This window comes from Paraburkholderia aromaticivorans (assembly GCF_012689525.1).
GTDB lineage: Bacteria > Pseudomonadota > Gammaproteobacteria > Burkholderiales > Burkholderiaceae > Paraburkholderia > Paraburkholderia aromaticivorans_A.
In genome coordinates this window covers 516,353-574,023 of record NZ_CP051516.1, presented here as the reverse complement: position 1 = coordinate 574,023, position 57,671 = coordinate 516,353, and the positions used below count along the sequence as shown (strand labels likewise).

47 protein-coding genes and 1 pseudogene (2 of these 48 running past the window's edge) are annotated in these 57,671 nt (G+C 63.7%); 27 read left to right on the top strand and 21 right to left on the bottom strand.

Going from position 1 to position 57,671, the window contains the following annotated elements; genetic code table 11:
- A protein-coding gene (panB, locus tag HF916_RS30610; RefSeq protein ID WP_168792633.1) for a 3-methyl-2-oxobutanoate hydroxymethyltransferase crosses the window boundary here: on the top strand, window positions 1-434 show its 3' portion. 382 nt of this gene lie to the left of the window's left edge; the window shows 434 of its 816 coding nt (coding positions 383-816); its start codon lies beyond the left edge, outside the window; the stop codon is at window positions 432-434.
- Window positions 435-772: 338 nt separating this feature from the next.
- On the opposite strand, the gene pabB is transcribed toward panB, so the two are convergent.
- From pabB to hrcA, 8 genes and pseudogenes are all read right to left on the bottom strand, one after another.
- Window positions 773-2,689, bottom strand: a complete 1,917-nt coding sequence (pabB, locus tag HF916_RS30605) for an aminodeoxychorismate synthase component I (RefSeq protein WP_168792632.1) — start codon at window positions 2,687-2,689, stop codon at window positions 773-775.
- Between the two features lie 25 nt (window positions 2,690-2,714).
- Window positions 2,715-3,854 (bottom strand): molecular chaperone DnaJ, encoded by a 1,140-nt coding sequence (dnaJ, locus tag HF916_RS30600; RefSeq protein WP_168792631.1) that lies wholly within the window; start codon window positions 3,852-3,854, stop codon window positions 2,715-2,717.
- 266 nt (window positions 3,855-4,120) lie between these two features.
- Window positions 4,121-6,073, bottom strand: coding sequence for a molecular chaperone DnaK (gene dnaK / locus HF916_RS30595; protein WP_168792630.1), 1,953 nt, complete (start codon window positions 6,071-6,073; stop codon window positions 4,121-4,123).
- 153 nt (window positions 6,074-6,226) lie between these two features.
- Window positions 6,227-6,520: pseudogene (locus HF916_RS30590) on the bottom strand (thioredoxin family protein); the annotation flags it as partial.
- Between the two features lie 37 nt (window positions 6,521-6,557).
- Window positions 6,558-7,142, bottom strand: coding sequence for a nucleotide exchange factor GrpE (grpE, locus tag HF916_RS30585; RefSeq protein ID WP_168795699.1), 585 nt, complete (start codon window positions 7,140-7,142; stop codon window positions 6,558-6,560).
- 524 nt (window positions 7,143-7,666) lie between these two features.
- The gene (locus HF916_RS30580) at window positions 7,667-8,074 is read right to left on the bottom strand and encodes an RNA-binding S4 domain-containing protein (protein WP_168792629.1); all 408 of its coding nucleotides are present in this window, start codon (window positions 8,072-8,074) and stop codon (window positions 7,667-7,669) included.
- Between the two features lie 8 nt (window positions 8,075-8,082).
- Window positions 8,083-9,153, bottom strand: a complete 1,071-nt coding sequence (gene hemH / locus HF916_RS30575) for a ferrochelatase (RefSeq protein ID WP_168792628.1) — start codon at window positions 9,151-9,153, stop codon at window positions 8,083-8,085.
- A 173-nt stretch (window positions 9,154-9,326) separates the two neighbouring features.
- The gene (gene hrcA / locus HF916_RS30570) at window positions 9,327-10,346 is read right to left on the bottom strand and encodes a heat-inducible transcriptional repressor HrcA (protein ID WP_106284494.1); all 1,020 of its coding nucleotides are present in this window, start codon (window positions 10,344-10,346) and stop codon (window positions 9,327-9,329) included.
- Window positions 10,347-10,664: 318 nt separating this feature from the next.
- Between hrcA and HF916_RS30565 the strand changes: the two genes are divergently transcribed.
- On the top strand, window positions 10,665-11,567 hold the full coding sequence (locus tag HF916_RS30565; RefSeq protein WP_168792627.1) for an NAD kinase: 903 nt from the start codon (window positions 10,665-10,667) through the stop codon (window positions 11,565-11,567).
- A 71-nt stretch (window positions 11,568-11,638) separates the two neighbouring features.
- The gene (gene recN, locus HF916_RS30560; RefSeq protein WP_168792626.1) at window positions 11,639-13,309 is read left to right on the top strand and encodes a DNA repair protein RecN; all 1,671 of its coding nucleotides are present in this window, start codon (window positions 11,639-11,641) and stop codon (window positions 13,307-13,309) included.
- Between the two features lie 292 nt (window positions 13,310-13,601).
- On the opposite strand, the gene glnE is transcribed toward recN, so the two are convergent.
- Window positions 13,602-16,394, bottom strand: coding sequence for a bifunctional [glutamate--ammonia ligase]-adenylyl-L-tyrosine phosphorylase/[glutamate--ammonia-ligase] adenylyltransferase (gene glnE / locus HF916_RS30555; RefSeq protein WP_168792625.1), 2,793 nt, complete (start codon window positions 16,392-16,394; stop codon window positions 13,602-13,604).
- 186 nt (window positions 16,395-16,580) lie between these two features.
- Here glnE and HF916_RS30550 point away from each other — a divergent pair, with 186 nt between their 5' ends.
- The 6 genes from HF916_RS30550 to HF916_RS30525 all read left to right on the top strand — a co-directional run bounded on the left by HF916_RS30550 (window position 16,581) and on the right by HF916_RS30525 (window position 25,657).
- The gene (locus HF916_RS30550; protein ID WP_168792624.1) at window positions 16,581-20,771 is read left to right on the top strand and encodes a YhdP family phospholipid transporter; all 4,191 of its coding nucleotides are present in this window, start codon (window positions 16,581-16,583) and stop codon (window positions 20,769-20,771) included.
- A gap of 128 nt (window positions 20,772-20,899) precedes the next feature.
- The gene (locus tag HF916_RS30545; RefSeq protein ID WP_168792623.1) at window positions 20,900-21,751 is read left to right on the top strand and encodes a carbon-nitrogen hydrolase family protein; all 852 of its coding nucleotides are present in this window, start codon (window positions 20,900-20,902) and stop codon (window positions 21,749-21,751) included.
- 102 nt (window positions 21,752-21,853) lie between these two features.
- Window positions 21,854-23,320, top strand: a complete 1,467-nt coding sequence (gene tldD / locus HF916_RS30540; protein WP_168792622.1) for a metalloprotease TldD — start codon at window positions 21,854-21,856, stop codon at window positions 23,318-23,320.
- A gap of 378 nt (window positions 23,321-23,698) precedes the next feature.
- Window positions 23,699-24,772 carry a 3-deoxy-7-phosphoheptulonate synthase AroG gene (aroG, locus tag HF916_RS30535; protein ID WP_168792621.1) on the top strand — a complete coding sequence of 358 codons (1,074 nt, stop codon included), beginning with the start codon at window positions 23,699-23,701 and terminating at the stop codon, window positions 24,770-24,772.
- Window positions 24,773-24,957: 185 nt separating this feature from the next.
- Window positions 24,958-25,305, top strand: a complete 348-nt coding sequence (locus tag HF916_RS30530; protein WP_168792620.1) for a type II toxin-antitoxin system RelE/ParE family toxin — start codon at window positions 24,958-24,960, stop codon at window positions 25,303-25,305.
- Window positions 25,306-25,324: 19 nt separating this feature from the next.
- Complete coding sequence (locus HF916_RS30525) at window positions 25,325-25,657, top strand: helix-turn-helix domain-containing protein (protein ID WP_168792619.1); 333 nt, start codon at window positions 25,325-25,327, stop codon at window positions 25,655-25,657.
- Between the two features lie 75 nt (window positions 25,658-25,732).
- On the opposite strand, the gene HF916_RS30520 is transcribed toward HF916_RS30525, so the two are convergent.
- Complete coding sequence (locus HF916_RS30520; RefSeq protein WP_168792618.1) at window positions 25,733-26,287, bottom strand: cob(I)yrinic acid a,c-diamide adenosyltransferase; 555 nt, start codon at window positions 26,285-26,287, stop codon at window positions 25,733-25,735.
- A gap of 218 nt (window positions 26,288-26,505) precedes the next feature.
- Here HF916_RS30520 and HF916_RS30515 point away from each other — a divergent pair, with 218 nt between their 5' ends.
- From HF916_RS30515 to proC, 6 genes are all read left to right on the top strand, one after another.
- Window positions 26,506-27,921 carry an FAD-linked oxidase C-terminal domain-containing protein gene (locus HF916_RS30515; protein WP_168792617.1) on the top strand — a complete coding sequence of 472 codons (1,416 nt, stop codon included), beginning with the start codon at window positions 26,506-26,508 and terminating at the stop codon, window positions 27,919-27,921.
- A 71-nt stretch (window positions 27,922-27,992) separates the two neighbouring features.
- Window positions 27,993-29,486, top strand: a complete 1,494-nt coding sequence (locus tag HF916_RS30510; RefSeq protein WP_168792616.1) for an FAD-linked oxidase C-terminal domain-containing protein — start codon at window positions 27,993-27,995, stop codon at window positions 29,484-29,486.
- Between the two features lie 149 nt (window positions 29,487-29,635).
- Window positions 29,636-30,724 carry a glycolate oxidase subunit GlcE gene (gene glcE / locus HF916_RS30505; protein ID WP_168792615.1) on the top strand — a complete coding sequence of 363 codons (1,089 nt, stop codon included), beginning with the start codon at window positions 29,636-29,638 and terminating at the stop codon, window positions 30,722-30,724.
- Between the two features lie 8 nt (window positions 30,725-30,732).
- Window positions 30,733-31,959: a glycolate oxidase subunit GlcF gene (gene glcF / locus HF916_RS30500; RefSeq protein ID WP_168792614.1), complete on the top strand. Its 1,227-nt coding sequence runs from the start codon at window positions 30,733-30,735 to the stop codon at window positions 31,957-31,959.
- Between the two features lie 37 nt (window positions 31,960-31,996).
- Entirely contained in the window at window positions 31,997-32,695 is a 699-nt protein-coding gene (locus HF916_RS30495) for a YggS family pyridoxal phosphate-dependent enzyme (RefSeq protein WP_168792613.1), read from the top strand.
- Window positions 32,696-32,752: 57 nt separating this feature from the next.
- Window positions 32,753-33,568: a pyrroline-5-carboxylate reductase gene (gene proC / locus HF916_RS30490; protein WP_168792612.1), complete on the top strand. Its 816-nt coding sequence runs from the start codon at window positions 32,753-32,755 to the stop codon at window positions 33,566-33,568.
- 24 nt (window positions 33,569-33,592) lie between these two features.
- Here proC and ubiA read toward each other — a convergent pair whose 3' ends face one another.
- The 7 genes from ubiA to recG form a co-directional block, all read right to left on the bottom strand.
- Window positions 33,593-34,456 carry a 4-hydroxybenzoate octaprenyltransferase gene (gene ubiA / locus HF916_RS30485; RefSeq protein WP_168792611.1) on the bottom strand — a complete coding sequence of 288 codons (864 nt, stop codon included), beginning with the start codon at window positions 34,454-34,456 and terminating at the stop codon, window positions 33,593-33,595.
- 209 nt (window positions 34,457-34,665) lie between these two features.
- Window positions 34,666-35,163: a Dps family protein gene (locus HF916_RS30480; protein WP_168792610.1), complete on the bottom strand. Its 498-nt coding sequence runs from the start codon at window positions 35,161-35,163 to the stop codon at window positions 34,666-34,668.
- A gap of 154 nt (window positions 35,164-35,317) precedes the next feature.
- A complete protein-coding gene (locus HF916_RS30475) occupies window positions 35,318-35,476 on the bottom strand; it encodes a hypothetical protein (RefSeq protein WP_168792609.1) in 159 nt (52 codons plus the stop codon).
- A gap of 85 nt (window positions 35,477-35,561) precedes the next feature.
- Window positions 35,562-37,016 (bottom strand): catalase, encoded by a 1,455-nt coding sequence (locus tag HF916_RS30470; protein WP_168792608.1) that lies wholly within the window; start codon window positions 37,014-37,016, stop codon window positions 35,562-35,564.
- A 76-nt stretch (window positions 37,017-37,092) separates the two neighbouring features.
- Window positions 37,093-37,230, bottom strand: coding sequence for a hypothetical protein (locus tag HF916_RS30465; RefSeq protein WP_168792607.1), 138 nt, complete (start codon window positions 37,228-37,230; stop codon window positions 37,093-37,095).
- 179 nt (window positions 37,231-37,409) lie between these two features.
- Window positions 37,410-38,369 (bottom strand): LysR substrate-binding domain-containing protein, encoded by a 960-nt coding sequence (locus tag HF916_RS30460; RefSeq protein ID WP_132376015.1) that lies wholly within the window; start codon window positions 38,367-38,369, stop codon window positions 37,410-37,412.
- 109 nt (window positions 38,370-38,478) lie between these two features.
- Window positions 38,479-40,929, bottom strand: coding sequence for an ATP-dependent DNA helicase RecG (recG, locus tag HF916_RS30455; protein WP_240975755.1), 2,451 nt, complete (start codon window positions 40,927-40,929; stop codon window positions 38,479-38,481).
- Between the two features lie 148 nt (window positions 40,930-41,077).
- On the opposite strand from recG, the gene queA reads away from it, so the two are divergent.
- From queA to secF, 5 genes are all read left to right on the top strand, one after another.
- Window positions 41,078-42,136: a tRNA preQ1(34) S-adenosylmethionine ribosyltransferase-isomerase QueA gene (gene queA, locus HF916_RS30450; RefSeq protein ID WP_168792605.1), complete on the top strand. Its 1,059-nt coding sequence runs from the start codon at window positions 41,078-41,080 to the stop codon at window positions 42,134-42,136.
- A gap of 118 nt (window positions 42,137-42,254) precedes the next feature.
- Entirely contained in the window at window positions 42,255-43,469 is a 1,215-nt protein-coding gene (gene tgt / locus HF916_RS30445; protein ID WP_168792604.1) for a tRNA guanosine(34) transglycosylase Tgt, read from the top strand.
- A 197-nt stretch (window positions 43,470-43,666) separates the two neighbouring features.
- Window positions 43,667-43,996: a preprotein translocase subunit YajC gene (gene yajC / locus HF916_RS30440; RefSeq protein ID WP_035562406.1), complete on the top strand. Its 330-nt coding sequence runs from the start codon at window positions 43,667-43,669 to the stop codon at window positions 43,994-43,996.
- 118 nt (window positions 43,997-44,114) lie between these two features.
- Entirely contained in the window at window positions 44,115-46,178 is a 2,064-nt protein-coding gene (gene secD / locus HF916_RS30435; RefSeq protein WP_168792603.1) for a protein translocase subunit SecD, read from the top strand.
- An 18-nt stretch (window positions 46,179-46,196) separates the two neighbouring features.
- Window positions 46,197-47,147 (top strand): protein translocase subunit SecF, encoded by a 951-nt coding sequence (secF, locus tag HF916_RS30430; protein ID WP_168792602.1) that lies wholly within the window; start codon window positions 46,197-46,199, stop codon window positions 47,145-47,147.
- 127 nt (window positions 47,148-47,274) lie between these two features.
- On the opposite strand, the gene HF916_RS30425 is transcribed toward secF, so the two are convergent.
- The 4 genes from HF916_RS30425 to HF916_RS30410 form a co-directional block, all read right to left on the bottom strand.
- On the bottom strand, window positions 47,275-48,552 hold the full coding sequence (locus HF916_RS30425) for an MFS transporter (protein ID WP_168792601.1): 1,278 nt from the start codon (window positions 48,550-48,552) through the stop codon (window positions 47,275-47,277).
- 278 nt (window positions 48,553-48,830) lie between these two features.
- Window positions 48,831-49,400: a YceI family protein gene (locus HF916_RS30420; protein WP_168795698.1), complete on the bottom strand. Its 570-nt coding sequence runs from the start codon at window positions 49,398-49,400 to the stop codon at window positions 48,831-48,833.
- A 76-nt stretch (window positions 49,401-49,476) separates the two neighbouring features.
- Window positions 49,477-50,040: a YceI family protein gene (locus HF916_RS30415; protein ID WP_168792600.1), complete on the bottom strand. Its 564-nt coding sequence runs from the start codon at window positions 50,038-50,040 to the stop codon at window positions 49,477-49,479.
- 8 nt (window positions 50,041-50,048) lie between these two features.
- The gene (locus HF916_RS30410) at window positions 50,049-50,609 is read right to left on the bottom strand and encodes a cytochrome b (RefSeq protein ID WP_168792599.1); all 561 of its coding nucleotides are present in this window, start codon (window positions 50,607-50,609) and stop codon (window positions 50,049-50,051) included.
- A gap of 379 nt (window positions 50,610-50,988) precedes the next feature.
- Between HF916_RS30410 and HF916_RS30405 the strand changes: the two genes are divergently transcribed.
- The 7 genes from HF916_RS30405 to HF916_RS30375 form a co-directional block, all read left to right on the top strand.
- Entirely contained in the window at window positions 50,989-51,774 is a 786-nt protein-coding gene (locus HF916_RS30405) for a paraquat-inducible protein A (protein WP_168792598.1), read from the top strand.
- 7 nt (window positions 51,775-51,781) lie between these two features.
- A complete protein-coding gene (locus HF916_RS30400; RefSeq protein ID WP_168792597.1) occupies window positions 51,782-52,444 on the top strand; it encodes a paraquat-inducible protein A in 663 nt (220 codons plus the stop codon).
- The gene (locus tag HF916_RS30395; RefSeq protein WP_168792596.1) at window positions 52,437-54,095 is read left to right on the top strand and encodes an intermembrane transport protein PqiB; all 1,659 of its coding nucleotides are present in this window, start codon (window positions 52,437-52,439) and stop codon (window positions 54,093-54,095) included. Before HF916_RS30400 ends, HF916_RS30395 begins: the two co-directional genes overlap by 8 nt.
- Window positions 54,092-54,823 carry a PqiC family protein gene (locus HF916_RS30390; RefSeq protein WP_168792595.1) on the top strand — a complete coding sequence of 244 codons (732 nt, stop codon included), beginning with the start codon at window positions 54,092-54,094 and terminating at the stop codon, window positions 54,821-54,823. The genes HF916_RS30395 and HF916_RS30390 overlap by 4 nt, the downstream gene beginning before the upstream one ends.
- A gap of 177 nt (window positions 54,824-55,000) precedes the next feature.
- Complete coding sequence (locus HF916_RS30385) at window positions 55,001-56,293, top strand: THUMP domain-containing class I SAM-dependent RNA methyltransferase (protein ID WP_168792594.1); 1,293 nt, start codon at window positions 55,001-55,003, stop codon at window positions 56,291-56,293.
- Between the two features lie 222 nt (window positions 56,294-56,515).
- Window positions 56,516-56,899, top strand: a complete 384-nt coding sequence (locus HF916_RS30380) for a VOC family protein (RefSeq protein ID WP_168792593.1) — start codon at window positions 56,516-56,518, stop codon at window positions 56,897-56,899.
- A 71-nt stretch (window positions 56,900-56,970) separates the two neighbouring features.
- Window positions 56,971-57,671, top strand: partial view of a helix-turn-helix transcriptional regulator gene (locus HF916_RS30375; protein ID WP_168792592.1) — the 5' portion only. Its footprint extends 40 nt past the window's final position; the window shows 701 of its 741 coding nt (coding positions 1-701); it begins with the start codon at window positions 56,971-56,973; its stop codon lies off the right edge, out of view.

Genomic DNA, 57,671 nt, shown 5'->3' with positions numbered 1-57,671 from the left:
CGGACACGGTGCGCTTCCTGGTGGAGCGCTCGATTCCCGTATGCGCGCACGTCGGTCTTACGCCGCAATCCGTGCATGCGTTCGGCGGCTTCAAGGTGCAAGGTAAAACTGAGGCGGGCGCGACGCAGTTGGTGCGCGACTCGCTCGCCGTGCAGCAGGCCGGCGCGCAATTGATCGTGATGGAAGCGATTCCGACGCTGCTCGCAAGCGACGTCACGAAGCAGTTGCGTATTCCGACGATCGGCATCGGCGCGGGCTTGGATTGCTCGGGTCAGGTGCTGGTGTTGCACGACATGCTGGGCATTTTTCCCGGCAAACGGCCGCGCTTCGTGAAGGATTTCATGCATGGGCAGCCGAGTATTCTGGCGGCTGTGGAAGCGTATGTGGCCGCGGTGAAGGATGGTTCGTTTCCTGGGCCGGAGCATACGTTCTGAGCTTCAGGCGATAACGCGTCGAACAAAACGGGCCTCTCCGTGCCCGTTTTGAGACCGATCCGATATTGCATGCAAAGCCGGTTGTCTATCTTCGTCTTCCTGTTTATGCGGCCTGGCCGCGAGCCGAGGAGAGACCACCGTGAGCCCATTTTGCCTGATCGACGTAGCGGGAATCCGCGACCACGCCACCGTGCCGCATGACGTGCGGGAATCCACTTGGCATGCGCGTTTGAGCGGCTTGATGTCTCGGTTGCTGCATGTATTTCACGGTTGAGGCGCGGGTGACGGACCTGCGCCGCGTTGCCTGCTGCCGTTAGCGGCTTACTCGCTCGCCTCTCTCAGTCCACGATCCGCGCCGGCACCGCGCCTCGCAGCGCATTGCACACCATTAGCGCTTCGGCGTTTTGCAGATCGGTCCGGGTCAGCACACGTTCGCCCGCCTGCAAATCCGACGCGTCCTCGAGCAGAACGCCGCGCATCACGCCGGGCAACACGCCCGACCCAAGCGGCGGTGTCCACCAGCGCCCGCCCAACTTCACAAACACATTCGAGCGGCCGCCTTCGGTCAACTCGCCTTGCGCGTTGAAGAACAGCGTATCGAATGCGCCCTTCGCTTCGGCTTCGCGCCAGCCGCGATCGTAGTCGGCGCGGCGCGTGGTTTTGTGATGTAGCAGCGGGTCGGCGGCGTCGGTTGCCGGGAAAGCGTGATCGGGTCCAAGCAGCACGCCGACGGTCGATTCGGCTAACGGCGTCAACACTGCGGCCGTGATCTGGACCGTGCCGTTTTTGCTCAACGCAAGCCGCATGCGATGCGGGGTCTCTGCGGGCAACGACGCACACTTCGCCGCAATCTCCGCGCGAATGGCTTTTGTATCGTCGAGTTTGAAGCCCAACGTCGCAGCGCTCGATGAGAGTCTCGCGAGATGGCGCGACAGATGCCGTACGCCCTCTTCGCGCGTTGCATACATCGTTTCGAATAGCTCGAAACCCGGCTCGGCGCCGGTCAGAAAGCTGGCCTTCAATTGGCACTCCGCATATTCGTCGGCGGCGACGCTGTCGAGCACGATGCCCGCGCCGACGCCCATCTTGCCCTCCAGTTGGCCGGTTTGCGTCGACCGGCTCAACGTCAGCGTGCGAATCGCGACGGACAGGCAGAAGTCGCTGCAGGCGGTTTGATGCGCGGAGGTTGTGGTTGCGTCAGTCGTATCGGCAAACGATGAAGGCGCATCCAGCCAACCAATCGCGCCGGTATAGAGCCCGCGCCGCGTGCTCTCGAGTTCTTCGATCAACTGCATCGTGCGATGCTTCGGCGCGCCGGTAATCGAGCCGCACGGAAACAGCGCGCGCAACGTCTGGGCGAACGACGTGGCAGGCCTTAACGTCGCCTCCACCGTCGAAGTCATTTGCCACACCGACGCGTACGGTTCGACCGAGAACAGCGCCGGCACCTTGACCGAGCCCGTTTGCGCCACCCTCGACAGATCATTGCGCAACAGGTCGACGATCATCACGTTTTCGGCGCGGTTCTTCGGATCGTTGCCGAGGAATTCGGCAGTGCGGCGGTCCACCGCCGGGTCGTCCGAGCGCGGCGCCGTGCCTTTCATCGGCCGCGCACGCAACGTCGCGCCCTGCTTTTCGATGAAGAGTTCCGGCGAACACGACAACACCCACTGTCCGCCCGGCAACCCGATCAGCGCGCCGTACGGCACCGGCTGACGCGCCCTCAACCGCCGATACAGCGCGGTGGGCGAGCCGAATACATCGAAGCCGAGCCGATACGTGTAGTTGACCTGATAGGAATCGCCCGCGCGCAGGGCCGCGTGAATCGCATCGATCGCCGCATTGAACTGCGCCGGATCGACGCTCGCGCGCACGTTGGCCGTGCCCGCCACCGATGGCTCGGCCGCGCCTTCGTCGCGCGCCATGAGCCACGCGTCGACCTCTTCACGCGAACGCTTCTCGCAACGTTCGAACAATAAAAAACGCAGCGTGGCATCGCCACGCTGCGTCTCTAAAGACCGGTGTGCTTCTCCGTCGAGAAGATTCCGGCCGAACTCATAGTCGGCAAGCACGACGGCATGCAAACCACGCTGCGTCTCCGCGGCAACGGTCTCGCACACGGCTTCGAGCTGCGCGGCGTCCGCACACATCCGTTCATGCACAAAACCCGTGTAAAGACGACTCGAACGGCGCGCCGCCGTCGCGTCGCAATCGTCGAGCAACGCGAACACCGCGCCGCGCTCATCTGCCGTCATACCTACCGCCAACTTCAAACCGCCGTTAATCGAAGAAGCTCTTCACCCGGTCGAACCAGCTCTTGCTTTGCGGGCTATGCCGCGAGCCACCCTCGACCAGCGCCTTTTCGAACTGCTTGAGCAGATCGCGTTGCGGGTCAGTGAGTTTGACCGGCGTTTCGACTTGCACGTGCACGTACAGATCGCCGGCAATGCTCGAACGCAGCCCCTTGATGCCCTTGCCACGCAGACGGAACGTCTTGCCCGACTGCGTGCCTTCCGGCACGGTGAAGCTGGCGCGGCCCGCGAGCGTCGGCACTTCGATTTCGCCGCCGAGTGCCGCGGTGGTGAACGGAATCGGCATCTGGCAATGCAGATCGTCGCCGTCACGTTCGAACACCGAGTGCTGCTTGATATGAATCTCGACGTACAGATCGCCGGACGGGCCGCCGTTGATGCCCGGCTCGCCGTTGCCGGCGGAACGGATCCGCATGCCGTCGTCGATACCTGCCGGGATCTTCACTTCCAGCGTCTTGGTTTCCTTCACCTTGCCCGCGCCGTGGCAGTGGCCGCACGGTTCAGGAATATAGGTGCCGGTGCCGTGGCACTTCGGGCAGGTTTGCTGAATGCTGAAAAAACCTTGCGACATCCGCACCGAACCCGAACCGCTACAGGTCGGGCAGGTTTCCGGCTTGGTGCCGGGCTTGGCGCCCGAGCCATGACAGATTTCGCACGACACCCAGCTCGGCACGCGAATCTGCGTGTCGTAGCCGTGCGCGGCCTGTTCCAGCGTGATTTCCATGCTGTAGCGCAAGTCGGCGCCGCGGTACACCTGCGGACCGGCGCGGCCGCCGCCGCGTGCGGCGCCACCGGCCGCCTGGCCGAAGATGTCGCCGAAAATATCGCCGAATGCGTCGGCAAAGCCGCCGAAGCCCTGCGCGCCGGCACCGCCCATGTTCGGATCGACGCCCGCGTGGCCGTACTGATCGTACGCGGCACGCTTTTGCGAGTCCGAGAGCATTTCATAGGCTTCCTTCACCTCTTTGAAATGCCCTTCCGCATCCTTGTTGCCCGGATTGCGGTCGGGGTGGTGCTTCATCGCCAGCTTGCGATAAGCCTTCTTGATTTCGTCGTCGCTCGCGTTCTTTGCGACGCCCAGAACCTCGTAGTAATCCCGTTTCGCCATATCGGTTCAACGCCACTCGCGCAATGCGCACGGTGGCTCCTCTTGAATGCTGGAGTCTCACGACTCGTCCGGCCGCTGTTTCATGCCGCCTGAATGCGACTCAAAACAACGCCCTCCATAAAACAAATGTGCCCGGAGAGCCTAAAAGGCTCGCCAGGCGAGATAACCGCTCTTGCACGTTTGCTGTCCAACCAGGCGCAGTCTCTGGTGCAGCCGGGCCGCACACAAGGCTGTGTGCGGCTTTACGGTCGAAAGGCGACCTGGCTTTAGTCTTTCTTGACTTCCTTGAAGTCGGCGTCGACCACGTCGTCCTGCTGCTGGCTCGCGCCACCCGCCGAAGCACCCGCGCCTGCCGCGCCCGCTGCCGCTGCTTCGGCACCTTGCGCAGCCTGCATGTCGGCGTACATCTTCTCGCCCATCTTCTGCGAGGCGGTGGCCACCACTTCGATCTTGGCTTCGATCGCGGCCTTGTCGCTCGAACCGCTCTTCAGCGTTTCTTCGAGGTCCTTCAGCGCGGCTTCGATCTTTTCCTTCTCAGAAGCTTCCAGCTTGTCGCCGTATTCGGTCAGCGCCTTCTTCGTGCTGTGGACCAGCGCGTCGCCCTGGTTGCGGGCATCGGCCAGTTCACGCAGCTTGTGATCTTCTTCCGCGTTCGCTTCGGCGTCCTTCACCATCTTCTCGATTTCGGCTTCGGACAGACCCGAGTTCGCCTTGATCGTGATGCGGTTTTCCTTGCCGGTCGCCTTGTCTTTCGCGCCGACGTGCAGAATGCCGTTCGCGTCGATGTCGAAGCTCACCTCGATCTGCGGCGTGCCGCGCGGTGCTGGCGGAATGCCTTCGAGGTTGAACTCGCCCAGCAGCTTGTTGCCGGCTGCCATTTCGCGTTCGCCCTGGAACACCTTGATCGTCACGGCGCCCTGATTGTCGTCAGCCGTCGAGTAGACCTGTGCGTGCTTGGTCGGGATCGTGGTGTTCTTGTTGATCATCTTCGTCATCACGCCGCCAAGCGTTTCGATGCCGAGCGACAGCGGGGTCACGTCGAGCAGCAGAACGTCCTTGCGGTCGCCCGACAGAACCTGGCCTTGAATCGCGGCGCCCACGGCCACGGCTTCGTCCGGGTTCACGTCACGGCGCGGATCCTTGCCGAAGAATTCCTTGACCTTGTCCTGCACCTTCGGCATGCGGGTCATACCACCGACCAGAATCACGTCGTCGATTTCGCCGACCTTCACGCCCGCGTCCTTGATCGCCGTGCGGCACGGTTCGATCGTGCGTTCGATCAGCTCTTCAACCAGCGCTTCCAGCTTGGCGCGCGTAATTTTCAGGTTCAAGTGCTTCGGACCCGACGCGTCGGCCGTGATGTACGGCAGGTTGATTTCGGTTTGCTGGCTCGACGACAGCTCGATCTTGGCCTTTTCAGCCGATTCCTTCAGGCGTTGCAGCGCGAGCACGTCTTTCGACAGATCGACGCCCTGTTCCTTCTTGAACTCGCCGATGATGTAATCGATGATGCGCTGGTCGAAGTCTTCACCGCCCAGGAACGTATCGCCGTTCGTGGAGAGCACTTCGAACTGCATTTCACCGTCGACATCAGCGATTTCGATGATCGACACGTCGAACGTACCGCCGCCCAAGTCGTACACCGCGATCTTGCGGTCGCCCTTTTCGGCCTTGTCCAGACCGAATGCCAGAGCGGCTGCGGTCGGTTCGTTGATGATCCGCTTCACTTCCAGACCGGCGATGCGGCCTGCATCTTTGGTTGCCTGGCGCTGGCTGTCGTTGAAGTACGCGGGAACCGTGATCACGGCTTCGGTGACCGGCTCGCCGAGATAGTCTTCAGCGGTCTTCTTCATCTTGCGCAGCGTTTCCGCCGAGATTTGCGGCGGCGCGAGCTTCTGATCGCGCACTTCGATCCATGCATCGCCGTTATCGGCTTTCATGATCTTGTACGGCATCAGCGCGATGTCTTTCTGTACTTCTTTTTCTTCAAAGCGGCGGCCGATCAGGCGCTTGACCGCGTACAGCGTGTTCCTCGGGTTCGTGACCGACTGACGCTTCGCAGGCGCGCCGACGAGAATCTCGCCGTCTTCCATGTAAGCGATGATCGACGGCGTGGTGCGCGCACCTTCCGAGTTCTCGATCACCTTGACCGAATTGCCTTCCATGATCGCCACGCACGAGTTGGTCGTGCCGAGGTCGATACCGATGATTTTGCCCATTTTTACTATTCTCCTAACTTTGATCGCTGCGGGAAGCGCCTTGTTTGCCCTGCTGGCGGTAAGGCGATCCGCTCTCAATTCCTACCTGCACTCAACATAAGTGCGTCCGCATCGTTTTCAAGACCTCTTTTACGATGCGGTCTTTAATTTTTTTCAATCGGACGAACTTTTGCCCGAAGTTGTTCCATCAACCTGAGCGCCGCTCGTGGCGTCGGCCATTTTGCCCGCTTGGCCTGCCCGAATCTTCTCCCGTGCGGCCGTGACCGTGGCCTGGAACTGCCCAAGGCCGTGCCAGCCGAGCCGCTTGCCGCGGTAGAAGAAGAACCATGTGGGCACGCCGTGCACTATGAAGCGCCGGCCCGGTTCGCGATGCCCGTCAACGTTGCTGTGAAACCATTTGAGGCCGAGCGCGGTGGCGTCGTCGGGAAGGTCAGCCATGGCGCGCTGCCTGCCGGACGAAACGGCTTACCAGGCCTTCTGGCGCTTACTTCGGTGCAGCGACGGTCACAAGTGCCGGACGCAGCACGCGATCGGCGATCACGAAGCCTTTTTGCAGCACGGCCACCACGGTGTTCGGCTCCTGTTCGGCCGGCACCATGGAAATCGCCTGATGGCGGTGCGGGTCGAACTTCTCGCCAACCGGATTCAGGGCGACGACGCGGCCCTTTTCCAGCGCGCCGGTGAGCTGACGCAGCGTGAGTTCGACGCCTTCGCGCACCTTCTGCAGGTCGTCGGACGAGTGAGCGACGGCCGCCTCGAGGCTGTCGATCACCGGCAGCAGATGCTCGGCGAAACTCTCGATTGCAAACTTATGCGCCTTGGTGACGTCTTCCTGAGCGCGGCGGCGAACGTTTTCGGTCTCAGCCTTGGCGCGCAGGAAGCTCTCCTGCAACTCGGCGATCTTCGCTTCAGCTTCGGCCAGGGCCGCCTGCTCAGCGTTGACCGGCGAGTCGGTCGCGGCGTTGGCAGCCGCTTCCTGCTGAGGTGCTGCGGCCTCGGCGGCCTGGCGCGCGGTTTCGTCGGCGGGCGTGGGATTCTGGCTCGTCGGGTTCTCTTGCGTGTTTTCCATGTCGCTGAAAGTCGTTAAATGGGTGAAAGCGAGGTAAAAGCCAACGGTGGCCGGCAGCACATCAAACCTGGCGCGGTTTGTGCGTTGCAAAATCGCGACAGACAACTTCGCGAGTCACCGCAAATCAGAACGGCAGATGAGGCCGGGAACAACCATTTCAAGCGGTTCTCCCGGATCTTTTCGCACCACGGACGTGCCGCGGAAATGCCCGGTTACAACCATTATTGCTGCGCAATCAGATTGAGATTGAGTGCTGCTGACAAGTGGCCTATGCTCCACTTAAGCATCGGAAAAGACGCGTTAACCCTAATCTGACGTAAACCTTTCCGATATATTGCAATTTCCACCTGATTCGCCCGTCTTTATCCTGAACCTTCCCGAGGGGAGTACCGTGAAACTGACCTTTGCAATCTCGGTGGTCGCATTGGTTCTGATTGCGGGCACCACGACCATCTGCATGTCCGGGGCTGTCAACGACCACACTACCGAATACGGCGGTGTGCACGCGACCATGGAACAGCTGTTCAATCCCCACCTGAAAGTTTGTCGATAGTGCGCCTGTCGCGCTTGGTCGGCCGGCCGTGCAATGCGGCCGCCGGTTCGCGATACGTCTTGCGCCGCTCCTGTTCGACCTGCCGCTTCACCTTGCTCTCTTCGGTTTCCGCATAAAGCGTTTGCGCGACACTCGCCGGGCCGCGCACGTCGCATACGCCCAGCACTTCCACCTGCCAGACAATCCGCTCGATCTCGATCTCGACCAGGTCGCCGACCCGCACGTCTTTAGCCGGCTTGACGCTGGCACCGCCAATACGCACATGTCCTTTTTCGACAGCGTCCGCCGCGAGCGAGCGCGTCTTGAAGAAGCGCGCCGCCCAAAGCCATTTGTCGATGCGCAGCTTAGCGCCCGCGTCGGTTGCAATCCTGTAATTCATGAGCCTGTTCAAGCTCCTGTCGTATGCGGCACTGGCAACGCCTGCACCGGCCAGCCCTGCAGATTCTGCGCAACGATTTCGCCCAGCGCGGCAATCCACGCCTGCGAGGCATTCAGGCAGGGAATTCGATGGAAATCCTTGCCGCCCGCGTGGAGGAATTCGTCGCGCACTTCCATGCCGATTTCCTCGATCGTTTCAAGGCAATCGGCCGTGAAGCCTGGACAGAATACGTCGGCGCGCCGCACGCCCGCCGCGCCCAGTTCCTTCAACGTGGGCGCCGTGTACGGCTGCAGCCATTCGGCCTTGCCGAAACGCGACTGGAATGTGATGCGGCATTCCACCTGCGTCAGTTCGAGCGCCTGCATCAGCAATGCGCCGGTTTGCTGGCATTGCTCGTGGTACGGGTCGCCGAGATCCAGCGTGCGCTTGGGCACCCCGTGGAAACTCAGCACCAGTTTGTCGCCCGCGGCGAAATCCGGCCGGCCGTGCTGATGCCAATAATGATGCACCTGCGCGGCAAGCGCCGCGATGTAGGCCGGATGGTCGGCGTACTGGCGCACCGTGCGGATCTCCGGCTGATTGCGCATGCGCTTGAGCGCCGAAAAAGCGTCGTCGAACGCGGTGGCGGTGGTCGACGACGAATACTGCGGATACATGGGCATCAGCAGCACGCGCTCGGCGCCCGCCAGCTTGAGCTGGTTCAGCATGGCCGGGATACCCGGCGTGCCGTAGCGCATCGCGTAATCGACCAGCACCGTGTAGTCGTTCAGTTGCAACAGATGGCGCAGGCCTTCCACCTGCTTCTCCGTGTGGACGCGCAACGGCGAGCCCTCCGGCATCCACACCGCGGCGTACTTCTTGGCGGAAGCGACGCCCCGGAACGGCAGAATCAGCAGACGCAGAATGATCTGCCAGAGCAGCGCCGGAATTTCGACCACGCGCGGATCGGACAGAAACTGCGCGAGATAGCGGCGGACCGCACGCGGCGTCGGCGCGTCGGGTGTGCCGAGATTGATCAGCAGCACGGCGACACGGTGTGATGTGGCGTTCTGTGAGGGCCGCTCGAGGTCGAAGCGCATAGGCAGCAGGGGTAACCGGTTTGGGCGGAATGTCGGTTCAGGTGAGATTCATTATAACGGCGTGGTTCGTGCCCCGGTCCGCCGGACACCCCTGGCCATTCGGCCAATTGGCAAGCCGCGCGCAGTCACGCATCATTTGCGTGAGGATGCATCGCAGCCTGGAATGAACGGCTCTATTGCTGACTGAGGGTCAGCGAGAGCAGGCGTGCGGTGATATCCACAATCGGAATCACGCGGTTGTAGGCCATGCGGGTCGGTCCGATCACGCCCAGCGTGCCGACGATCTTTCCGTTCACCTCATACGGCGCGGTCACCACGCTCATTTCCTCGATGGGAACGAGATTCGACTCGCCGCCGATGAAAATCTGCACACCCGCCGCGTGACTCGATACGTCGAGCAATTGAAGGAGACTGGTCTTTTGGTCGAACACATCGAACAGCTTGCGCAGGCGCGCCATGTCGGACGAAAGGTCGGCTACTTCGAGCAGATTGCGTTCACCGGAAATCAGCACGGTTTCGCCCGTGTCGGATTCGTCCGTGCTGGCCGTGACGGCGGCGTGCATCAGCGTGGTCATGTCGCCGCGCAGTTCGTCGATTTCTTCGCGCAGGCGGCGCCGCACGTCGTCGAACGAAAGGCCCGCGAAGTGCGCGTTGATGTAGTTGGACGCTTCGACCAGTTGCGAGGGCGAGAAATCGCGCTGGGTCGCCATGATGCGGTTCTGCACGTCGCCTTCCGGCGTGACGATGATCAGCAGAATGCGCTTGTCCGACAAACGCATGAACTCGATCTGCTTGAACACGTGGCTGCGCCGCGGCGTGAGCACCACACCGGCGAACTGCGACAGGTTAGACAGCACGCTGGCCGCCGCCGCCACGATTTTCTGCGGCTCGCCTGCCTGCAGGGTAGTCTTGACGGTACGCGTCACGGCTTCTTCGTCCGCGGCGGACTCCACTGTGAGCATGGTGTCCACGAACAGGCGGTAGCCGCGCGGCGTGGGAATGCGGCCCGCGGAAGTATGCGGACTGATCACGAGCCCCAAGTCCTCGAGGTCGGACATCACGTTGCGGATCGTTGCGGGACTCAGTTCGAGGCCCGAATAGCGCGACAACGTGCGCGAGCCGACCGGCTGACCTTCGGCGATGTAGCGCTCGATCAGCGTTTTGAGGAGGGTTTGTGCGCGAGGATCTAGCATGACGGAAAATTTTAGCTCAATGGCACGACTACCGCGAGCGCTAGGGGCGCCCATCCCTGACGAACGCGCCGCCGCTTGCCAAGGCGGCGCATTGCCTTCGGTCCGGCACACTTGCCGGCGTTCCGCCCAGCGCTTCGCGGGCCACCTTCTGGGCGGCCCGGCTGCCGGCACCCCGCCGCACTTTAACCGGCGCACATGTCATCAAGGCTTCACCATTCTAACGATAATCGCGAGATGCGCTGACGGCCCGCGCGCGCCGGCCCGCTACCGGGTCTGTCTGCGGTTCTTTTCAGGCCCTACCTATGGTGTAATGCCGGCATGCAAGTGACCAGCCAGTTCAAGACCGTCGCGCTCGTCGGGCGCAACAATACGCCGGGCATCGCCGAGCCGTTGACCGCGCTCGCCTCGTGCATCGCGAAGCGCGGCTTCGAGGTCGTATTCGAAGCCGACACCGCCGCCGAGATCGGCGTCACCGACTATCCGGCGCTGCGTCCCGCCGAGATCGGCGCGCGCGCCGACGTTGCGGTCGTGCTGGGCGGCGACGGCACCATGCTCGGCATCGGCCGCCAACTCGCGCCTTACCGCACGCCGCTGATCGGCATCAACCACGGGCGGCTCGGCTTCATTACCGACATTCCGATCTCCGACATGCGCGAGATCGTGCCGCAAATGCTGTCCGGCAATTTCGAGCGCGAAGAACGCGTGCTGCTCGAAGCGCGCATCATGCGCGGCGGCAATCCGATCTATCACGCATTGGCCTTCAACGACGTGGTAGTCAACCGCAGCGGCTTCTCGGGCATGGCGGAACTGCATGTCTCGGTGGACGGCCGCTTCATGTACAACCAGCGCTCGGACGGTCTGATCGTGGCCACGCCCACCGGCTCGACCGCCTACGCGCTTTCGTCGCAAGGGCCGATTCTGCATCCGCAATTGCAGGGCATCGTGCTCGTGCCGATCGCGCCGCACGCGCTATCGAACCGGCCGATCGTGCTGCCGGACGACTCGAAGGTGAGCATCCAGATCGTCTCGGGGCGCGAAGTGAACGTCAATTTCGACATGCAGTCGTTCACGTCGCTCGAATTGAGCGACACGATCGAAGTGCGCCGCTCGCGTCATACGGTGCCGATGCTGCATCCCGTCGGCTATAGCTACTTCGCCACGTTGCGCAAGAAGCTGCACTGGAACGAATACCCGTCGCACGAAGAAGACCCCAAGCCCTGAGCGGCAAGGACACCGGAACGCGAACGCCGCCGCTGCCGAAACCCGAACATCAAGCTCACCAGACGACCTCCATGCTTCGCCACCTCTCGATACGCGACTTCGTCATCGTCGCCGCGCTCGATCTCGAATTCGACAGCGGCTTTAGTGTTTTCTCCGGCGAAACCGGCGCCGGCAAGTCGATCCTGATCGACGCGTTGGCGCTCGCGCTCGGCGCCCGCGCCGATGCGAACGTCGTGCGCACTGGCGAAAGCCGCGCCGACCTCACCGCGGAGTTCGAGACCCACGCGCAGGTCGAGCAATGGCTCGACGAGCAGGCGCTCGGCACGACCGGCGACGACGGCCATCACGGCGGCACGGTAATGCTGCGGCGCGTGGTGGATGCCAACGGCCGCTCGCGCGCCTTTATCAACGGCACCGCGGCGACGCTCGCGCAGTTGCGCGAGGTCGGCGAAATGCTGGTGGATATTCATGGCCAGCACGCGCACCAGTTGCTGATGCGTCCCGACGCGCAACGCGAACTGTTCGACACCCACGCGGGCCTGTCGGACACCGCGGCAACCGTCACGCGGGCATGGCGCACATGGCGCGAGAAGGTTCAGGCGGTCGAGCACGCGCAAACGCGTGACCGTGAACTGCAACTGGAACGCGAGCGCCTCGCGTGGCAGCTCACCGAACTGGACAAGCTCGCGCCGCAGCCGGGCGAGTGGGAAGAGGTCAACACCGAGCATCGGCGGCTGTCGCATTCGGCCAATCTGATCGACGGCGTGCAAGGCGCGCTCGGCGCGCTGTCCGAATCGGACGAGGCCATGATCACGCATCTGTCCTCGATCGTCTCGAAGGTGCGCGACCTGGCGGAAATCGATCCGGCCTTGAACGACGTGCTGGCCGCGCTGGAGCCCGCCGAAATCCAGTTGCAGGAAGCGGCTTATTCGCTGAGCCACTACGCGCAAAAGCTCGAACTCGATCCGGACCGGCTCGCGCAAGTCGAAAAGCGCCTCGACGCGCTGCATTCGGCCGCACGCAAGTTCCGTCTACGGCCGGAAACGTTGCCTGAGGAGCACGAGGCGCGTCGCGCGCAACTGGCCGCGCTCGACGCGGCCGCCGACCTCGACAGCCTGCACGCCGCCGAAGCCAAGGCCAAGGAAGCCTTCCTGACCGAAGCAAAGAAACTCTCGAAGGCACGCGCCAAGGCCGGCAAGGCACTGGGCGCGGCGGTCACCACCGGCATGCAGGAACTGTCGATGAAAGGCGGCAGCTTCGAAGTCGCGCTGGTGCCGCTGCCCGAAGGCGGCGCGCACGGGCTCGAACAGGTCGAGTTCCGCGTCGCCGGTCATGCCGGCGTGCCGCTGCGGCCGCTTGCGAAGGTTGCCTCAGGCGGGGAACTGGCGCGGATCAGCCTCGCGCTCGCGGTCATTGCCAGCGCCGCGAGCCCGACGCCCACGCTGATCTTCGACGAAGTGGACACGGGCATTGGCGGCGGCGTCGCCGAAGTGGTCGGGCGGCTTCTGCATCAGCTTGGCCAACAGCGCCAGGTGCTGTGCGTGACGCACTTGCCGCAAGTCGCCGCGCGCGGCGATCATCATTTCCAGGTAGCCAAGGCGGGCAACGGCAAAGGCGGAACGGTCAGTAGCGTAACCTCGCTCGACAAGGCGAGCCGCGTCGAAGAAGTCGCGCGGATGCTCGGCGGGTTGGAGATCACGCCGACCACCCGCAAGCACGCGAAGGAAATGCTGGCGGCGTAGTTGTTCGTTGGCTGGGGATGCCCTCGCCATCTGCGACTTGCGCAGGAAAGTTAGCCGCCTGGTTGGCCGCGGGAAAAACAGCACCCGTGCGGCTCGCAGGCACAGTGCCCGCGGCCGCGAACGATCATAGGTGAGGCGGCCTGACGTCTTGCTTCGCCGCGCCTCACCCCGCTTGACCTCGCCGCCCTTCATGCCGCTTCGCGGAGTGAACGCCACGAATTCGCTCACACCGCCGTCCAACGCACGGAGTTGCACAACCCGCTCGCGCAAACTGCGAACATCCGATCAACCGTCACCCAAACACCCGCTTCCACAACCCCAGCACGGCTTCGCGCTCCTTAGCCACCAGCGTCGGCTCGACCCGTGCCTTCTCCATCCCATCCAGTCGCAGCTGGTGCTGCAACTTGCGGTACGTGCGATACGCCGCGCCGACCGTCTCCGCTTCCGCCTCGCTCATCAGGCCGAAGCGCGACACTTCCCGTAGCAACGCGATGTTGCCGGTATTGCGGATCAGTTCAGGATCGCTCGCCGCGTGCAATAACACCCAGTACTGCACGGTGAATTCGATATCCACCATCCCGCCGCTATCGTGCTTCAGGTCGAACAGCGCCGTATGGTTTGGATGCCCCGCTTCGACGCGCGCGCGCATCTCGACGATCTCCTTCATGAGCGGCGCCGCTTCGCGTGGCGTGGTCAGCACCTGTTCGCGGATGGCCTCGAACTTCGCGCCGATCTCGGCGTCGCCCGCGCAGTAGCGAGCGCGGCTCAATGCCTGGTGCTCCCATACCCACGCCGTATTGGCCGCGTCGCCCTCGCGCAACTGGTAACGGCGGAACGCGTCCAGATCGGTGACGAGCAGGCCCGACTCGCCGTTCGGCCGCAGACGCAAGTCGACGTCGAACAGGGTGCCGGCGCCGGTTGCGGTCGTAAGCCAGGTGATCAGGCGGCGGGTGTAAGTGGAGTAGACGTCGGCTGCGGCATCGTCGGGGTCGTCGTAGAGGAAGATCACGTCGAGGTCGGACGCGTAACCCAGTTCCTTGCCGCCCAGCTTGCCGTACGCGATCACTGCGAAACGCGGCACGTCGCGATGGCGTTTCGGCAACTGGTTCCAGACGGCCTGAAGCGTGACGTCGAGCACGGCATCGGCCAGTTCGGACAGCCGGTCGCTTACATGTTCGACGCTCAGCTTGCCGGCCAGATCGATCAGCAGAATGCGAAACACCTCGGCCTGGTGGGCATGCCGCAGTAGATCCATCTGCTGCTCGACGCCGTCCGCCGCGGCCAGACGCAGGCGCAGCGTGCGCTTGAACTCGGGCCAGTCGAACGGGCTATTGATCGCTTCATCGTCCAGCAATTCGTCGAGCAATTGCGGATGGCGGATCAGATAGCCCGCCGCCCAACGCGAACCACCGAGCACCGATAGCACACGATGCAGCGCTTGCGGATATTCGGTCAGCAGCGCGAGATAGGCGCCGCGCCGGCTCACCGCTTCGAGCAGGTCGAAGAAGCGCGCCACTGTATCGCCGCGGCGCTCGGCAGGTTCCAACGTGCGGGCGGCTTCGAGCGCCCGTTGCGCGACGATGTCGAAACGTTGCCGGCTGCGCTCGGCCAGCCCTGCATAACGCGACGACTGCCACACCGCGCGCAGCCGCGCGAGCAGTTCACCCGGCTCGGCCACGCCGAGTTCGACGAGGCGCGCCTGCAAGGCTTCGTCGGCGCTGTCGTCGGCGAGCGCGCTGCTCCAGACCCATGCGGCGGCGCCGTCTTCCGGTGCGCCACAGCCGTCGCGGCCGTTCACTTTGTCAGCGAAAATCTGGTCGAACTGCTGTTCGACGAATTCGCGATGCGCGTCGAGCTTGGCCATCAGCGCGGCGTAGTCGTCGCAGCCCATCGCATGGGCGAGCGCCGAACGTTCCTCGGGATCGACCGGCATCGCATGGGTCTGCGCGTCGTTGCGGTATTGCAGACGATGCTCGAGTTCGCGCAGGAAGCGATACGCCTGCGAGAGCTTCACGCAGACCGACGTGTCGATCAGCCCATGCGTTGCCGCGTGACGCAGCACCGCAAGTGTCGGCCTCACGCGGAAGCCCGCGTCCTGGCCGCCACGGATCAACTGGAACACCTGCGCGCTAAATTCGATTTCGCGGATGCCGCCCCGCCCAAGCTTGATGTCATCGGCCTTGTCGGGCCGCATCGACGCGCGCCGCTGCGCCTCCTGGCGAATCTGCAGATGCAGCGCGCGAATCGCGCTGATCACGCCGAAGTCGAGATAGCGGCGATAGACGAACGGCGTGACGATCGCATCGAGCTGCTTCTGCAGCCGTTGCGCCGCATCGCTAGCGCCTTCGGACACGAGGCGCCCCTTGATCCACGCATAGCGCTCCCACTCGCGGCCTTGCACATAGAAATACTCTTCGAGCATGCCGAGACTGCACACGAGCGGCCCCGAGTCGCCGTTCGGCCGCAGCCGCATATCGACCCGAAACACGTAGCCGTCGGCGGTCACTTCGGCGAGCGCGCCGATCAGGCGCTTGCCGAGGCGCGTAAAAAAGTCCTGCGTGGCGATCGGCGAACGCTGGCCGCCCGCGGTCTCGCCGTCCTCTTCATAAATGAAGATCAAGTCGATATCCGACGACACGTTCAGTTCGCGCCCGCCGAGCTTGCCCATGCCCACCACGCCAAGCGAGAGCCGTTCGCCTTGCGGCCCGCGCGGCTCGCCGTACAACGTTTCGAGTTCGGTGGACAGGACGGCGAGCGAGCGCTGGATTGTCGTCTCCGCCAGGTCGGTCATCGCGCCGGTGACTTCGGCAACATCCGCCTCGCCCGCCAGATCACGCTCCATCACGGCGCAAAAGACCTCGGTGCGCAATTGGCGCAAGGCCCGTTTGAGTGCATCTTCATTCAATGGCGCACCGGCCACGCCGGCCGCCTCGGCGCACAAGGCGTCGAAACGGGCGTCGATACGCTCGCGCGTGAGCGGCCCGGACGCGAGCGTCGCCACGCGCGCCACGAGTTGCGGACGGGCAGCCGCAGCGCGCGCCGCGTAGTGTGAATAGTTGGAACTCAGGAGAGTGGCGTCAGTCATCAAGGGTCTGGCTCGCTCGTTGCTTGATCAGCATGGTTCAGTTCGCAGTAGCACAGGGGTGCCGCCGCCTCCCGCAAGTCGCGAGACGGCATGCAGACAGGGTTTGCAGGAGGTCCGCCGACGCTTTCCCGTGTGTTACATTTCGTCGTTAATTCGCAAAACTACCATACGCCCACCCGCCGCAGCATGTCCGAGCGAAACGAATCCGCCGACCCGCACGAAACTGTGCAGGTCCGGCCTGTGAGCGGAAGCGACCACATCGTGCTGCGTCGGATCTTGCACGTGGTCCTCGCGCTCGCGCTCGTCCTGTACTTCATTGCGACGGGCCTGTTTCTCGGCTTGCGCTACGTGGTGCTGCCGCGCGCGGACTCGTTCCGGCCGCGCATCGAAGCCACCATTTCCGAAAAGCTGCACACGCAGTTCACCATCGGCAAGCTCGCGCCGCATTGGAGCGGCTTCCAGCCGGGCCTCGACGTCACCGACCTCGTGATCCGCGATCACGACGGCAAAGCCGCGCTGACGATCCCGCACGCCACCGCCACGCTCTCGTGGCGGTCGCTCTGGCAGTTTCATCCCGCGCTCTCCAGCCTGATCGTCGATCAGCCGGACGTGCTGGTGTCGCGCAGCAGCGACGGCGTGCTCTCGGTGGCGGGCGTGCCGGTGCCGACTCGCCACAGCGGCAACGACACCTTGTCCACCTGGCTGCTGCGTCAGCAGGCGATCGTGGTGCGCGGCGGCGCGCTGCGCTGGCGCGATGCGCAGCATGACGCGCCGGAGCTGGCCCTGCGCGACATCCGGATCGCGATTCTCAACGACGGCTACGATCACCGCCTCGCGCTGCAGGCGCCCGCCGACGGCCAGGTCCTGCACGGCCCGCTCGATTTCCGCACCTACTTCAAACACGCGCCGCTCTCCGCGATCGGCAAGCCGATCAACTGGACCGGCCAGGTGTACGTCTCGACCGGCCCGGTCGATCTGCCGACGCTCGCGCGCTACGTCAATTTCCCGATCGAGACGTTTGCCGGCCGTATCGATAACGCCATCTGGATCGACTTCGCCGAAGGCCGCATGAAGTCGGCGGGCGGGCAATTGGCCGGCACCGACGTCGCCCTGCGGGTGCGTCCGACCCAGCCGAAGCTGCTCGTGCCAGTCGCCCATTTTTCGTGGCGCCTCGAAGCCGACGAGGGCGACTACAAGCTGCAACTAAGCCAACTGCACGCCGAGCTCGGCCAGCCGCCGCTCGACGACGGCACACCGCTCACCCGCACGCTCGCGCTCACCACGCTGAACGGACGTTACCGGACCGCCTCTCAGCAACGCGGACAACTCGTCAGCGTGAGCGGCGACCGTGTCGATCTGGGCATCCTCGCCGAATTCAGCCGTGCGTTGCCGCTGCCGCGACGCCTCCTGAACAATCTCGTCCGTTTCAATCCGCGCGGTCTGGTCGCCAACTATGTGATCGAAGTCGAGCGCGGCAAGCCGGAGTCCGGTGAAGCAGGCAGCGACCGTCACCCGAGCGGCGCCGAACCGATCGAACATTATCGTTTCAAGGGCGATCTGCAGGGCATCAGCGTCGCCGCGCAGGAACCGCCGCCGGGGCTCACGCCACTGAACCACCCGCGCGCGGGCATTCCCGGCATCGAGAATCTGTGGGGCAATGTGGATGCCGACGAGACCCACGGCACCGCCCTGCTCAACACCTCCAATGTCGCCATTACGCTGCCGGGCGTGTTCGACGATCCGCGCCTGAAGCTCGACCATCTGCATGGCCGCGCCGACTGGACCATCACGCCGAAGGCGCCGGGCGAGAACCGCCCCGCCTTCACCGTGAAGCTGGCCGATTTCAGCGTCTCGAACGCCGACGTCGCGGCCACCGCCTCCGCCGACTACAGCAACCCGGGCCACGGACGCGGCTCGCTCGACCTGAAAGCCGACTTCCAGCGCGCGCAGGTGACGCGCATCGTCCGTTATCTGCCGACCAGCATCAGCGAGAAGTTGCGCATCTATCTGGGCCACGGCTTGCAGGCCGGCATGTCGCACGGCGCGAGCATCGAAATTCACGGCGATCTGACCAAATTCCCCTACTCGCGCGATCCGAGCGCCGGGCTGTTCCATATCGTTGCGCCGTTCAAGGGCGGCAAGTTCGATCCGACGCCCTTCCCGCCGCGCAAGATGAGGAACGGCACGCCGAACCTGTGGCCGGCGCTCGACGGCATCGACGGCGTGTTCGAGCTCAAGCAGAACGTGCTGCACTTCGACATCGACCGGGCGCATTACAAGCAGGTCGCGCTGATCGGCGTCAACGGCAGGATCGAGGACCTCGGCACCAAGGCGTCGAGCCTCGTCATCAAGGGCGATGGCCACGGGCCGCTCGCCGACATGCTCGACTATGTGAACGCCAGCTCGCTCGGCATCATGGCGAAACATAAAACGGAGAAGGTGCACGCCGAAGGGCCCGCGTCGCTCGCGCTCCAGCTGACAGTGCCGCGTACGCCGAAGCCGCACATCGCCGTGGAAGGCGCGGTCGGCTTCCAGAACGACCGCTTGAGCGTCGAGAACGTGCCGCCGCTGTCGCAACTGAAGGGCAAAGTGCACTTTACCGAGCACACGGCGCAGGTGGACCGGCTCTCCGGGCAATTCCTCGGCGGCGACGTGCATGCGAACGGCGGATTGAGGCAGGACGGCACCTATGCGCTCGACCTCGGCGGCCATATCGCCGTCGATGCGGCGCGCGGTCTCAACCTGCACGGCCCGGCCGCGCAGGTGCTGACGCGCATGAGCGGCAGCGCGCCCTACGCGCTCAACGTGCACGGCGCCAAGGGACGGCTGCCCGAAGTGACGGCGAACTCCGATCTGACCGGCCTCGCGCTCGACTTCCCCGCGCCGTTCAACAAGCCAGTCGGCACGCCGATGCCGTTGCGCTTCGCCGTCAGCCCGGCCGCCGCGTCGGGCGAAACCGGACTAGAACGCGCCGATCTCACCTTGGGCCCGATCGCCGCCACCTATCTGCTGCGCTACCGGCCGAAAACGGCGCCGGCTGTTGTGCGCGGCGCGGTCGGCGTGAACAAGCCCGCCGACCTGCCGTCCGAAGGCGTGATCGCCGCCGTCGATCTAGACACATTCGATGCGGACGCGTGGCGCGCGCTGATCACACAGATGCGCAGTAAAGAAGCGCCCGCCCCCGCCGCGGCGACGCCGGTCCCGCCGAACCCGACCGTCACACAATTCCTGCCGAGCCGCTTCGCGCTGCACATCGGCACGCTGACGCTGCTCAAGCGCCACTGGGACAGCGTGATCGTCGGCGCGTCGCATGCGGACCGCACGTGGCAGGCGAACATCGCCTCGAACCAGGTGTCGGGCCACGTGTCGTGGCTGCCGGGCGCGACGAAAGGGTCGCCCGGCACGCTGCAGGCGCGCTTTGCCCGCGTGGTGATTCCGTCGGCCACCGACAAGGATCTGCTTGGCCAGGCGATGTCGGCGCCGGCGCAGAACATGCCGTCCATCGATCTGGTGGTCAACGAACTGATCTTCCGCGACCGCAACGTCGGCCGGCTCGAAGTCGACGCGCACAATTTCGACGAAGACGGCGTGCCGGTCTGGCAACTCGACAAGCTCGACATCACCAACCCCGCCGCCACGCTGACGGCCACCGCCAACTGGCGCACCTCCACCGAACTCGGCAACAGCGCCGACGAAGCCACGCCGCGCCGCACCGTGTTCGATTTCAAGCTCGACATCAAGGACGCCGGCGCGCTGCTGGAGCGCTTCGGTCAGCCGCGCACGCTCAAGGCGGGCGCCGGCTCGCTGTCGGGCAAGGTGGTGTGGCAAGGCGGTCCGACCAAGATCGACTATCCGACCTTCAACGGCAATCTGGCCGTCGATCTGCGTCACGGCCAGATTCTCAAGGTCGATCCAGGCGTCGCCAAGCTGCTGGGCGTGCTCAGCCTGCAAAGCCTCGCGCGCTTCGCCACGCTGAACTTCCGCGACGTGATCGGCGAGGGCCTGCCGTTCGAACACGTCACCGGCACCGCGCAGATTCACAACGGCATTGGGCGCACCGAGAACTTCGAAATGGTTACCGCGCCGGCGCGCGCCGAGATGAAGGGCTCGGTCGACCTCGCGCAGGAAACCCAGGATCTGCGCGTGCGAGTCGTGCCCACGATCAGCGCAGGTGCCGGCGTGATTGCCGCGACGGTCATCAATCCGCTGCTCGGGCTGGGTGCGCTGGTGGCCGATGTGGCCTTTAGCCAGACAGTCTCGCACGCGTTTGCGCGGGACTACGCGATCACCGGTTCGTGGTCGAAACCGCACGTTGAGCGGGTGCACAGCGATCGCGGTAAGATGGACGCTCCGGCTTCGACCGTGGAAGCGAACTGAGCCTGTATCGGCCCTTTGTTTAGTCGGACAGGCGCCGTGGCGCGCCGGCGGCCCTAGCCAGCCTTGAATGACGTATGCGGCGCCAGCGGTTCGCGCCGCCGCCTTGCCGGGAGTTTTTCGAAACGCTCATGAGCGAAACACACGTCTCTTTAACCGTCTCCAGCGGTTCTCTGGAAAGTGCCTTCCGTGTCGCCGCGCTGCAAATGGTGAGCACACCGGATCGCGAGCGCAATCTGGCCGAGGCCGGGCGCCTGATCGCCAAAGCCGCCTCCGACGGCGCGCAACTCGTCCTGCTGCCTGAGTACTTCTGCTTCATGGGCTTCAAGGACACGGACAAGCTTGCCGTGCGCGAACCCTATCGGGACGGTCCGATCCAGCGCTTTCTCGCCGACGCCGCGCGCCGCCACCAAGTCTGGATAATCGGCGGCACGCTGCCGTTGATGTCGCCCGAAGCCTCGCGCGTGCTGAACACGACGCTGGTGTTCGACCCGCAGGGCAACGAGGCCGCGCGCTACGACAAGATCCATCTGTTCAACTTCGAAAAAGGCGAGGAATCGTTCGACGAGGCGCGCACCATCTGCCCCGGCGGCGAGGTCCGCACCTTCGAGGCGCCGTTCGGCCGCGTCGGGTTGTCCGTCTGCTACGATCTGCGCTTTCCGGAGCTGTACCGGCGCATGGGCGACTGCGCGCTGATCGTGGTGCCGTCGGCGTTCACTTACACGACCGGCCGCGCGCATTGGGAAATGCTGCTGCGCGCCCGGGCGGTCGAAAACCAGTGTTACGTGCTGGCCGCGGCGCAAGGCGGCAAACATGAAAACGGCCGCCGGACGTGGGGCCACAGCATGCTGATCGACCCGTGGGGCGAAATCGTCGCGGTGCGCGACGAAGGCGCAGGCGTGGTCGCCGGCAATCTCGAGCGTGCGCGCATCGACGAAGTGCGACAGAGTCTGCCCGCCTGGCGTCATCGTGTGCTCAGTTGATCAACCCCGTCGCGTGACATTGAAACTGCGGCGCTTCCGACTCATATAGTGTGTGACAGAGGCGCTAACCGAATCCTTCGTATCGAGCAGAACATACTTCGCATGAACATCATCGAACCCGGTATCCGTAATCTCGCCACCGCCAAGGACATCCTCCTGACGCCCTACGGTCTCGACGAAGCCCTGCTCACCCGCACGCTCGCCGAAATCTTCACGCACAAGATCGATTACGCGGACCTGTATTTTCAGTACACGCGCAGCGAAGCATGGAGTCTCGAAGAAGGGATCGTGAAATCGGGCAGCTTCAGTATCGATCAGGGCGTCGGCGTGCGCGCCGTGTCGGGCGACCGCACGGCTTTCGCCTACTCGGACGATCTATCGCCCGAAGCCATCCGCCAGGCGGCCATCGCCACGCGCGCCATCGGCAAGGCTGGTGGCGGCAAGCAGAAGATCAAGGTGGCGTCGTCGCTGACCGGCATCGCCGGGCGTGATCTGTATCTGCCGTCCGATCCGCTGCATTCGCTCGACGCGACTGCCAAGGTCAAGCTGCTCGAGCGCATCGAAAAGATGGCGCGTGGTCGCGATCCGCGTATCCAGCAAGTCATGGCAGGCCTCGCCGGTGAATACGACGTGGTGCTGGTCGCGCGCAGCGACGGCGGCTTCGCGGCCGATATTCGCCCGCTGGTGCGCGTGTCGGTCACGGTGATCGCCGAGCAGAACGGCCGCCGCGAAATCGGTAGCGGCGGCGGCGGTGGCCGCTTCGACTACGGCTATTTCACTGACGACATACTGTCAGGCTATGTCGACGACGCCGTGCATGCGGCACTGGTCAACCTCGACGCTCGTCCGGCACCGGCCGGCGCGATGACCGTCGTGCTCGGACCGGGCTGGCCCGGCGTGCTGCTGCACGAAGCGATCGGCCACGGTCTGGAAGGCGACTTCAACCGCAAGGGTTCGTCGGCATTCGCGGGGCGCATCGGCGAGCAGGTCGCCGCCAAGGGCGTCACCGTAGTGGACGACGGCACGCTGCCGAATCGCCGCGGGTCGCTCAATATCGACGACGAAGGCAATCCGACCCAGTGCACCACGCTGATCGAAGACGGCATTCTGAAGGGCTATATTCAGGACACGCTGAACGCGCGTCTGATGAAGATGCCGGTCACGGGCAATGCACGCCGTGAGTCGTACGCGGCGCTGCCCATGCCGCGCATGACCAATACGTACATGCTCAATGGCGACAAGGACCCGCAGGAAATCCTCGCCTCCGTGAAGAACGGGCTGTATGCCGTGAACTTCGGCGGCGGCCAGGTCGACATCACCAACGGTAAGTTCGTGTTCTCGGCTTCCGAGGCGTACATGATCGAAAACGGCAAGGTCACGTACCCGGTGAAGGGCGCGACGCTGATCGGCAGCGGCCCGGAATCGCTCAAGTACGTCACCATGATCGGCAACGACATGAAGCTCGATTCGGGCGTCGGCGTGTGCGGCAAGGAAGGCCAGAGCGTGCCGGTGGGCGTCGGTCAACCTACGTTGCGCATCGAGAAGATGACGGTCGGCGGTACGGCCTGATTGGGCAGCAAACGCATACTTCGTGCATACATCGCGCGAAGTATGCGGATTTTCCGCATTTTTGCACCCCGCAGCTTGCAAGCGCCGCCTGCCCGGGTTATAAAGTCACTCACCCTTTTTGACCTGCGACCTTATTCGTCATGTCCGCCAAGTTTTATTTTTACTTTTTTTGGCATCTCAGACCGCTGGCGGATCGAGAGGGGTGTTAGTGCACGCAGGACACCGAGAATTCCCGAAAAACCGCCAGCTAGCCTGGCGGTTTTTTTTCGCCTCATGCCTTTGAAACTTTACTTTTGATGGTCGTCCGCTCCGGCATCGCTGCTTCATCGCAACCCTGATTGCCCGCGCGAACACGCTACGAACCGATTGGAGAACAACATGCCCCCGCACAACACCGACGATGTCCGCATCCGCGAATTGAAAGAACTCACGCCGCCCGCTCACCTGATCCGCGAATTCGCTTGCGACGAAAGGGTGTCCGACGTGATCTACAACTCGCGCACCGCGATGCATCGCATTCTGCACGGCATGGAAGACCGCTTGATCGTGATCATCGGACCGTGCTCGATTCACGACACGAAGGCGGCGATGGAATACGCGGGGCGTCTGATCGAGCAGCGCAAGCGCTTCGCCGGCGAACTCGAAATCGTGATGCGCGTGTACTTCGAAAAGCCGCGCACGACGGTCGGCTGGAAGGGTCTCATCAATGACCCGCACATGGACAACAGCTTCAAGATCAACGACGGCCTGCGCACCGCGCGCGAACTGCTGTTGCGCATCAACGAACTCGGCCTGCCGGCCGGCACCGAATACCTCGACATGATCAGCCCGCAGTACATCGCCGATCTGATCTCGTGGGGTGCGATCGGCGCGCGGACCACCGAATCGCAGGTGCACCGCGAACTGGCTTCGGGCCTGTCGTGCCCGGTCGGCTTCAAGAACGGCACGGACGGCAACGTCAAGATCGCCGTCGACGCGATCAAGGCCGCTTCGCAGCCGCACCATTTCCTGTCGGTCACCAAGGGCGGCCACTCGGCGATCGTCTCGACCGCGGGCAATGAGGACTGCCACATCATCCTGCGTGGCGGCAAGACGCCGAACTACGACGCGGACAGCGTCAATGCCGCGTGCGCGGACATCGGCAAGGCGGGTCTCGCCGCGCGTCTGATGATCGACGCGAGCCATGCGAACAGCTCGAAGAAGCACGAGAATCAGATTCCGGTGTGCGCGGATATCGGCCGCCAGATTGCTTCGGGCGACGAACGGATTGTCGGCGTGATGGTGGAATCGCATCTGGTGGCCGGCCGCCAGGATCTGCAGGAAGGCTGCGAGCTGACGTACGGCCAGAGCATCACCGACGCGTGCATCGGTTGGGATGAGAGCATCGCCGTGCTCGAAGGCCTCGCCGACGCGGTCAAGCAACGCCGTGTGGCGCGCGGCAGCGGCAACTGAAGCCACGCTGATTGCAGCAGCGGATGCACGGAAAAGCCCGGCTCGATGAGCCGGGCTTTTTGTTAGCCGAACGGACGAATGGTGCTCCTTTAACCGCCTCTGTACCGTAACAACTCATGGCCGGGTCGAATGCGACTTGACCGGGATGAATGTTGCGTATAAGATTTTGTACATGAAAGGTGATTATGGAGCAGGAAAAAGGAATTCGCTGGCTAGGCTCCAGCTATCACGATTTACTCGCCTTTCCCGAAGAGATGCGTCGTCGAGCGGGGTTTCAACTCGGCAAGATTCAGGCAGGTCTCGACCCTGACGACTGGAAACCGTTTGACTCGATCGGCCCTGGAACCCGCGAGATTCGCATCAAGGAAGCAGACGGCATTTTTCGCGTTATGTATGTGACCAAGTTCGTGGAAGCACTGTATGTGCTGCATTGCTTCCAGAAGAAAACGCAAAAACTGAGTCCGCACGACAGGAAGATTGCCGAAACGCGGTATCGCGCCATCGGGTTGCACCATCGGCCGCGCCACCATTAACGATAGGAAAACTTAACAAATGACGACCGACACCAAAATTCGTCACGTAACCAGGCCTGGCGCCAATCTGTTCCTCGAACTCGGCTTTTCCGCTGAAGAGGCGAAACGCCTGCACGCCGCGTCGCAAAAGCAGATCAACGACACGCGGCTGCTCAAGGAACAGCTCATGACGGAACTGTCCACGTGGATCGAACAGCATGATCTGAAGCAGGCCGAGGCAGCCGAGATTCTGATGGTGTCGCGCCCGCGCGTGTCCGACGTGGTCAACAAGAAGACGACCAAGTTCACCATCGACACGCTGGTGGAAATGATGAGCCGGATCGGCAAGCCGGTCACGCTGGCGGTCGGCTAACGTGCCGGGCTCGTCAATGCGCGTGACGCTGCATGCGTCATCACGCGGTCATACGCGTATTGCCACGGCAGGTCTTTAGCCACCGTTGCGCTCGTGTTGCCACAGCACGTCGGTGCCGCCGTCCGCACGATTGAGCACGCGCGCGAGTACGAACAGCAGATCGGAAAGCCGGTTCACATACTGACGCGGCGCGGCGTTGATGGTCTCGTGCTCACCCAACGCAACAATCGCCCGTTCCGCCCGGCGGCACACGGTGCGGCACACATGCGCGAGCGAGGCCGCGCGCGAGCCGCCGGGCAGAATGAACTCCTTCAGCGGCGGCAAAGCCGCGTTGTAGTCAGCAAGCCAGTCGTCGAGTTGGGCGAGATGCCGGTCGGTAATCATCGTGTGGCCGGGAATGCACAGCTCGCCGCCAAGGTCGAACAGATCATGCTGGATCGCTACAAGCGCTACTCGCACCTTGTCCGGCAAAGTTTCACTCAGCAGCACGCCGAGGCTCGAGTTGAGTTCGTCCACGTCGCCGATCGCGGCTACGCGCGCGCTGTCTTTGCGCACACGGCTACCATCACCGAGACCGGTGGTGCCGTCGTCGCCCGTGCGGGTGGCGATCTTGCTCAAGCGGTTGCCCATCATGTCTCCCATGCATTCAGTGACGATGCGCCGCGCCGCGCAGTCCGCCATGGCCCGAAGCGGTCTATCAAAGCACCGCGTTTATCCATATTGCGCGCATCGTGAAGTCGCCGCCATTATAGAAGCGCTGGCCGGCTGCAACGCCGGCCCACGGGCGATCGGCGTAAAATGAAACACATACTGCAAACCAGCACCGCCCCAAATACCAGGAGACATGCGTGAATCATCCCGTGCCGCCGGCCCCGCTGCGCCGACCGTTTCCCGCCGAGTTGCTGAACGCGCTCAAAGCCGTCTTTGCCGATCGCGTGTCCGTATCCGAAGCCGTGCGCACCCATCATGGCCGCGACGAATCGCCGTTCGACCCGCAGCTGCCTGACGCCGTTGTGTTCGCGCACACAACCGAAGACGTGCAAACCGTCATCAAACTGTGCGGCCAGTACAACGTGCCGATCATCCCTTACGGCAACGGCTCGTCGCTTGAAGGGCATCTGCTCGCGGTGCAGGGCGGCGTCTCGATCGATCTGTCGGGAATGAACCGGGTGTTGTCGATCAACGCCGAGGACTTGACTGTCACCGTCGAGCCCGGCATCTCGCGCAAGCAGTTGAACGAGGCATTGCGCGACACAGGCCTGTTCTTCCCGATCGACCCGGGCGCGGACGCGAGCATCGGCGGCATGTCGGCCACGCGCGCCTCGGGCACCAACGCCGTGCGCTACGGCACGATGCGCGAGAACGTGCTTGGGCTGACCGTGGTGCTGGCCGACGGCCGCGTGACCAAAACCGGTACGCGCGCTCGCAAATCGTCCGCGGGTTACGACCTCACGCGCCTGTTCGTCGGCTCGGAAGGCACGCTCGGCGTGATCACGGAAATCACCGTGCGCCTGTATCCGCAACCCGAAGCGGTGTCCGCGGCGGTGTGCGCGTTCCCGTCCATGGGCGATGCGGTGCGCGCGGTCATCGAAACGATCCAGATCGGCGTGCCGATCGCGCGCGTCGAGTTCGTCGACTCGCTCGCCATCCGCTCGATCAATCGGCATTCGAATCTGACGCTGCGTGAAGCGCCCACGCTGTTCTTCGAATTCCACGGCACCGAGGCCGGCGTGAAAGAGCAAGCCGAACTGGTCCAGGACATCGCCGCGCAGAACGCCGGCGAAGGCTTCGAATGGGCAACCCGTCCGGAAGACCGCAGCCGGCTGTGGAACGCGCGTCACAACGCCTACTTCGCGATGCTGCAACTGAAGCCAGGCTGCCGCGCGGTTACGACCGATGTCTGCGTGCCGATCTCGCGTCTCGCGGAATGCGTGGAGGAAACGGAACAGGATCTGAAAGCGTCGCCGCTGCCCTGCCCGATCGTCGGCCATGTGGGCGACGGCAACTTCCACGTCGCGATCCTGATCGATCCCGACAAGCCGGAAGAACTCGTCGAAGCCGAGCGTCTGAACCATCGCATCGTGCAACGCGCGCTGCGCATGGACGGCACCTGCACGGGCGAGCATGGCGTCGGCCTGCACAAGATGGGCTTCCTGCTCGAAGAGCACGGTGAAGTCGCGGTCGACACCATGCGCTCCATCAAGCACGCGCTCGATCCGCACAATCTGATGAACCCGGGAAAAATTTTCACCTGGGCAGCATGAGGCGTATTCAGGCGCGGCTGCATGAGAGAGCCAGCCGCGTTGGACTTGAAAGGCACGAGGAGACAAGTCACATGAACGCACCCGCTGAACTGACGGCCGAAGTACTCGCCCAGCGCCAGCGCGAAGTCGTGCAGGCGTTGATGGCCGTATTGCCGACCCATTGTTTGCTGTTTCGCGAAGAAGACACCGTCGCCTATGAATGCGACGGGCTCGCGGCCTACCGGCGTCTGCCGCTTGCGGTCGCGTTGCCGGAGACGGAATCGCAGGTGCAGCGCATCGTGCAGATCTGCCACCGCCTCGACGTGCCGATCGTGCCGCGCGGCGCGGGCACCGGGCTGTCCGGCGGCGCCATGCCGATCCGTCACGGCGTGGTGGTTTCGCTCGCGCGCTTCCGCAAGATCGTCGAAGTCGATTCGTACGCGCGGACCGCGACGGTGCAACCGGGTGTGCGCAATCTGTCGATCTCCGAAGCCGCCGCACCTTACGGGTTGTATTACGCGCCGGACCCGTCGTCGCAGATCGCCTGCACGATCGGCGGCAATGTGTCGGAGAATTCCGGCGGCGTCCACTGCCTCAAATACGGGCTCACGGTGCATAACGTGTTGCGCGTGCGCGCTGTCACCATGGAAGGCGACATCGTCGAGTTCGGCTCGCTCGCCCCCGACGCGCCCGGCCTCGATCTGCTGGCCGTGCTGATCGGCAGCGAAGGCATGTTCGCGATCGTCACCGAAGTCACGGTCAAGCTGATCCCGAAACCGCAAACGGCGCAGGTCATCATGGCCAGTTTCGACGACGTCGTGAAAGGCGGCGACGCGGTCGCCGGCATCATTGCGGCGGGCATCATTCCGGCGGGCCTGGAGATGATGGACAAGCCGGCCACGCGCGCCGTCGAGGAATTCGTCCACGCGGGCTACGATCTCGACGCGGCGGCGATCCTGCTGTGCGAATCGGACGGCACGCCCGAAGAAGTCGCGGATGAAATCGTGCGCATGACCGCGGTGCTGCGCGAACAGGGCGCCACCCGCATCCAGATTTCCCGCTCGGAGAACGAACGGCTGCGCTTCTGGTCGGGGCGCAAGAATGCGTTCCCGGCCGCCGGGCGCATTTCACCCGACTATTACTGCATGGACGGCACGGTGCCACGCCGCAGTATCGGGCCTCTGCTGGCGCGCATCGAGGTGATGGAGAAGACCTACAACCTGCGCTGCATCAACGTCTTCCATGCGGGCGACGGCAACATGCATCCGCTGATCCTGTTCAACGGCAACGACCAGGACGAGTGGCACCGGGCCGAAGCGTTCGGTTGCGACATTCTCGAAGCGTGCGTCGAACTGGGCGGCACGGTGACCGGTGAGCATGGCGTCGGCATCGAGAAGATCAATTCGATGTGCGTGCAGTTTTCGCCGGAAGAACGCGATACGTTCCACGCGGTCAAGCGGGCTTTCGACGCACCTGGCCTCCTCAACCCCGACAAAGGAATTCCCACGCGAGCGCGCTGCGCCGAATACGGCAAGATGCACGTACGCGGCGGCTTGCTGCCGCATCCGGACCTGCCGCGTTTTTAACACTGTGCTGCCCGCCGACGCATCGCGCATAGCCTGCGTGGGCGCCGTTTTTCCTGCTCTCACCCTGATTACCCGATGCGGGTCCGCTCCTGGTTGCCAGCGGGCCCCCGCCCGGTACAATCAAACGAAACATAACGAAGCAGGACACCATGGAAGAGGACGACATCGTCGCCGTGTGGTCGGAACATGTGCGTTCGGCCAGCGCCGAGGGGCGCACGTTGCGCATCCGTGGCGGCGGGACCAAAGACTGGTACGGTCAGACGCTGGAAGGTGACATCCTCGACACGCGCGCTTATCGCGGCATCATCGCGTACGATCCGGCGGAGCTGGTCATCACCGCGCGCGCGGGCACGCCCCTGCTGGAGATCGAGGCCGTGCTCGCAGACCATCATCAGATGCTCGCTTTCGAGCCGCCGCACTTCGGGCCGCAGGCCACCTTCGGCGGCTGCATCGCGGCGGGCATCGCCGGTCCGCGCCGCCCGTCGGCCGGCGCGGCGCGCGACTTCGTGCTCGGCGCCGTGATCATGAACGGCCAGGGCCAGAAGCTGCATTTCGGCGGCCAGGTGGTGAAGAACGTCGCCGGCTATGACGTCTCGCGCCTGATGGCAGGCTCGCTCGGCACGCTAGGACTGATCCTGGAACTGTCGATCAAGGTGCTGCCGTTGCCGCAGGCCGAAGCCACGCTCAAGTTCGATATGAACGGCACCGACGCGGTCCGTAAGCTCAACGAATGGGGCGGCCGGCCGTTGCCGATTACCGCGAGTGCGTGGCGTCACGGCACGCTGGTCTTGCGCCTTGCCGGCGCCGAGGCGGCGGTCAAGTCGGCAAAGACGGCGCTCGGCGGCGAAGTAGTCGATGCGGTCGAAGCCGAGCGCTTCTGGGGCGGCGTGCGCGAACAGACCGACTCGTTCTTCGCGGCCATTCCGCCGCGGGCCGCACTGTGGCGCCTCGCATTGCCATCGATTACGGAGCCGCTGCAACTGCCCGGCGCGCAGCTCATGGAATGGGGCGGCGGCCAGCGCTGGTGGATCACCGACACCGATGCGCAGACCGTGCGCATCAGCGCCAAGCAGGCCGGCGGCCACGCCACGATCTTCCGCACCGGTCACGGCTACGACCGCGGAGCCGGCGTGTTCACGCCGCTTCCCGCGCCGCTGATGAAAATCCATCGCGGCCTGAAAACCGCCTTCGACCCGGCCCGCATCTTCAATCGCGGCCGTCTCTACCCCGACTTCTGAGCGACGCGATGCAAACCAACCTCGCGGACTTCATTCGCAACACGCCCGATGGCGACGAAGCCGACGGCATCCTGCGTAATTGCGTGCATTGCGGTTTCTGCACGGCCACCTGCCCGACCTATCAGATACTCGGCGACGAACTCGACGGCCCACGCGGACGGATCTATCTGATCAAGCAGATGGTCGAAGGCGCGCCGGTCACGCGCAGCACGCAGGTCCATCTCGACCGGTGCCTGACCTGCCGCAGTTGCGAATCGACCTGCCCATCCGGCGTGCAATATGGCCGGCTGGTGGAAATCGGCCGCAAGCTCACCGAAGAAAAAGTCACGCGCCCGTTCAGTCAACGGCTGGTGCGCCGGGTGCTCGCGAGCTTTGTGCCGAACAGCGCGCTGTTCACGCCGACCATGCGCATCGGCCAGCATTTTCGTCCGTTGCTGCCCAAGAAACTGCGCGACAAAGTACCCGCGCGGCAACGTCCGCTCGAATGGCCAACGGCGAAACATCCGCGCAAGATGCTGATGTTGGCGGGTTGCGTGCAACCGTCGATGATGCCGAACGTCAACATCGCCACCGCGCGCGTATTCGACGCGCTCGGCATGGAAACGCTGATCGCGCCGGATGCCGGCTGCTGCGGCGCGATCCGTCTGCATCTGGGCTACAACGACGACGCGCTCGACGACCTGCGCGCCAACATCGACGCATGGTGGCCGTACATCGAACAAGGCGTGGAGGCGATCGTGATGAACGCGTCCGGCTGCGGCGCGACGGTCAAGGAATACGCGCACCTGTTGCGCCACGATCCGGCGTATGCGGAGAAGGCGCGGCGCGTGGTGGAACTGACGCGCGACGTCGCGGAGATCCTGCCGGAGTTCGAAGAAGCATTGGTCTCGGTCACGCGCCGCCGCTCGGTTCACACGGTGGCGTTTCATCCGCCCTGTACGTTGCAGCATGGCCAGCAGATTCGCGGCAAGGTCGAGCATCTGCTGACCGCGCTGGGCGTCGAAGTGCGTCTGCCCGCCGACAGTCATCTGTGCTGCGGCTCGGCCGGCACCTACTCGCTGACGCAGCCCAAGCTCTCGTACGCGCTGCGCGATCAGAAGCTCGATCGGCTGCAGGCGCAGGAGCCGCAGGTGATCGTGTCGGCGAACGTCGGCTGCATTGCGCATCTGCAAAGCGGCACATCGACACCGGTCGCGCACTGGATCGAACTGGTCGAGCACATGCTGTCCGTATAATCCGGTAATCGACTTTCGCTGGACTTCCGGTTCCGTCATGCCCGATCTGATTCACAACCTCGAGGCGGTGCAGCAGCGCATCGCCATGGCCGCGCACGTGGCCGGACGCGATACGCGTTCGGTCCATCTGCTCGCGGTCTCCAAAACCTTCCCCGCCGAAGACGTGCGCGCCGCCTACCACGCCGGCCAGCGCGCGTTCGGTGAAAACTATGTGCAGGAAGCCCTCACCAAGATCGAGGCGCTCGCCGATCTGCGCGCCACGCTCGAATGGCATTTCATCGGCCCGTTGCAATCGAACAAGACGCGGCTGGTCGCCGAACAGTTCGATTGGGTGCATTCGGTCAATCGGTTGAAGATCGCGCAGCGACTCTCGGAGCAGCGTCCCGATAATTTGCCGCCGCTCAACGTCTGTCTGCAGGTCAACATCAGCGGCGAGGCGTCGAAGAGCGGCGTGAGCATTCCCGAGGCGGTGGAAGTCGCGCAAGCGATCGCCGCGCTGCCGAAGCTGAACTTGCGCGGCCTGATGGCGATTCCAGAGCCGGCCGGCGGCATCGACGAGCAACGCGTGCCGCATCGGCACTTGCGCGAGTTGTTCGAGCGTCTGTGTAACGACGGACTCGAACTCGACACGCTGTCCATGGGCATGTCGAGCGACCTCGAGGCCGCCGTGCTGGAAGGCGCGACGATCGTGCGCGTCGGCACCGCCATCTTCGGCGCGCGAGATTACTCTAACTGACCCTTGCGGGCCTTTTCAGGCTCCTTAGGCTCTTCACGGCACTTCATTCGGAACATCATGAAAATTGCTTTTATCGGCGGTGGCAACATGGCCGCCGCGTTGATCGGCGGCCTCATCAAGCGTGGCGTCGCGCCCGCTGACCTCTACGCAATCGATCCCAACGAAGACGCGCGCAAGCGCAATGAGCAGCAATTCGGCATCAAGACCGGCGCCGCCGCGGATGCCGCGCTCGCCGCGTACGACGCCGTCGTGCTGGCGGTGAAGCCGCAGATCCTGAAGAGCGTCGCCGAGGCGGTGGCGCCGCATCTGAACGCGTCGCAGCTGGCCGTGAGCATCGTCGCCGGCATTCGCATGGGCGATATGTCGCGCTGGTTGAATGGGCACAACCGTATCGTGCGTGTCATGCCGAATACGCCGGCGCTGATCGGCATGGGCGTGACGGGCCTCGTGGCAACTGGCAGCGTCGACGAAGCGGGCCGCGCGCTCGCGTCGCAAGTGCTGGGCGCGGTCGGCGAAACGGTCTGGTTCGACGACGAAGCGAAGATCGACGCCGTCACCGCGATCTCGGGCAGCGGGCCGGCCTACGTGTTCTATTTCATCGAGGCGTTGCAGGAAGCCGCGCGCCAGCTCGGCATGGATGAGGCGCAAGGCCGCGCGCTCGCAGTGGCGACCTTCACCGGCGCGGCGCAACTGGCGGCGAATTCCGACGAGCCGCCGAGCTTGCTGCGCGAACGCGTGACGTCCAAAGGCGGCACGACGGCGGCGGCTCTGGCGTCGTTCGACGCGAGCGGCATCAAGGATGCGATCGTGCGTGGCGCGCTTGCCGCGGATGCCCGCGCGAAAGAAATGGGCGACGAGTTCGGCAAGCAGTGAGCGCGTTCGGCGGCGCCCGAAAACTTAAAACGAGCTCGCCGCGTAATGCGCGGCAATACCGACAAACAGCGCGCCGCCCAACCAGTTGTTATGCCGGAACGCGGCGAAGCACGCCATCCGTTCGCGGTTGCGAATCAGCGCGTAGTGATAGATCGCGCAGCCTGCGGCCGCCGCCCATCCCAGCCAGTACAGCACGCCGAAGCCGAGCATCACGCCGATACCGACGTAAATCCCCAGCGTCGCCGCGTAGCAGAGCATGATCGCGGCCACGTCGAAGCGGCCGAACGTGAGCGCCGACGTGCGGATGCCGATCTTGATGTCGTCGTCGCGGTCGACCATCGCGTATTCGGTGTCGTACGCCACCGACCAGAACACGTTGGCCAGCAGCATCACCCACGCGAGCAGCGGCACGTGGCCCTGAATCGCGGCGAACGCCATCGGAATGCCGAAGCCGAACGCGATTCCTAAATACGCCTGCGGAATCGCGAAAAACCGCTTGGTGAACGGATACGAACCGGCGACGAAAAGCGCCGCCACCGACAGTTCCTTGGTCAGCGTATTCAGCGGCAGAATCAACAGAAACGCCAGCAACGACAACGCGACCGCCAGCGCCACCGCTTCCCACGCCTTGATCTTGCCCGACGTGATCGGACGATTCTCCGTGCGCTTCACGTAGCGATCGAAGTCGCGATCCGCGTAATCGTTGATCGCGCAGCCCGCCGAGCGCATCAGCACCGTGCCCACTGTGAAAATCACCAGCAGCGGCCACGTCGGATGACCGTCGGAGGCGATCCACAGCGCGTTGAGCGTCGGCCAAAGCAGCAGCAGGCTGCCGATCGGCTTGTCCATGCGCACGAGGCGCAGATACAGGGGAAGTCGGGCGAACATGGGCGGAGTCGGTGAAAGTGCGAAGGCGGTACGGCTATTTTACGGGATGCGGACGGCGGGCCGCTTCCGGGCTGGCAGGGCAGCCCAAGCCGGCGCCGCAAAAAACAAAGCCTCCCGTGCAGGGAGGCTTTGTTGGTGTCGCACTCAACGTCAGCGTCAGCGTCAACTTCAACGCCGGCGCCGAAACGAGACGCCGTGCGCGCAGATACTTAAGCCAGCATCGAACGCAGCATCCACGCGGTCTTTTCATGCGTTTGCATGCGTTGCGTCAGCAGGTCGGCGGTCGGCTCGTCGTTGGCGGCTTCCGTCGACGGGAAAATCGCGCGCGCGGTACGCACGACAGCTTCCTGACCTTCGACCAGTTGGCGGATCATTTCTTCCGCGGCCGGCACGCCGTCCGCTTCCGGAATCGACGACAGTTTGGCGAATTCCTTGTAGCTGCCCGGCGCATGCACGCCCAGCGCGCGAATCCGTTCAGCGATCGAATCGACCGCCAGCGCCAGCTCGTTGTACTGCGTTTCGAACATGAGGTGCAGCGTATTGAACATTGGACCCGTCACGTTCCAGTGGAAGTTGTGGGTCTTCAAATACAGCGTGTAGGTGTCGGCGAGCAAGCGCGACAGACCCTCTGCAATCTTCTTGCGATCCTTGTCGCTGATCCCGATATTGACGTGCTGTACGGCTGCTGCGACTTCTTTTTTGGCCATGATGACTCCTTTGAAGAGTGATACGAACCGGTCGGCAAAGTGACGGTCTGCGGATAGCAAACTCGACAGCTCGAACGCTCGACAGTTTAGCCTGGAAAACTGCTGCGTTCGTATGACGCGTGGCCACTTGCCGCATCCACGGAGTGGGCTTCGATCAGCCGCCTAACGTGTGTTGCAGCGCCTGCGCGACGATCACCGCAAGCCCGCTCGCGACGATCGCCAAGCCCACTGCCTTGCGCGCCATCAATGCGTACTGCTGCGCGCTACGTGCGCGTGACGTGCCGCCCAACGTGGCCATCATCATCTGCATCATGATCGTGCTCCTTCGGTTCGCATCGGTACCAGCGGGACGCAAATGCGCCCGCTTTGCTGCATGACTTCAACTGCTCAATTGCCGCTTACTTCTGGTTGCGTTCCGCGAGGTCGGCCATCGCGGCGACCACGCCTTCCGCGTAAGCGGGATCGGCACGACGGAAATGCTCCATCTGACGCGCAACGATTTCCTGCGGCACACCGTTGATATGGCGTGCGATGTTGCCGAACAAACGCTCGCGCTGAGCCGCATCGAACAGCGCAAACAACATACCTGGCTGCGTGTAGTAGTCGTCGTCCAGGCGATGCTCGTAGCGATCCACCGCGCCCGCCGCGAGCGGCGGTTCGGACGCGTTGGCGTCCTGCGCGAAGTCGCCGAAGCGGTTCGGCTCGTAATTCACGTTGCCGCCGAGGTTGCCGTCCGTGCGCATCGCGCCGTCGCGATGGAACGAATGCGGGCTCGGCACGCGCGCTGCATTCACCGGAATCTGGTGGTGGTTGATGCCGAGTCGATAGCGCTGCGTGTCGCCATACGAGAACAGACGGCCCTGCAGCAGACGATCCGGCGAGAAGCCGATACCCGGCACCACGTTGGCGGGCGTGAACGCGGCCTGCTCCACGTCGGCAAAGTAGTTCTGTGCGTTGCGATTCAACTCGATCGTGCCGACGTCGATCAACGGATAGTCCTTCTGCGACCACACTTTCGTGATGTCGAACGGATTGAAGCGATACGTGGCCGCCTCCACTTCCGGCATCACCTGAATGGCGAAGCGCCACTTCGGGAAGTTGCCCGCGTCGATGCTGCCGACCAGATCGCGTTGCGCGCTTTCGCGGTCTTGCGCGACCACTTGTGCCGCTTCGGCATCGGTGAAGTTCTCAATGCCTTGCATCGACTTGAAATGGAACTTCACCCAGAAACGCTCGTTGTCGGCGTTGATGAACGAATACGTGTGCGAGCCGAAGCCGTGCATATGACGGTAATTCTGCGGAATGCCGCGGTCGCTCATCAGAATCGTCACCTGATGCAGCGATTCCGGGTGACGTGACCAGAAATCCCACGCGGCGACATTGCTGCGCATGTTGGTGTACGGGTCACGCTTTTGCGTGTGGATGAAGTCCGGAAACTTCAGCGGATCGCGGATAAAGAACACCGGCGTGTTGTTGCCGACCACGTCCCAGTTGCCTTCTTCCGTGTAGAACTTGATCGAGAAACCACGCACGTCGCGTTCGGCGTCGGCTGCGCCGCGCTCGCCGGCGACCGTCGAAAAGCGCATGAAAAGCGGCGCTTCCTTGCCGACTTGCGCGAACACCTTTGCCTTCGTGTAGCGCGAGATATCGTGCGTGACCTTCAGCGTGCCGAACGCGCCCGAACCTTTGGCGTGAACACGGCGTTCCGGAATCACTTCACGATCGAAGTGGGCGAGTTTTTCAAGCAGCCAGACATCTTGCAAAACAACCGGACCGCGCGCGCCGGCGGTCATCGAATTCTGGTTGTCGGCGACGGGTGCGCCGGCGGCACTGGTGAGCTTACGTTCGGACATGCGTGACTCCTGGTTGGCTTTTATCGAAACAGATTGTGGGGAGCGGCGCGGCACACTGATGCCAGAGGCTCATGCGTCATGCGGACAAGGCCCGATCGACCAGCAGGGATAACGCGACGGTGCGCACGTCGAGCATCGACGCGATAAAACCGCGCGGCGCAACGGCCGCTTGAGCGACGAGGACGTAGACTTGTTGCGGCTTGGATTGCGTCATGATTTCCTCCGGGTCTTTGGGATCGGGCGATCCGTGGAGGAAACTATAACAACACTATCGAAATACTGTCTTTGATTAATTTTATCTATTCGATAGGCTTTGCCGCTATCGGCGCCTTGGGCGGACGCCGGGCCGGTCGCTGGACGTGCACAGCGAGCCGGCCTTCGTGGTGCGTTTGTCTAGTTGACGGCGACCGGCAAATCGAGCTTCTTGACGCCCGCCAGATCGCAGGAACTGATGGCGTCGCAAATGGCCTCGATCGCGGGCATGCGCGTGAAGCTCTTGCGCCAGGCCAGCACGACGCGACGATCCGGCACGGGTTCGTCGAAAGCGACGTAGCTGAGCAGCCCCGAATCGATGCCGCCGGCGTGCGGTTTGACTTCATGCACCGACATGCGCGGCAGCACCGTAATGCCGACACCGCTCGCCACCATGTGACGGATGGTTTCCAGCGACGACCCTTCAAAGGTCTTCTGGATGCCGTCCGCGTTTTGCGAAAAGCGCATCAGTTCCGGGCAGACGCCCAGCACGTGGTCGCGGAAGCAGTGACCGCTGCCGAGCAGCAGCATGGTTTCCTGCTTCAGATCGTCGGCGTCGATTTTCAGACGGTTTTCCCAGGCGTGACCGGACGGCAAGGCGACCACAAAAGGCTCGTCGTACAGCGGGCGCAGCATCAGGCCGGTTTCCGGAAACGGCAGCGCCATGATGGCGACGTCGATTTCGCCTTGCTTGAGCAGTTCGATCAGCTTGAGCGTGTAATTTTCCTGCAGCATCAAGGGCATTTGCGGGACGCGCTTGATCATCTGCTTGACGAGCGTGGGCAGCAGGTACGGCCCGATCGTGTAGATGACGCCAAGGCGCAGCGGCCCGACCAGCGGGTCTTTGCCCTGTTTCGCGATTTCCTTGATGGCGAGCGTCTGCTCGAGAACGCGTTGAGCTTGCGTGACGATCTGTTCGCCGATCGGCGTGACGCTCACTTCGCTAGTGCCGCGCTCGAAGATCTGGACGTTGAGCTCGTCTTCGAGCTTTTTGATCGCCACCGACAGCGTCGGCTGGCTGACGAAACACGCTTCGGCGGCCCGGCCGAAGTGCCGCTCGCGGGCGACCGCGACGATGTATTTCAATTCGGTGAGCGTCATTAGGGGACCAATCAGTGCGATGAGTTTGATAGGTTCTAGTTATACACCTATAGGGTCGGTTCGCCAACCTTTTGGTCTTCTTGCACACAGCGCCGGCAAACATCCCGCTTCAAGCCTTCAAATACTGCTCCCGCGCGCCGAGCCAGCGCGCCAGATGCTGCAACACGACCTCGGGATACTTCTCGAGCAGAACCGCCGCAGCCTCCCGCGCAGGCTCAATCAACCACTGGTCATTCTGAAGATCAGCAAACCTCAACATCGCCGCCCCTGACTGCCGCGCCCCCAAAAACTCCCCCGGCCCACGAATCTCAAGATCCCGTCTGGCGATCTCAAACCCATCGGTCGTCTCCCGCATAGTCTGAAGCCGCGCCCGCGCCGTCATCGACAAAGGCCCGGTATAGAGCAGCACGCAAACCGAAGCGGCGCTCCCACGCCCCACCCGCCCCCGCAACTGATGCAACTGCGCAAGCCCAAACCGCTCCGCATGCTCGATCACCATCAACGACGCATTCGGCACATCGACGCCCACTTCGATCACCGTCGTCGCCACCAGAAGCTGCACCTCGTTGCGCGTGAACGCATCCATCACGGCCGCCTTTTCAGCCGGCGCAAGACGTCCATGCACGAGACCGACATTCAGTTCGGGCAACGTGGCCACCAGCGTCTCATACGTCTCGACCGCGGTCTGAAGCTGCAACGTCTCGCTTTCCTCGATCAACGGACACACCCAGTACACCTGGCGCCCGGTCAACGCGGCCTCGCGCACGCGTCCGATCACCTCTTCACGCCGCGCGTCGGACACCAGCTTGGTCAGGATCGGCGTGCGCCCAGGCGGCAATTCGTCGATAGTCGAGACGTCGAGGTCGGCGTAATACGTCATCGCGAGCGTGCGCGGAATCGGCGTCGCCGACATCATCAATTGATGCGGCTGGAAGTCGCGCGCGCCGTCCGCGGCGTTCCGCGCCTTGGCGCGCAGCGCAAGCCGTTGCGCCACGCCGAAGCGGTGCTGTTCGTCGACGATCACGAGCCCGAGGCGCGCGAACTCGACCGCGTCCTGGATGATCGCGTGCGTGCCGATCACGAGTTGCGCGGTGCCGAGCGCGGCGGCTTCGATCGCGGCGCGCTTCTCCTTGGTTTTCAGGCTGCCGGCGAGCCACGCGACGCTCACGCCGAGCGGCTCCAGCCAGCCGCGCAACTTGCGCGCGTGCTGTTCGGCGAGGATTTCGGTCGGCGCCATGAGCGCGGCCTGGTAGCCGGCGTCGATGGCCTGCGCCGCAGCGAGCGCAGCGACGATCGTCTTGCCGCTGCCGACGTCGCCCTGCAAGAGCCGCTGCATCGGATGAGGCTGGGTCAGATCGAGCGCGATCTCGCCGCCCACGCGCTCCTGCGCCGCCGTCAGCGAAAACGGCAGCGCCTTCAGCAGGCGCGCCACCAGCGCGTCTTCGTCGCCCAGCTTGCGACGCGGCATGGCCGGCGCGGCGCGCGTGCGGCGCTCGTCATGCGCGCGCTTGAGCGACATCTGCTGCGCCAGCAATTCCTCGAACTTGATACGCACCCAGGCCGGATGCGTGCCGTCGATCAACGCGGTCTCGTCCGACTGCACGCCCGGATGATGCAGCGTGCGCACGGCGTCCATCAGCGACGGCACGCCGAGCGGCGCCATGAATGTCCGCGCGACCGCCTCGGGCAGCAGCTCCGGCAGCGACGTGCGCGACAGCGCGTTGTCGATCGATTTGCGCAGATACGCCTGTGTCACGCCCGCGGTGCTCGGATACACCGGCGTCAGCGCCTGCGGCAGCGGCGTGTCTTCGTCGACCACGCGCACGGCCGGATGCACCATCTCCATGCCGAAGAAACCGCCGCGCACGTCGCCGCGCACCCGCAGCCGCGCGCCGATCGCCATCTGCTTGACCTGTGAGCCGTAGAAATTCAGAAAGCGCAGGACGAGTTCGTCGCCGGCGTCGTCGCGCAGTTTCACCAGCAACTGACGGCGCGGACGATAAGCGATCTCGTTGTCGAACACGACGCCCTCGGTTTGCGAAATGCCGCCCGGTAGCAGATGTCCGATCGGCGTCAGCGAGGTTTCGTCCTCGTAGCGCATGGGCAGATGCAGCACGAGGTCGATGTCGCGGGTGAGGCCGAGTTTGGCGAGCTTGTCGGCGGTTTTTTCCGCGGGCTTGGGGGCGGATTTTGCGCCGGACTTCGCTGCGGATTTGTCGGCAACCTTGGGTCCGGGCTTGCCGGCGGGCCTGTCGCCGAATATGTCGGCAGGCTTTCCGGCGGGTTTGTCACCGGATGGATCCGCGAGGCCGTCGGCGTGCTCGCCGCCCGATGCGTCAGCGGACTTGCCGGCGCGTTTGCCGCCAATTTCGTCGACGGGCTTGCCATCAGATTCGCCGCTTTGTCGCGCGGCTTTTTCAGCGCTCAACTCGACGTCCGCGCCTACATCCAAGCCCGCGTCGCTCACCTCCGCCGCCGCCTTGCCGCGCGAGACGCGGCGCTTGGGTTCGGCGCTCACTTCATCGGTAGCGGAGGGCAATCGGCGGTCGGACAAAGGCATGGGCTGCTTCGCAAGTACAATATCGGCTGTCAAAGGGTTCGGCGCCATACAGCGCGCGGGCTCGCGGGCCGCTCTGGCGTCCCGCAATCATAGCCGCCCGGCTCCGGCTTCGGCTCAATTCAGTTTCATTTCGCTTCCAGTCGTTCGCATGTTGACGCTTTCCGATTTCGATTTCGATCTGCCTCCCGAGCTGATCGCGCAAGTCGCGCTGCCCGAGCGCAGCGCCAGCCGCCTGCTTGAGGTGGACCATCCGGCCGACGCCGCCGGCCCCGCGCGCCTGATCGACCGCCGCTTTGCCGAGTTGCCCGAGTGCATCGCGCCCGGTGATCTGCTGGTCTTCAACGATACCAAAGTCCTGAAGGCGCGCTTCCTCGGCCAGAAGGCCAGTGGCGGCAAGATCGAAGTGCTGGTAGAGCGCCTCACCGGCGAGCGCACGGCGCTCGCGCAGATCCGCGCGAGCAAGAGCCCACAGCCGGGTACGACGATCCGGCTGGCCGATGCATTCGACGTCACCGTCGGCGAACGCGTGGAGCCGTTCTACACGCTGCATTTCCCCGACGACTGCCTGACGCTGATCGAACAGTTCGGCCGTCTGCCACTGCCGCCGTACATCGAGCACGATCCCGATTCGACCGATGAAACCCGCTATCAAACGGTGTTCGCGCAGAATCCCGGCGCGGTCGCCGCGCCCACGGCCGGCCTGCATTTCGACGACGCGCTGCTGGCCCGCCTCGACGAAAAAGGCGTGGAACGCGCGACGCTGACGCTGCACGTCGGCGCGGGCACGTTCCAGCCGGTGCGTGTCGAGAATCTCGCCGAGCACAAGATGCATAGCGAGTGGTATCACTTGCCGCAATCGCTCGCCGACAAGATCGCGGCGACGCGCGCGCGCGGCAACCGCGTGATCGCGGTAGGCACGACCTCGATGCGCGCGCTCGAAGCCGCCGCACGCGACGCCGAAGCCGCAGGCCGGCCGCTCGCCGCAGCCAGCACGGAAACTGACATCTTCATCACGCCCGGCTATAAATTCCGTGTGGTTGACCGGCTCGTCACCAATTTCCATTTGCCGAAGTCGACGCTGCTGATGCTCGTGTCGGCCTTCGCGGGCGTCGAGACGATTCGCGAGACGTATCGCCACGCGATCGAGCAGCGTTACCGCTTCTTCAGTTACGGCGACGCGATGCTGTTGACGCGGCGCGACGTCTGAGCGTCCAGGATCGGACGTTTCGTTTCAGTTTTTCGCAGTTCCTCAAGCCGCCGCGCATCGTTCCGGCGGCGTTTCAACATCTGCGCCGGACTGTTCTCCGGTAGCACAGGAGTTATTCATGACCGACGGTCACACCGTTAGCCCGCGCGCCGACCACGGCGCTTACCTCGGCGATCACGTTCGCCCTGACAACGGCCTCAAATTCGAACTGCTCGGCACCGACGGCCAAGCCCGCCGCGGCCGCGTCACGCTGAATCACGGCGTGGTGGAAACGCCGATCTTCATGCCGGTCGGCACCTACGGCACCGTGAAGGCCGTGCAGCCGCGCGAGCTGGAGGAAATGCACGCGCAGATCATCCTCGGCAATACTTTCCACCTGTGGCTGCGCCCGGGTCTGGAAAGCATCGAGGCGCACGGCGGCCTGCACGGCTTCATGGGTTGGAAGAAGCCGATCCTGACCGACTCGGGTGGCTTCCAGGTATTCTCGCTCGGCGATCTGCGCAAGATCACCGAAGATGGCGTCACGTTCGCGTCGCCAATCAACGGCGACAAGCTCTTCCTGTCGCCCGAAGTGTCGATGCAGATCCAGAAGGTGCTGAACTCGGACATCGTCATGCAGTTCGACGAATGCACGCCGTACGCGACCAACAACGTGCCGACCTCGCACCAAGAAGCCGCCGATTCGATGCGCATGTCGATGCGCTGGGCGCAGCGCTCCATCGACGAATTCCGCAAGCTGGGCAATCCGAACGCGCTGTTCGGCATCGTTCAGGGCGGCATGTTCGAAGACCTGCGCGACGAGTCGCTGGCGGGCCTCGCCGAGAAGGATTTCCACGGTCTGGCGATCGGCGGGCTGTCGGTCGGCGAGCCGAAGGAAGACATGATGCGGGTGCTGAACCACATCGGCCCCAAGTTGCCGGCCGACAAGCCGCACTATCTGATGGGCGTCGGCACGCCGGAAGATCTGGTGGCGGGCGTGGCCGCCGGCGTAGACATGTTCGACTGCGTGATGCCGACCCGCAATGCGCGCAACGGCTGGCTCTTCACGCGTTTCGGCGACGTCAAGATCCGCAACGCCGCGCACAAGAATTCGCTGCGCCCGCTCGACGAGCAGTGCGGCTGCTACACCTGCCGAAATTTCACTCGCGGCTATCTGCACCATCTGCATCGTGTAGGGGAAATCCTCGGTGCGCAGTTGAACACGATCCACAACCTGCACTACTACCTCGAACTGATGCAGGAAATCCGCGACGCGATCGACGCGAAAATGTTCGAGGCCTTCCGCAAACGCTTTCACGAGAACCGCGCGCGCGGCACCGCCGAGGCGCCATGACGGCGCGGGGCAACGGATTCAGCCGAAGAATCCGTCCGTCTCGCGAGGAAAACCTTACAATTAACTTTCGTTGACGGCGAAAAAGGCTTTAAACGGTTGATCGCAAAGCCGATTCGCCGCGCCGACGCGCGTCAGGCCGGTGGTAGAATAACCGGCTGATTTTTTTGATCGTTTTGACTTATAACGGAGAGACCAACGTGTCGTTCATTTCCAATGCCTTCGCCCAAGGCACAGCAACAGGTGGCATTGAATCGAACCTGATGAGCTTCCTGCCGCTGATCCTGATGTTCGGCGTGCTGTACTTCATCATGATTCGCCCGCAAATGAAGCGCCAGAAGGAACATCGCAACATGCTCTCGGCCATGGCCAAGGGCGACGAAGTGGTGACGAATGGCGGCATCGTCGGCAAGGTGACCAAGGTGGGCGAAGCTTACGTCGGCGTCGAAATCTCGGAAGGCACGGAAATCACCGTGCAAAAAGCGTCGGTCACGACGATTCTCCCGAAGGGCACGATCAAGTCGCTGTAAGGCCTGCTCTCTCGCGTCCGGCGCGGCCTCGCCGGCGGTTCTTGCGGAACATCGCTGAATCGCCCGCGCTCATCGCCGGACGCATCGCTTCCAAGCCAACCTTCCCGTTGGACCACTCATGAATCGCTACCCCCTCTGGAAATACGCCGTGATGCTGGTGGCTCTGGTCATCGGCCTCGTGTACACGCTGCCCAACCTGTTCGGCGAAGCGCCGGCGGTGCAGGTGTCGAGCGGCAAGGCAACGGTCAAGCTCGACTCGACCACGCTGTCGGCTGTCGAAGCCGCGCTCGCCGCGAATCAGATCAAGCCGGACGACGTCACGTTCGACAACTCGGCGACCAACGCGAACATCCGCGTGCGTCTGCCGGACACCGACACGCAATTGCGCGTGAAGGACCTGCTGCAGAAGTCGCTGAACAGCGACCCGACCGACCCGCAGTTCATCGTGGCGCTGAATCTGCAAAGCGCGTCGCCGCGCTGGCTGACCGCCTTGCACGCGCTGCCGATGTACCTCGGTCTCGATCTGCGCGGCGGCGTCCATTTCCTGCTGCAGGTCGACATGGCCGGCGCGCTGAACAAGAAGCTCGATTCGGACGCTTCGGACGCGCGCACGCTGCTGCGTGACAAGAACGTCCGCGACGGCGGCGTGAACCGCGTCAACCAGTCGGTGGTGATCAATTTCGCCGACCAGGCCACCGCCGACGCCGCGTCGAAGCTGCTGAGCCGCGGCATCGGCGAACTCCAGTGGGCCTCTCAATCGGGTTCTGATGGCGGCGTGCAACTGGTCGGCACGTTCACGCCGGCGGTGCAGAAAGCCGTGCAGGACGCCGCGCTCAAGCAGAACATCACCACGCTGCATAACCGCGTGAACGAACTCGGCGTGGCCGAGCCGGTGATCCAGCAGCAAGGCTCGGACCGCATCGTGGTCGAACTGCCGGGCGTGCAGGATACGGCGAAGGCGAAGGACATCATCGGCCGCACGGCAACGCTCGAAGCGCGCCTCGCCGATCCGGTCAACACGCATCCGAATCCGTCCGATCCGGTGCCGCCGGGCGACGAACTGTTCACGCAAGGCAACCAGACGCCGGTGCTGCTGCGCAAGCAGATCATCTTCACCGGCGACCGGATCATCGACGCGTCGGCAGGCTTCGACGAACATCAACGTCCTTCCGTCAACATCCGTCTGGATTCGGCCGGTGGCCGCGCGGTGGCCAGCATATCGCGCGACAACATCGGCAAGCCGATGGCCATGGTGCTGTTCGAAAAGGGCAAGGGCGAAGTGCTGACGGTGGCGACCATCCAGTCGGAACTGGGCGACCGCTTCCAGATCACCGGCCAGGCCACGCCGCAAGGCGCCGCCGACCTCGCGCTGCTGCTGCGCGCCGGTTCGCTGGCCGCGCCGATGGACATCATCGAGGAACGCACCATCGGCCCGAGCCTCGGCGCGGACAACATCAAGAAGGGCTTCCACTCAGTGGTGTGGGGCTTCGCGGCGATCGCCGTCTTCATGATCGCGTACTACATGTTGTTCGGCGTGATCTCCATGATCGGCCTGTCGGTCAACCTGCTGCTGTTGATCGCCGTGCTGTCCATGCTGCAAGCCACGCTCACCTTGCCGGGTATCGCCGCTATTGCGCTCGCACTCGGTATGGCGATCGACGCCAACGTGCTGATCAACGAACGGGTGCGTGAAGAATTGCGCCACGGCGCGCCGCCGCAACTGGCCATCCAGAACGGCTACGCACACGCCTGGGCAACGATTCTCGACTCGAACGTCACCACGCTGATCGCCGGTATCGCGCTGCTCGCGTTCGGCTCAGGCCCGGTGCGCGGCTTTGCGATCGTGCACTGTATCGGCATTCTGACGTCGATGTTCTCGGCCGTGTTCTTCTCGCGCGGCATCGTCAACTTCTGGTACGGCGGCAAGAAGAAGCTGAAGTCGCTGGCCATCGGTCAGGTGTGGCGTCCGGATACGGTGCCGGCAGGCTCGGCCGCTTACCTCGGTAGCGAAGACGCCGCGACCGACACGGCGCAAGCCATCGCCGCGGTCACGGCCAAGCCGTCGAAGGCCAAGGCCGCGGTCGCGCAAGCACGCGCCGGCAAGCCGACCGTGCGTCGCCGCAATGCGGCGGATTCGTCCGCTACGTCGAACACGCCGCAGAAACCGGGTTCATCCCGCTGAGTCCCGGAGAACAAGACCATGGAATTTTTCCGTTTTCGCAAAGACATTCCGTTCATGCAGCGCGCGTTGATTTTCAACGCGATCTCGCTGCTGACGTTCCTTGCTGCTGTGTTCTTCCTGCTGCATCGCGGGCTGCATCTGTCGGTGGAGTTCACCGGCGGTACCGTCGTCGAAGTGCAGTATCCGGGCGCCGCGCCGCTCGAACCGGTGCGCGGCACGCTGGGCAAGCTCGGTTACGCCGACGCCCAGGTGCAGAACTTCGGCACCTCGCGCGACGTGCTGATCCGTCTGCCGCTCAAGCAGGGCTTTACGTCCGCGCAACAGAGCGATCAGGTGATGACCGCGCTGAAGGCCGAGACGCCGCAGGTGCAACTGCAACGCGTCGAGTTCGTCGGCCCGCAGGTCGGCAAGGAGCTCGCCACCGACGGCCTGCTCGCGTTGGCCTGTGTGGTGGTCGGCATCGTGATCTACCTGTCGTTCCGCTTCGAATGGAAGTACGCGGTGGCCGGCGTGATCGCGAACTTGCACGACGTGATCATCATTCTCGGCTTCTTCGCGTTCTTCCAGTGGGAGTTCTCGCTGTCGGTGCTGGCCGCGGTGCTCGCGGTGCTCGGCTACTCGGTGAACGAATCGGTCGTTATCTTCGACCGGATTCGTGAGACCTTCCGCCGCGAGCGCAAGCTGACCGTGATCGAAGTGATCAACCACGCGATCACCAGCACGATGTCGCGAACCATCATCACCCACGGCTGTACGCAGATGATGGTGCTGTCGATGTTCCTGTTCGGCGGCCCCACGTTGCACTACTTCGCCTTGGCGCTGACGGTCGGTATTCTGTTCGGTATCTACTCGTCGGTGTTCGTCGCCGCGGCGCTCGCCATGTGGTTCGGCGTGAAGCGCGAAGATCTGATCAAGGACAAGAAGGATCGCTCCGACGCGGACGATCCGAACGCGGGTGCGCAAGTCTGATTCTGTTGTAGCGTCAGACCTCGCAATGCAAAAGGCCGGTTCTCACGAACCGGCCTTTTGCGTTTACCGCCGCCCTTCTCCGCCGTCTCGCCGCGCTATACCGAAGCGGGACAACGCAGCGCCCGCTTTAACGAAAGCCGAGTTTGCGACGCGCTGCCATCAACGCGACGAGGCTCACGATCGCGGCGAAAATCAAGTAGTAGCTCGGCGCGGCCTTCGAGCCTGTAAAGCTGATCAGCCACGCGATGATGAACGGCCCGAAGCCGCCGAAGATCGTCACGGCGATGTTATAAGCCAGCGACATGCCGGTCGTACGCGTTTGCACCGGGAACATCTCTGAAAGCAGACCCGGCAGCGCCGCGAAATACCCGGTCATCAGAAAGCCGAACACGATCTGCATGGCGATGAGAGTGCCGAAGGTCGGATGCGCGACCAGATACACGAAGGCCGGGTTGATCAGGACGAGCAGCAGTAGCGCCGAGGTCAGCATGATCGTGGTGCGTCCGTGCCGGTCCGACAAATGGCCGATCAGCGGCGAGAACACCATCTGGATCAGGCCGGTCAACGCGATCGCCGAAAACGCGACCGAGGGCGCCAGTCCCAACTGCTTCACGCCGAACGTCGGCATGAACAGCACCAGATACGTCGACACCGTGCCGAGCACGACCACGCCGATCGCGATCAGGAGGCGCAGTTTCTGGCTGGCGAAGGTGTCGCGCAGCGGCGTCTCGGTGGTTTCGGCCGCGAGGAACTCGGGTGTCTCGTCGAGCTTCGTGCGGATGTACCACGCGACCGGCCCGATCAGGAGACCAAAGAAGAACGGCACGCGCCAACCCCAGGAACCCATCTGTTCCGGCGAGAGCTTGCCGGTGAGCAGCACGCCGAAACCAGCGGCGAGCAGCGTGGTGAGACCTTGGCTCGCCACCTGCCAGCTCGCGAAAAAGCCGCGCCGCCCCGGCACGTGTTCCGCGAGAAACGCGGTGGCGCTGCCAAACTCGCCGCCCGCCGAAAAGCCTTGCATCAAGCGCGCCAACACGAGAATCACCGGCGCGGCGAGGCCGATGCTTTGATAGGTCGGCAGGATCGCGATGATCAACGTGCCGGCCATCATCAGCAGGATCGAGAGCGTAAGCGCCGCCTTGCGGCCGGCGCGGTCGGCGTACGCGCCGATCACGATCGCGCCGAGCGGTCGCATGAAGAACGACACGCCGAACGTGCCGAGCGTGAGGAGCAGCGAGACCGTGTCGTTACCAGCCGGGAAAAACAGCTTCGCGATGATCACCGCGAAAAAACCGTACACCACCAGATCGAACCATTCCAGCGCGTTGCCGATCGAGGCCGCGATCACCGCGCGCCACGAATTTTGCCGGCTCCCCGCCAGGCTTGTTGCCGTCGTTGCGTTCATGCAGATCTCCAAGTCGCGCGACATATTATTCATGTTGGCTTGATGCCTGAAATGCCCGACTGGATGCGCGCACAACCAATACGGTGCCTGCGCTCTATGTACCCGAAAAATTAAACCGACGCGAGTGCGAAATTGCGCCGTGCCGCTGCATAAGGCTTCCGGGGTTCAAACGGTCAATAAAAAACCGCTTCGTCGCAAAAGCGAACGAAGCGGTTTTTTTGTTGCGGCGCAATGCGCCACGCGATTCAATACCCGAACTCGAAGAAGCGTTGGGCGCTTTATTGCTTGATGCCTTCGGATTGAATATGCAGCTTGGTATCCATGCTGAAGCCGTACTTGGCGCCGAAATCCATGCCGTAATCGGCGCGGCTGAAATGCGCGCTCGCTTCCACGCCGCACACTTCGCGCTTGAGCACCGGATGCTGCATGCACTTGAACGAGTCGATCTTCAGATTCAGCGGCTTGGTGACGCCGTGCATCGTCAGATTGCCGACTACTTCGACCGGCTTGTCGCCGTCGAACTTGATGTCGGTGCCCTTATAGGTCGCCGCCGGATACTTGGCGACGTCGAAGAACGCGTCCGACTTCAGATGCTCGTCGAGCTTGCCGTTGCCCGTCTCGATCGACGCCGGATCGACCGTCACGTCGACCGTACCGGTTTTGGCCGCGCGGTCGAGCGTGACCGTGCCGGAGCTCTTGGTGAACTTGCCGCGCCACACCGAGAGGCCGCCGAGGTGATCCGCCTCGAAGCTCGGATACGTGTGGGTCGGGTCGAGCTGATAGGTATCGGCGGCCGCGAACGCGCCGAACGAGAAAGAAGAAGCCAGCGCGCCGACGGCGATCAACATGGATGTTTTCAATTCACGCTCCTAGGTTCTTGAAAAAAGCTGCCGCGCCCGAACGGCGCGGCAAACGTCACTAATGTCACTTATGGGCTGCAACGATATGAAACTTGATGACCACCTCGTCGGCGACCACCGAGGTGTCTTTCCATTCGCCGGTGCCGATGTCGAATTGCGAGCGCTTGATCGGCAGTGAACCGTCGAAGGTTTGCACGGCGCCCTGCTGGGACACCGTGACCGGCACCACCACCGTCTGCGATTTGCCCTTGATGGTCAGCTTGCCGGTCACCTTGAACTGGTTGCCGCCGGCCGGCGCGATCGCGCTCGAAACGAAGGTGGCGCTCGGATACGTCTTCGCGTCGAACCAGTCCTTGCCGCGCACCTGCTCGTTGTAGCTTTCGTCGCCGAGATCGTAGCTGGCCACGTCGATGCTGAGCTGCGCGGTGCCGTCGGCCGGTTTTGCCGGATCGAACTTGAGCTGCGCGGTGAACTTGCCGAACTTGCCTTCCACCGGCACGTTCATCTGCTTCGACGTGGCCGTCACCGAACTCTTCGCGACGTCGACCTGCGCGAGAGCGCTGCCGGCCACCGTCAGCGAGGCCGCGGCGAAGGCGGCGAGCATGTAGCGATAAAACGAGACCTTCATGGTTGTCCTTATTTGAGGAAAGGGAGCATGCGCGAGAGCAGGCCGTCGCGGTCCAGCCATTGATGCTTGAGCGCGGCCGCGACGTGCAACGCGACCAGCACGAGCAAGGTGTAATTCAGCGTGATATGCACGTTCTTCAGAAGTTCCTTGAGATGCGGGTCCGGCGCGATCAGGCGCGGCAACGGAATCAGCCCGAGGTACACCACCGGGATGTTGGCCGCCGAGCTGTACAGATAGCCCGAGACGGGAATCGCGATCATCAGCACGTACAGCAGCACGTGCACGAGATGCGCGGCGCCGCGCTGCCAGACCGGCATGCGGCGCGGCATCACGGGGGCCGCGTGCGTGGCGCGCCACAGAATGCGCAGGACGGCGAGCGCGAACACCGTCACGCCGATCCATTTGTGCCACGAGAAGTACTTCAGCTTGGTGGGCGTGAAGCCCGGGATATCGGTCATCACCCAGCCGAGCGCGAAGCCGCACACGATCAGCAGCGCGATCAGCCAATGTAAGGCGATGGCAGTCCGCGTGTACGACTCCCGGCTGCCGAATGAAGGATTGAGTGCCATGACAGGTCAACGCAAGCTAAGTGAGGTTAACGGCGCAGCCCGCACTGCTATTCCAGGTACCGATGCGCACCGCATTGGCGCGTACGATTGGACCCTGCCTGCTGCGGCACGCGCCAAGGCGGCCATGCTACCCCAATCGGAAAAAACTGGCTGCAACCCACTGATATGGCGCGGACCGGCGCTCCAGCGCGCACGGTGTCCGCATTGAACAATTGGGGACGGAGGGTGTCAGAGTTATACCGATTCCGTGTAGGATCAACCACCCGCCTGCGGCCAGTGCGACGGCGGGACGCGTTTTGGTACTATTGCTCCACCCTTTATCAGACCCGCCATAGAACGGGCATTGCACGCCTCCCCTACACCGTCGGCCCTTCGCCCTATGGACCATGACAATCTGATCGCGTGCCATGAATGCGATACGCTGTTCCGCAAGCCGCGGCTTGTCGGACGCACGGTCGCGCGCTGTCCGCGTTGCGGGGCGACGCTCTATCGCGGCGTGTCGCGCAAGCTCGACGCCATCAGCGCGATGACGCTGGGCGCGCTGATCACCTTCCTGATCGCGCAGGGCTTTCCGATCGTCGAACTGGAAACCAACGGCATCACCTCGCAGACCACGCTGTTCGGCGCGCTCGTCGCGCTGTGGGGCGAGGACATGCAGATCGTCGCGGTCATGGTGTTCTGCTCGACCATTCTGTTTCCGCTGACTGAACTCGTCGCGCTGCTCTACGTGCTGATTCCACTGCGCGCGGGTTATGTGCCGCCTGCCTTCAACCAGGTGCTGCGCGCCATTCAGTTCGTGCGCCCGTGGGGCATGATCGAAGTGTTCATGCTCGGCGTGCTGATCACGATCGTGAAGATGGTGAGTCTCGCGCGCGTGATTCCCGAAGCGGCGCTGTTCGCGTTCGGCGTGCTCACGCTGATGTTCGCGGTGGTGGTCACGTTCGATCCGCGCATTCTGTGGGATCTCGCCGACGAACTCGGCGCCCGCAGCCAGCGGCCGCTGCCGCGCACCTCCGCCGATAGCGCGGCGGCCGCCGTTAGTTCGGTCGCCGGACCGCCCGCGCCGCCCGAGGTGCGCACCGCGACGGCGCCCGACGTCCACACCGCGCCGTCCGCGTTGCCGCCAGGCGCGCCGCCGACGCCGCCGGTGCCACGACGAGGATGAGCACGCCATGAAATACGTCACTGCGAAACGCGCAGGCCTGCTCAATTGCCATGCGTGCGGACGCGTCGAGCCGCGCATCCGCTCCGTCACGCCGCAGCACTGCGGACGGTGCGGCTCGCGCCTGCACTCGCGTAACCCCGACAGCCTGATGCGCACCTGGGCGCTGCTGATCGCCGCGGCGCTCCTGTATATTCCCGCGAATCTGCTGCCGGTGATGCACACCTCATCGCTGCTCGGTTCCGAAGACGACACCATCATGAGCGGCGTCGTCTATTTCTGGACCTCGGGCGACTGGCCGCTGGCGGTGATCGTGTTCATTGCCAGCATCATGGTGCCGATGCTGAAGCTGAGCGTGCTCGTGCTGCTCACCGTCACGGCGCAGCGCCGGTCGCGCTGGCGGCCCGAGCAGCGCACCACGCTTTACCGGATGGTCGAACGGATCGGGCGCTGGTCGATGCTCGACGTGTTCGTCGTCACGTTGACGGTCGCGCTGGTGCGCTTCAAATCGCTTGCCGTCATCACCGCCGGCCCCGGGGCGATCGCCTTCGGCTGCGTGGTGATTCTGACCATGATGGCCTCCATGCAATTCGATCCACGGCTCATCTGGGATAACGTGGAAGGCAGCGTGAACGGCAGTACCCAAAAACCTCAGGATCTCAAACATGACTAGCCCGCAAGAACCGACGCCCGCCTCCGATGCGCCGCGCAACGATTCGAACGGACCGAAGCTGCCGCCCCAACTCCCGGAACCTGAAATTGAACCGCGCAGCCGCTGGCTGCCTTCGCTCGTCTGGGTGATTCCGCTGATCGCCGCGCTGATCGGCATCGCGCTCGTGATCAAGTCGGTGACTGGGAGAGGCCCGACCATCACGCTGAGCTTCATCAGCGCCGAAGGCCTCGAACCCGGCAAGACCAAGGTGAAGTACAAAGACGTCGATGTCGGCTCGGTGAAGACCATCACGTTGTCGAAAGATCTGTCTCACGTGCTGGTGCAGGTGCAATTGACCAAGGAAGGCGAAGACTTCGCGGTCAAGGATTCGCGCTTCTGGGTGGTGCGGCCGCGCGTCGGCGCGAGCGGCGTGTCGGGTCTTACCACGCTGCTCTCGGGTGCGTACATCGGTGCGGACGCCGGACACTCGCCGGATAGCGAGAAGAATTTCGTCGGCCTCGAAACGCCGCCGCCCATTACCGGCGACCAGAAGGGCCACCAGTTCGTCCTGCACGGCGATTCGCTCGGCTCGATCGACATCGGCTCGCCGATCTTTTATCGGCGCGTGCAGGTCGGCCAGGTGGTCGGCTTCTCGCTCGACAAGGACGGCACCGGCGTGACCATGCAGGTCTTCGTGTCCGCGCCGTTCGACCAGTACGTCGGCACCAATTCGCGCTGGTGGCATGCGAGCGGCGTCGATCTGCGGCTCGATTCCAGCGGCTTCAAGCTGAATACGCAGTCGCTTGCCACGGTGATCGTAGGCGGCTTGTCGTTCCAGTCGCCGCCGGGTCAGGGCGTGGGCGCGCAGGCGCCGAACAACATGACGTTCCGCCTCGGCTCGGACGAAGCGGATGCGATGCGCGAACCGGACGGCGTGCCGCTGCGCGTGGTGATGAACTTCAACCAGTCGCTGCGTGGGCTGTCGGTCGGCGCGCCGGTCGATTTCCGCGGCATCGTGCTGGGCCAGGTGACCAACATCAGCATCGACTACGATCCGAAAACGCGCAGCTTCACGATGCCGGTGACCATGAACCTGTACCCCGACCGACTCGGCAAGCGCTTCCGCGAGACCGCGCCGGTGCCGGGCACGCTCGCCGGTCAAACGCTGCTGCAACAGCTCGTCAAGCATGGTTTGCGCGGCCAGTTGCGCACCGGCAATCTGATCACGAGCCAGTTGTACGTCGCGCTGGATATCTTCCCGAAGGCGCCACCGGCGACCGTCGACGTGGCGAGCGATCCGCTCGAACTGCCGACGATCCCGAACACGCTCGACGAACTGCAGCTTCAGGTCGCCGACATTGCGAAGAAGCTCGACGCTGTGCCGTTCGACCAGATCGGCAACAACCTGAACAGCGCACTGAAGAACGCCGATCAGCTCTTCACGCGACTCGACAAGGAAGTCGTGCCGCAGGCTCGCGATACCCTCGCGGCGGCAAAGCAAACCTTCGGTTCGGCCGAGGCGACTTTGCAGCAGGACTCGCCGTTGCAGTCGGATGTTCATCAGGCGCTGCAGGAATTGACGCGCACGTTGCAGTCGTTGAATGCGCTGTCGGATTATCTGGAGCGTCACCCCGAATCGCTGTTGCGCGGTAAATCAGGAGATAAACCATGATGTTTGCCCGGCTCCCCCGCCCGCCGCGCGGGCTCGTGCGCGGCGCTGTCGTTGCCGGCGCCCTGGCCGGACTCGTGGCGCTGGCGGCGTGCTCATCGCCTTCGAGCCGTTTTTATACGCTGGGTGCCGATAGTGCTGCCGGATCCGTCGCGCCGGTCAGTGCCCGGACCTCGGCCGCGCCGGCGTGGCTGATCGAAGTCGCGCCGATCGACGTGCCGCCGCAGGTGTCGAAGAATCAGCTGGTCGTGCAGACGGGACCGACGCAAGTTCAGGTACTCGAACAGGAGCGCTGGGCGTCCTTGCCCGGCGATGAAATCCGGCGCGCGTTGTCGACGAGTCTGACGCAGCAATTAGGCACAATCGATGTGTACGGCACGGCCTATCCGGATACGGCGTCGGTGTATCGGGTCAATATGAACGTGCAGCGGTTTGAATCATGGTCGGGATCGCATGCGTTGATCGACGCGGTGTGGAGTGTGCGGGCTGTCCGCAGCACGGCGGTGATGACTTGCCGGAGTGTGGTGAGTGAGCCGGTTAGCGGTGGATACGATGCGCTGGTCGAGGGGCATCGGCGGGCGTTGCAGGCAATATCCACGCAGATTGCGTCGGCCGTGCAGACCATGGCGGCTTCAGCTCCGCTGACCAAGGGCAATTCGACCAGCAAGGCCGCGGTGGTGACTGTGCCGCCGTGCCCGTCGAGCACGGGTGGCACGGCGGCCGGCGCCTGATCGATCGGGCACGGCGCGGCGCCGTTGCCCTTTTCTCCGCGACCTACGCTTACACGTCAAATCCCGCCGTACCTGACGGGAGTTTGCGTGCGCATCGCCGCCCACAGGACATCGCGCATAACCCCCCACCCCGACCGCGTACAATAGCGCCTTATCCAACGCCTTCCGGCAACCTCAATGTCCTTCGATTTCTTCCTCCCTTGCCCGCGCGGCCTTGAAGCCTCGCTCGCGGCTGAACTCGCCGAAATTGCCGCCAGCCACCTGAACGGCGCGCCGTTCACAGCCGGCGCACAAGTGCCGGGCGGTGTGCATTTCCGCGGAGGCTGGGCCGCCGGCATGGCCGCCAACCTGTATTCGCGTCTCGCGAGCCGCGTGCTGCTGAAAATCGCGCATCGTCCGTATCGCAGCGAGCAGGACATCTATGCCCTCGCGGTCGAACAGCGTTGGGAACAATGGTTCTCGGCGAATGAAACGCTGCGCGTCGACGTCACGGCAATCAAATCGCCGCTGCGCAGCCTGGAATTCACGACGCTACGCGTCAAGGACGCCATTTGCGATCGTCTGCGCGAAGTCAGCGGCGCGCGTCCGAACATTGACACGGCCATGCCCGATGTGCGCGTGTTCGCCTTTCTCACCGCCACCGACTGCACGCTGTATCTCGACACCTCAGGCGATCCGCTCTTCAAGCGCGGCTGGCGTCTCGACAAGGGTGCGGCACCGCTGCGTGAGAATCTGGCCGCGGGCATTCTGCGTCTGACCGGCTGGACCGCCGGCACGCCCCTGTACGACCCGATGTGCGGCAGCGGCACGTTCCTCGCCGAAGCCGCGCAGGTGGCGCTGAATATCGCGCCTGGCGCGGAACGCCGCTTCGGCTTCGAGAAGCTCAAGCAATACGAAGCCAAAACCTGGCAAACGCTCAAGGCCGCCGCGCTCGACGCGAAGCACGCCGCGCGTAGTTCGCGCGCCGATCTGCAAATCTTCGGCAGCGATATTTCCGGCGACATGCTCGACAAGGCACGCGCCAACTTCCAACGCGCGGGCTTGCCGTCGATTCCGCTTAAACAGGTCGACGCGCGCGGCATGACGCCGCCGACATCCGCTGCGGGCATTCTCGTCGCCAATCCGCCGTATGGCGAACGGATCGAAGTGCGCGGCCGCAATGCTCGCGGCGAGCTACGAGAAGGGCGTGGCAATCGCGACAGCCGCGAAGACGAGGGTTTTCGCCGCGTTCAGGAAGAAGCGCCGGACAGCGAATTCTTCCAGTTGCTCGGCGATGCGCTCAAGCAGCGTTTCACCGGTTGGCACGCGTTCATCCTGACATCGGATCGCAAGCTACCGGGCCAGTTGCGCCTGCGTGAATCGACCAAGACGCCGCTCTTCAACGGCGCGCTCGAATGCCGTCTGTTCCGTTTCGATCTGATCGCGGGCAGCGTGCGACAGCGGCCGCAGAGCGATACGCCGGCGGCCTGAGGGGCGCTGCGTCTCACAGGCAATATGGCAACGAAAACCGCAGACCTGGCTCCGCGGTTTTTTTTCGCCTGCGGCTTGCGGGCCGGTCCGTATTTTTTCGCCGCCGCTTTCATCGCTCCTGCCACCTCCTACTGACACCACGCTGTCAGTAGCCCCCCCGCACACTCCTTCTCACGCCATCCGGCGCTTTGCACGGCTTACCGCCATCCACAGGAGAGTGACATGTCCGCATCATCCAAAGTTGTTGCATGGTTCGAGATTCCGTCCGTCGATTTCGATCGCGCCGTCCGTTTCTATGAAGCGGCGCTCGACGTCAAACTGAATGTCCAGGAAATCGGCGGACAGCCGATCGCCGTGTTCGGCTACGAGGAACCGGCGACCGGCGGCGCGATCGTCCACAGCCCGTCGATGACGCCCACCGGCGACGGCGTGCTCGTCTATCTGAACGCGCAGCCGACCGTCGACGCCGCCCTCGCGCGCGTCGAGCAAGCCGGCGGCAAGACCGACGGCCCGGTGATCAAACTGCCGCAGGACATTGGCTATATCGCGTTCTTCACCGACACGGAAGGCAACCGCCTCGGCCTGCACTCGCGGACCAACGGCTAAACGCAACGCAACACAGCGCTCGTGCGCGGCGGCCGGTGAGCGCCGCGCACGAGCGCCGACCGGAGCGCGGCATGCGGCGCTATCATCGCGGAACTGTCCCCGTCCTCTTCTACAAGACGCCCACGATGACGCGCCGCGCCGACCGCCTGTTCCAGATCGCCGAACTGCTGCGCGGACGGCGACTGACCACCGCGCAACAACTCGCCGACTGGCTGCATATCTCGCTGCGCACGGTTTATCGCGACGTGCGCGATCTGCAACTGTCAGGGGTGCCGATCGAAGGCGAGGCCGGCATCGGTTACCGGCTGAGCCGCACGGCGAGTTTGCCGCCGCTCACCTTCACCGCCGATGAACTGGCCGCGCTCGCCGCGGGCGCGCGCATGCTCGAATCGTGGGGCGGCGCAGGCTTTGCGGGTGGCGCGCGCGGGGCGCTCGCCAAGATCGCCTCGGCCATGCCCGCCGACAAGCGCGCGACACTGGAAAGGCTGGCGGTCTTCGCGCCGTCGTTTCACATCAAAGGGGATTTTTCCGCGCAACTGGACGCGCTGCATCGCGCGATCGATACGCGGCATGTGGCGAGCTTCGCTTACGTCGATGTCAACGGCGCGGCGACCGAGCGCCGTGTCTGGCCGCTCGCCCTAGCTTATTGGGGCGCGCGCTGGACGCTTGGGGCGTGGTGTGAATTGCGCGGCGATTTCCGCAATTTCGGGCTGGAGAAGATCCAGAATCTTCAGGTGCTCGAACCCTATCCGGATCAGGAAGGCAGACGGCT

Excerpts from the sequence above, each read along its gene's own strand:
- pabB (WP_168792632.1), bottom strand. The coding sequence starts at position 2,689 with ATGACGGCAGATGAGCGCGGCGCGGTGTTCGCGTTGCTCGACGATTGC.
- dnaJ (WP_168792631.1), bottom strand. The coding sequence starts at position 3,854 with ATGGCGAAACGGGATTACTACGAGGTTCTGGGCGTCGCAAAGAACGCG.
- dnaK (WP_168792630.1), bottom strand. The coding sequence starts at position 6,073 with ATGGGCAAAATCATCGGTATCGACCTCGGCACGACCAACTCGTGCGTG.
- grpE (WP_168795699.1), bottom strand. The coding sequence starts at position 7,142 with ATGGAAAACACGCAAGAGAACCCGACGAGCCAGAATCCCACGCCCGCC.
- HF916_RS30580 (WP_168792629.1), bottom strand. The coding sequence starts at position 8,074 with ATGAATTACAGGATTGCAACCGACGCGGGCGCTAAGCTGCGCATCGAC.
- hemH (WP_168792628.1), bottom strand. The coding sequence starts at position 9,153 with ATGCGCTTCGACCTCGAGCGGCCCTCACAGAACGCCACATCACACCGT.
- hrcA (WP_106284494.1), bottom strand. The coding sequence starts at position 10,346 with ATGCTAGATCCTCGCGCACAAACCCTCCTCAAAACGCTGATCGAGCGC.
- HF916_RS30565 (WP_168792627.1), top strand. The coding sequence starts at position 10,665 with ATGCAAGTGACCAGCCAGTTCAAGACCGTCGCGCTCGTCGGGCGCAAC.
- recN (WP_168792626.1), top strand. The coding sequence starts at position 11,639 with ATGCTTCGCCACCTCTCGATACGCGACTTCGTCATCGTCGCCGCGCTC.
- glnE (WP_168792625.1), bottom strand. The coding sequence starts at position 16,394 with ATGACTGACGCCACTCTCCTGAGTTCCAACTATTCACACTACGCGGCG.
- HF916_RS30550 (WP_168792624.1), top strand. The coding sequence starts at position 16,581 with ATGTCCGAGCGAAACGAATCCGCCGACCCGCACGAAACTGTGCAGGTC.
- HF916_RS30545 (WP_168792623.1), top strand. The coding sequence starts at position 20,900 with ATGAGCGAAACACACGTCTCTTTAACCGTCTCCAGCGGTTCTCTGGAA.
- tldD (WP_168792622.1), top strand. The coding sequence starts at position 21,854 with ATGAACATCATCGAACCCGGTATCCGTAATCTCGCCACCGCCAAGGAC.
- aroG (WP_168792621.1), top strand. The coding sequence starts at position 23,699 with ATGCCCCCGCACAACACCGACGATGTCCGCATCCGCGAATTGAAAGAA.
- HF916_RS30530 (WP_168792620.1), top strand. The coding sequence starts at position 24,958 with ATGGAGCAGGAAAAAGGAATTCGCTGGCTAGGCTCCAGCTATCACGAT.
- HF916_RS30525 (WP_168792619.1), top strand. The coding sequence starts at position 25,325 with ATGACGACCGACACCAAAATTCGTCACGTAACCAGGCCTGGCGCCAAT.
- HF916_RS30520 (WP_168792618.1), bottom strand. The coding sequence starts at position 26,287 with ATGGGCAACCGCTTGAGCAAGATCGCCACCCGCACGGGCGACGACGGC.
- HF916_RS30510 (WP_168792616.1), top strand. The coding sequence starts at position 27,993 with ATGAACGCACCCGCTGAACTGACGGCCGAAGTACTCGCCCAGCGCCAG.
- glcE (WP_168792615.1), top strand. The coding sequence starts at position 29,636 with ATGGAAGAGGACGACATCGTCGCCGTGTGGTCGGAACATGTGCGTTCG.
- glcF (WP_168792614.1), top strand. The coding sequence starts at position 30,733 with ATGCAAACCAACCTCGCGGACTTCATTCGCAACACGCCCGATGGCGAC.
- HF916_RS30495 (WP_168792613.1), top strand. The coding sequence starts at position 31,997 with ATGCCCGATCTGATTCACAACCTCGAGGCGGTGCAGCAGCGCATCGCC.
- proC (WP_168792612.1), top strand. The coding sequence starts at position 32,753 with ATGAAAATTGCTTTTATCGGCGGTGGCAACATGGCCGCCGCGTTGATC.
- ubiA (WP_168792611.1), bottom strand. The coding sequence starts at position 34,456 with ATGTTCGCCCGACTTCCCCTGTATCTGCGCCTCGTGCGCATGGACAAG.
- HF916_RS30480 (WP_168792610.1), bottom strand. The coding sequence starts at position 35,163 with ATGGCCAAAAAAGAAGTCGCAGCAGCCGTACAGCACGTCAATATCGGG.
- HF916_RS30475 (WP_168792609.1), bottom strand. The coding sequence starts at position 35,476 with ATGATGCAGATGATGATGGCCACGTTGGGCGGCACGTCACGCGCACGT.
- HF916_RS30470 (WP_168792608.1), bottom strand. The coding sequence starts at position 37,016 with ATGTCCGAACGTAAGCTCACCAGTGCCGCCGGCGCACCCGTCGCCGAC.
- HF916_RS30465 (WP_168792607.1), bottom strand. The coding sequence starts at position 37,230 with ATGACGCAATCCAAGCCGCAACAAGTCTACGTCCTCGTCGCTCAAGCG.
- HF916_RS30460 (WP_132376015.1), bottom strand. The coding sequence starts at position 38,369 with ATGACGCTCACCGAATTGAAATACATCGTCGCGGTCGCCCGCGAGCGG.
- recG (WP_240975755.1), bottom strand. The coding sequence starts at position 40,929 with ATGCCTTTGTCCGACCGCCGATTGCCCTCCGCTACCGATGAAGTGAGC.
- queA (WP_168792605.1), top strand. The coding sequence starts at position 41,078 with ATGTTGACGCTTTCCGATTTCGATTTCGATCTGCCTCCCGAGCTGATC.
- tgt (WP_168792604.1), top strand. The coding sequence starts at position 42,255 with ATGACCGACGGTCACACCGTTAGCCCGCGCGCCGACCACGGCGCTTAC.
- secD (WP_168792603.1), top strand. The coding sequence starts at position 44,115 with ATGAATCGCTACCCCCTCTGGAAATACGCCGTGATGCTGGTGGCTCTG.
- secF (WP_168792602.1), top strand. The coding sequence starts at position 46,197 with ATGGAATTTTTCCGTTTTCGCAAAGACATTCCGTTCATGCAGCGCGCG.
- HF916_RS30425 (WP_168792601.1), bottom strand. The coding sequence starts at position 48,552 with ATGAACGCAACGACGGCAACAAGCCTGGCGGGGAGCCGGCAAAATTCG.
- HF916_RS30420 (WP_168795698.1), bottom strand. The coding sequence starts at position 49,400 with ATGTTGATCGCCGTCGGCGCGCTGGCTTCTTCTTTCTCGTTCGGCGCG.
- HF916_RS30415 (WP_168792600.1), bottom strand. The coding sequence starts at position 50,040 with ATGAAGGTCTCGTTTTATCGCTACATGCTCGCCGCCTTCGCCGCGGCC.
- HF916_RS30410 (WP_168792599.1), bottom strand. The coding sequence starts at position 50,609 with ATGGCACTCAATCCTTCATTCGGCAGCCGGGAGTCGTACACGCGGACT.
- HF916_RS30405 (WP_168792598.1), top strand. The coding sequence starts at position 50,989 with ATGGACCATGACAATCTGATCGCGTGCCATGAATGCGATACGCTGTTC.
- HF916_RS30400 (WP_168792597.1), top strand. The coding sequence starts at position 51,782 with ATGAAATACGTCACTGCGAAACGCGCAGGCCTGCTCAATTGCCATGCG.
- HF916_RS30395 (WP_168792596.1), top strand. The coding sequence starts at position 52,437 with ATGACTAGCCCGCAAGAACCGACGCCCGCCTCCGATGCGCCGCGCAAC.
- HF916_RS30390 (WP_168792595.1), top strand. The coding sequence starts at position 54,092 with ATGATGTTTGCCCGGCTCCCCCGCCCGCCGCGCGGGCTCGTGCGCGGC.
- HF916_RS30385 (WP_168792594.1), top strand. The coding sequence starts at position 55,001 with ATGTCCTTCGATTTCTTCCTCCCTTGCCCGCGCGGCCTTGAAGCCTCG.
- HF916_RS30380 (WP_168792593.1), top strand. The coding sequence starts at position 56,516 with ATGTCCGCATCATCCAAAGTTGTTGCATGGTTCGAGATTCCGTCCGTC.